The organism is Micavibrio aeruginosavorus EPB (assembly GCF_000348745.1).
Classification (GTDB): domain Bacteria; phylum Pseudomonadota; class Alphaproteobacteria; order Micavibrionales; family Micavibrionaceae; genus Micavibrio; species Micavibrio aeruginosavorus_A.
Genome location: NC_020812.1, coordinates 2,241,001 through 2,297,491 on the forward strand (window position 1 = coordinate 2,241,001; position 56,491 = coordinate 2,297,491).

59 protein-coding genes and 1 pseudogene (2 of these 60 running past the window's edge) are annotated in these 56,491 nt (G+C 56.7%); 27 read left to right on the top strand and 33 right to left on the bottom strand.

Translation table 11 applies throughout. From position 1 onward, the window contains the following. Both pheT and A11S_RS10595 read left to right on the top strand, forming a co-directional pair. Positions 1-446, top strand: the end of a protein-coding gene (gene pheT / locus A11S_RS10590) for a phenylalanine--tRNA ligase subunit beta (RefSeq protein ID WP_015468505.1). The gene continues 1,972 nt to the left of window position 1, outside the view; 446 of the gene's 2,418 nt are visible here — the last part of the coding sequence; its start codon lies off the left edge, out of view; it ends in the stop codon at positions 444-446. A 172-nt stretch (positions 447-618) separates the two neighbouring features. Then, the gene (locus A11S_RS10595) at positions 619-1,710 is read left to right on the top strand and encodes a hypothetical protein (RefSeq protein ID WP_015468506.1); all 1,092 of its coding nucleotides are present in this window, start codon (positions 619-621) and stop codon (positions 1,708-1,710) included. Between the two features lie 49 nt (positions 1,711-1,759). On the opposite strand, the gene A11S_RS10600 is transcribed toward A11S_RS10595, so the two are convergent. Beyond that, positions 1,760-3,481 carry a long-chain-fatty-acid--CoA ligase gene (locus A11S_RS10600; RefSeq protein ID WP_015468507.1) on the bottom strand — a complete coding sequence of 574 codons (1,722 nt, stop codon included), beginning with the start codon at positions 3,479-3,481 and terminating at the stop codon, positions 1,760-1,762. 452 nt (positions 3,482-3,933) lie between these two features. Here A11S_RS10600 and A11S_RS10605 point away from each other — a divergent pair, with 452 nt between their 5' ends. Further along, entirely contained in the window at positions 3,934-4,509 is a 576-nt protein-coding gene (locus A11S_RS10605; RefSeq protein ID WP_015468509.1) for a cold shock domain-containing protein, read from the top strand. 108 nt (positions 4,510-4,617) lie between these two features. Here A11S_RS10605 and A11S_RS10610 read toward each other — a convergent pair whose 3' ends face one another. The 5 genes from A11S_RS10610 to acpS form a co-directional block, all read right to left on the bottom strand. Further along, positions 4,618-5,151: a GcrA family cell cycle regulator gene (locus A11S_RS10610; RefSeq protein ID WP_015468510.1), complete on the bottom strand. Its 534-nt coding sequence runs from the start codon at positions 5,149-5,151 to the stop codon at positions 4,618-4,620. 314 nt (positions 5,152-5,465) lie between these two features. After that, positions 5,466-6,389 carry a GTPase Era gene (gene era, locus A11S_RS10615; RefSeq protein ID WP_015468511.1) on the bottom strand — a complete coding sequence of 308 codons (924 nt, stop codon included), beginning with the start codon at positions 6,387-6,389 and terminating at the stop codon, positions 5,466-5,468. After that, the gene (gene rnc, locus A11S_RS10620) at positions 6,386-7,090 is read right to left on the bottom strand and encodes a ribonuclease III (protein ID WP_015468512.1); all 705 of its coding nucleotides are present in this window, start codon (positions 7,088-7,090) and stop codon (positions 6,386-6,388) included. The genes era and rnc overlap by 4 nt, the downstream gene beginning before the upstream one ends. Continuing rightward, complete coding sequence (lepB, locus tag A11S_RS10625; protein WP_015468513.1) at positions 7,090-7,941, bottom strand: signal peptidase I; 852 nt, start codon at positions 7,939-7,941, stop codon at positions 7,090-7,092. Before lepB ends, rnc begins: the two co-directional genes overlap by 1 nt. Positions 7,942-8,015: 74 nt before the next feature. Then, entirely contained in the window at positions 8,016-8,426 is a 411-nt protein-coding gene (gene acpS / locus A11S_RS10630; protein ID WP_015468514.1) for a holo-ACP synthase, read from the bottom strand. 287 nt (positions 8,427-8,713) lie between these two features. Here acpS and A11S_RS10635 point away from each other — a divergent pair, with 287 nt between their 5' ends. The 3 genes from A11S_RS10635 to A11S_RS11955 all read left to right on the top strand — a co-directional run bounded on the left by A11S_RS10635 (position 8,714) and on the right by A11S_RS11955 (position 13,061). Beyond that, on the top strand, positions 8,714-9,838 hold the full coding sequence (locus A11S_RS10635) for a hypothetical protein (RefSeq protein WP_015468515.1): 1,125 nt from the start codon (positions 8,714-8,716) through the stop codon (positions 9,836-9,838). A 61-nt stretch (positions 9,839-9,899) separates the two neighbouring features. Next, positions 9,900-11,054, top strand: coding sequence for a hypothetical protein (locus A11S_RS12165; protein ID WP_015468516.1), 1,155 nt, complete (start codon positions 9,900-9,902; stop codon positions 11,052-11,054). An 18-nt stretch (positions 11,055-11,072) separates the two neighbouring features. After that, complete coding sequence (locus A11S_RS11955; RefSeq protein WP_015468517.1) at positions 11,073-13,061, top strand: hypothetical protein; 1,989 nt, start codon at positions 11,073-11,075, stop codon at positions 13,059-13,061. Here the strand turns inward: A11S_RS11955 and A11S_RS10650 are convergent. The 3 genes from A11S_RS10650 to rpoZ all read right to left on the bottom strand — a co-directional run bounded on the left by A11S_RS10650 (position 13,058) and on the right by rpoZ (position 16,374). Further along, positions 13,058-13,654: a DUF2062 domain-containing protein gene (locus tag A11S_RS10650; protein ID WP_015468518.1), complete on the bottom strand. Its 597-nt coding sequence runs from the start codon at positions 13,652-13,654 to the stop codon at positions 13,058-13,060. The genes A11S_RS11955 and A11S_RS10650 overlap by 4 nt on opposite strands. Positions 13,655-13,674: 20 nt before the next feature. Next, the gene (locus A11S_RS10655; RefSeq protein ID WP_015468519.1) at positions 13,675-15,846 is read right to left on the bottom strand and encodes a RelA/SpoT family protein; all 2,172 of its coding nucleotides are present in this window, start codon (positions 15,844-15,846) and stop codon (positions 13,675-13,677) included. A gap of 111 nt (positions 15,847-15,957) precedes the next feature. After that, the gene (rpoZ, locus tag A11S_RS10660; protein ID WP_014103787.1) at positions 15,958-16,374 is read right to left on the bottom strand and encodes a DNA-directed RNA polymerase subunit omega; all 417 of its coding nucleotides are present in this window, start codon (positions 16,372-16,374) and stop codon (positions 15,958-15,960) included. Positions 16,375-16,727: 353 nt separating this feature from the next. Here rpoZ and A11S_RS10665 point away from each other — a divergent pair, with 353 nt between their 5' ends. Further along, positions 16,728-17,405 carry a LabA-like NYN domain-containing protein gene (locus tag A11S_RS10665; RefSeq protein WP_015468520.1) on the top strand — a complete coding sequence of 226 codons (678 nt, stop codon included), beginning with the start codon at positions 16,728-16,730 and terminating at the stop codon, positions 17,403-17,405. 73 nt (positions 17,406-17,478) lie between these two features. Here the strand turns inward: A11S_RS10665 and accC are convergent, their stop codons facing one another. From accC to A11S_RS10700, 7 genes are all read right to left on the bottom strand, one after another. After that, positions 17,479-18,819: an acetyl-CoA carboxylase biotin carboxylase subunit gene (gene accC, locus A11S_RS10670; protein ID WP_015468521.1), complete on the bottom strand. Its 1,341-nt coding sequence runs from the start codon at positions 18,817-18,819 to the stop codon at positions 17,479-17,481. 22 nt (positions 18,820-18,841) lie between these two features. Beyond that, complete coding sequence (gene accB, locus A11S_RS10675; RefSeq protein WP_015468522.1) at positions 18,842-19,294, bottom strand: acetyl-CoA carboxylase biotin carboxyl carrier protein; 453 nt, start codon at positions 19,292-19,294, stop codon at positions 18,842-18,844. A gap of 95 nt (positions 19,295-19,389) precedes the next feature. Continuing rightward, positions 19,390-19,824, bottom strand: coding sequence for a type II 3-dehydroquinate dehydratase (aroQ, locus tag A11S_RS10680; RefSeq protein ID WP_015468523.1), 435 nt, complete (start codon positions 19,822-19,824; stop codon positions 19,390-19,392). Then, positions 19,825-20,310: a copper chaperone PCu(A)C gene (locus tag A11S_RS10685; RefSeq protein WP_015468524.1), complete on the bottom strand. Its 486-nt coding sequence runs from the start codon at positions 20,308-20,310 to the stop codon at positions 19,825-19,827. 14 nt (positions 20,311-20,324) lie between these two features. Continuing rightward, the gene (locus A11S_RS10690; RefSeq protein WP_235067760.1) at positions 20,325-20,984 is read right to left on the bottom strand and encodes a DsbA family protein; all 660 of its coding nucleotides are present in this window, start codon (positions 20,982-20,984) and stop codon (positions 20,325-20,327) included. A gap of 36 nt (positions 20,985-21,020) precedes the next feature. Continuing rightward, on the bottom strand, positions 21,021-21,803 hold the full coding sequence (locus tag A11S_RS10695; protein ID WP_015468526.1) for a DsbA family protein: 783 nt from the start codon (positions 21,801-21,803) through the stop codon (positions 21,021-21,023). A 37-nt stretch (positions 21,804-21,840) separates the two neighbouring features. Next, positions 21,841-23,214, bottom strand: a complete 1,374-nt coding sequence (locus A11S_RS10700) for a M48 family metalloprotease (protein WP_015468527.1) — start codon at positions 23,212-23,214, stop codon at positions 21,841-21,843. 73 nt (positions 23,215-23,287) lie between these two features. Between A11S_RS10700 and A11S_RS10705 the strand changes: the two genes are divergently transcribed. Together A11S_RS10705 and A11S_RS10710 are read left to right on the top strand one after the other, a co-directional pair. Next, entirely contained in the window at positions 23,288-23,635 is a 348-nt protein-coding gene (locus tag A11S_RS10705; RefSeq protein WP_015468528.1) for a hypothetical protein, read from the top strand. Position 23,636: 1 nt separating this feature from the next. Continuing rightward, positions 23,637-24,335, top strand: a complete 699-nt coding sequence (locus A11S_RS10710; protein ID WP_015468529.1) for an RlmE family RNA methyltransferase — start codon at positions 23,637-23,639, stop codon at positions 24,333-24,335. A 48-nt stretch (positions 24,336-24,383) separates the two neighbouring features. Here A11S_RS10710 and A11S_RS10715 read toward each other — a convergent pair whose 3' ends face one another. Then, entirely contained in the window at positions 24,384-24,983 is a 600-nt protein-coding gene (locus A11S_RS10715) for a hypothetical protein (protein ID WP_015468530.1), read from the bottom strand. A 268-nt stretch (positions 24,984-25,251) separates the two neighbouring features. On the opposite strand from A11S_RS10715, the gene guaB reads away from it, so the two are divergent. Next, positions 25,252-26,742 carry an IMP dehydrogenase gene (gene guaB, locus A11S_RS10720; protein WP_015468531.1) on the top strand — a complete coding sequence of 497 codons (1,491 nt, stop codon included), beginning with the start codon at positions 25,252-25,254 and terminating at the stop codon, positions 26,740-26,742. Between the two features lie 86 nt (positions 26,743-26,828). On the opposite strand, the gene A11S_RS11995 is transcribed toward guaB, so the two are convergent. Beyond that, on the bottom strand, positions 26,829-27,077 hold the full coding sequence (locus tag A11S_RS11995) for a hypothetical protein (RefSeq protein WP_015468532.1): 249 nt from the start codon (positions 27,075-27,077) through the stop codon (positions 26,829-26,831). Positions 27,078-27,145: 68 nt separating this feature from the next. Between A11S_RS11995 and A11S_RS10730 the strand changes: the two genes are divergently transcribed. The 4 genes from A11S_RS10730 (at position 27,146) to A11S_RS10745 (ending at position 30,509) form a co-directional block, all read left to right on the top strand. Beyond that, entirely contained in the window at positions 27,146-27,715 is a 570-nt protein-coding gene (locus tag A11S_RS10730) for a GNAT family N-acetyltransferase (protein ID WP_235067763.1), read from the top strand. Between the two features lie 158 nt (positions 27,716-27,873). Beyond that, complete coding sequence (locus A11S_RS10735; RefSeq protein WP_015468534.1) at positions 27,874-28,266, top strand: hypothetical protein; 393 nt, start codon at positions 27,874-27,876, stop codon at positions 28,264-28,266. A 28-nt stretch (positions 28,267-28,294) separates the two neighbouring features. Further along, on the top strand, positions 28,295-29,713 hold the full coding sequence (locus A11S_RS10740) for an RsmB/NOP family class I SAM-dependent RNA methyltransferase (protein WP_015468535.1): 1,419 nt from the start codon (positions 28,295-28,297) through the stop codon (positions 29,711-29,713). A gap of 118 nt (positions 29,714-29,831) precedes the next feature. Next, positions 29,832-30,509: a hypothetical protein gene (locus A11S_RS10745; RefSeq protein ID WP_041803231.1), complete on the top strand. Its 678-nt coding sequence runs from the start codon at positions 29,832-29,834 to the stop codon at positions 30,507-30,509. On the opposite strand, the gene A11S_RS10750 is transcribed toward A11S_RS10745, so the two are convergent. Together A11S_RS10750 and A11S_RS10755 are read right to left on the bottom strand one after the other, a co-directional pair. After that, complete coding sequence (locus A11S_RS10750; protein WP_015468537.1) at positions 30,506-30,889, bottom strand: hypothetical protein; 384 nt, start codon at positions 30,887-30,889, stop codon at positions 30,506-30,508. The two genes, A11S_RS10745 and A11S_RS10750, sit on opposite strands and share 4 nt — an antisense overlap. Before the next feature lie 163 nt (positions 30,890-31,052). Beyond that, positions 31,053-32,033 carry a hypothetical protein gene (locus A11S_RS10755; protein ID WP_015468538.1) on the bottom strand — a complete coding sequence of 327 codons (981 nt, stop codon included), beginning with the start codon at positions 32,031-32,033 and terminating at the stop codon, positions 31,053-31,055. A gap of 63 nt (positions 32,034-32,096) precedes the next feature. Here A11S_RS10755 and guaA point away from each other — a divergent pair, with 63 nt between their 5' ends. The 4 genes from guaA to A11S_RS10775 all read left to right on the top strand — a co-directional run bounded on the left by guaA (position 32,097) and on the right by A11S_RS10775 (position 35,440). Continuing rightward, positions 32,097-33,731 carry a glutamine-hydrolyzing GMP synthase gene (gene guaA, locus A11S_RS10760; protein ID WP_015468539.1) on the top strand — a complete coding sequence of 545 codons (1,635 nt, stop codon included), beginning with the start codon at positions 32,097-32,099 and terminating at the stop codon, positions 33,729-33,731. 10 nt (positions 33,732-33,741) lie between these two features. Further along, positions 33,742-34,476 carry a hypothetical protein gene (locus A11S_RS10765; protein WP_015468540.1) on the top strand — a complete coding sequence of 245 codons (735 nt, stop codon included), beginning with the start codon at positions 33,742-33,744 and terminating at the stop codon, positions 34,474-34,476. A gap of 24 nt (positions 34,477-34,500) precedes the next feature. Beyond that, complete coding sequence (locus tag A11S_RS12000) at positions 34,501-34,740, top strand: hypothetical protein (protein ID WP_015468541.1); 240 nt, start codon at positions 34,501-34,503, stop codon at positions 34,738-34,740. Positions 34,741-34,903: 163 nt separating this feature from the next. Then, on the top strand, positions 34,904-35,440 hold the full coding sequence (locus A11S_RS10775) for a hypothetical protein (protein ID WP_015468542.1): 537 nt from the start codon (positions 34,904-34,906) through the stop codon (positions 35,438-35,440). A gap of 59 nt (positions 35,441-35,499) precedes the next feature. Here A11S_RS10775 and rlmN read toward each other — a convergent pair whose 3' ends face one another. Beyond that, complete coding sequence (gene rlmN, locus A11S_RS10780; RefSeq protein ID WP_041803234.1) at positions 35,500-36,636, bottom strand: 23S rRNA (adenine(2503)-C(2))-methyltransferase RlmN; 1,137 nt, start codon at positions 36,634-36,636, stop codon at positions 35,500-35,502. 246 nt (positions 36,637-36,882) lie between these two features. Between rlmN and A11S_RS10785 the strand changes: the two genes are divergently transcribed. From A11S_RS10785 to A11S_RS10805, 5 genes are all read left to right on the top strand, one after another. Next, positions 36,883-37,086 carry a hypothetical protein gene (locus A11S_RS10785; RefSeq protein ID WP_015468544.1) on the top strand — a complete coding sequence of 68 codons (204 nt, stop codon included), beginning with the start codon at positions 36,883-36,885 and terminating at the stop codon, positions 37,084-37,086. Between the two features lie 314 nt (positions 37,087-37,400). Continuing rightward, positions 37,401-38,288: a PEP-CTERM/exosortase system-associated acyltransferase gene (locus A11S_RS10790; RefSeq protein WP_235067773.1), complete on the top strand. Its 888-nt coding sequence runs from the start codon at positions 37,401-37,403 to the stop codon at positions 38,286-38,288. A gap of 141 nt (positions 38,289-38,429) precedes the next feature. Continuing rightward, on the top strand, positions 38,430-39,842 hold the full coding sequence (gene thrC / locus A11S_RS10795) for a threonine synthase (protein WP_015468546.1): 1,413 nt from the start codon (positions 38,430-38,432) through the stop codon (positions 39,840-39,842). A gap of 54 nt (positions 39,843-39,896) precedes the next feature. Then, on the top strand, positions 39,897-41,159 hold the full coding sequence (locus A11S_RS10800; protein ID WP_015468547.1) for a M16 family metallopeptidase: 1,263 nt from the start codon (positions 39,897-39,899) through the stop codon (positions 41,157-41,159). A 20-nt stretch (positions 41,160-41,179) separates the two neighbouring features. Further along, on the top strand, positions 41,180-41,815 hold the full coding sequence (locus A11S_RS10805) for a GNAT family N-acetyltransferase (protein ID WP_015468548.1): 636 nt from the start codon (positions 41,180-41,182) through the stop codon (positions 41,813-41,815). A gap of 26 nt (positions 41,816-41,841) precedes the next feature. Here the strand turns inward: A11S_RS10805 and A11S_RS10810 are convergent, their stop codons facing one another. The 3 genes from A11S_RS10810 to A11S_RS10820 form a co-directional block, all read right to left on the bottom strand. Continuing rightward, positions 41,842-42,423, bottom strand: a complete 582-nt coding sequence (locus A11S_RS10810; protein ID WP_015468549.1) for a YqgE/AlgH family protein — start codon at positions 42,421-42,423, stop codon at positions 41,842-41,844. A gap of 18 nt (positions 42,424-42,441) precedes the next feature. Further along, complete coding sequence (locus A11S_RS10815) at positions 42,442-45,036, bottom strand: penicillin-binding protein 1A (protein ID WP_015468550.1); 2,595 nt, start codon at positions 45,034-45,036, stop codon at positions 42,442-42,444. 65 nt (positions 45,037-45,101) lie between these two features. Beyond that, complete coding sequence (locus tag A11S_RS10820; protein WP_041803236.1) at positions 45,102-46,205, bottom strand: PQQ-dependent sugar dehydrogenase; 1,104 nt, start codon at positions 46,203-46,205, stop codon at positions 45,102-45,104. Positions 46,206-46,285: 80 nt separating this feature from the next. Here A11S_RS10820 and A11S_RS10825 point away from each other — a divergent pair, with 80 nt between their 5' ends. Next, positions 46,286-46,963 carry a M15 family metallopeptidase gene (locus A11S_RS10825; RefSeq protein ID WP_015468552.1) on the top strand — a complete coding sequence of 226 codons (678 nt, stop codon included), beginning with the start codon at positions 46,286-46,288 and terminating at the stop codon, positions 46,961-46,963. Here the strand turns inward: A11S_RS10825 and A11S_RS10830 are convergent, their stop codons facing one another. From A11S_RS10830 to alr, 3 genes are all read right to left on the bottom strand, one after another. Next, positions 46,964-47,743, bottom strand: coding sequence for an ABC transporter ATP-binding protein (locus A11S_RS10830; RefSeq protein WP_015468553.1), 780 nt, complete (start codon positions 47,741-47,743; stop codon positions 46,964-46,966). Continuing rightward, positions 47,740-48,477 (bottom strand): MlaE family ABC transporter permease, encoded by a 738-nt coding sequence (locus A11S_RS10835; RefSeq protein ID WP_041803239.1) that lies wholly within the window; start codon positions 48,475-48,477, stop codon positions 47,740-47,742. Before A11S_RS10835 ends, A11S_RS10830 begins: the two co-directional genes overlap by 4 nt. Before the next feature lie 202 nt (positions 48,478-48,679). Then, a complete protein-coding gene (gene alr, locus A11S_RS10840; RefSeq protein WP_015468555.1) occupies positions 48,680-49,855 on the bottom strand; it encodes an alanine racemase in 1,176 nt (391 codons plus the stop codon). A gap of 34 nt (positions 49,856-49,889) precedes the next feature. Here alr and A11S_RS10845 point away from each other — a divergent pair, with 34 nt between their 5' ends. After that, positions 49,890-50,660, top strand: coding sequence for a hypothetical protein (locus A11S_RS10845; RefSeq protein ID WP_015468556.1), 771 nt, complete (start codon positions 49,890-49,892; stop codon positions 50,658-50,660). A 30-nt stretch (positions 50,661-50,690) separates the two neighbouring features. On the opposite strand, the gene A11S_RS10850 is transcribed toward A11S_RS10845, so the two are convergent. The 6 genes and pseudogenes from A11S_RS10850 to A11S_RS10875 form a co-directional block, all read right to left on the bottom strand. Beyond that, positions 50,691-52,196, bottom strand: coding sequence for a replicative DNA helicase (locus A11S_RS10850; RefSeq protein ID WP_081604784.1), 1,506 nt, complete (start codon positions 52,194-52,196; stop codon positions 50,691-50,693). 194 nt (positions 52,197-52,390) lie between these two features. Then, the gene (gene rplI, locus A11S_RS10855; RefSeq protein WP_015468558.1) at positions 52,391-53,092 is read right to left on the bottom strand and encodes a 50S ribosomal protein L9; all 702 of its coding nucleotides are present in this window, start codon (positions 53,090-53,092) and stop codon (positions 52,391-52,393) included. Between the two features lie 166 nt (positions 53,093-53,258). After that, positions 53,259-53,501, bottom strand: a pseudogene (rpsR, locus tag A11S_RS12115) (30S ribosomal protein S18); the annotation flags it as partial. 11 nt (positions 53,502-53,512) lie between these two features. Continuing rightward, a complete protein-coding gene (gene rpsF, locus A11S_RS10865) occupies positions 53,513-53,872 on the bottom strand; it encodes a 30S ribosomal protein S6 (protein WP_014103831.1) in 360 nt (119 codons plus the stop codon). Positions 53,873-54,158: 286 nt separating this feature from the next. Beyond that, positions 54,159-54,425 carry a hypothetical protein gene (locus A11S_RS10870; RefSeq protein WP_015468560.1) on the bottom strand — a complete coding sequence of 89 codons (267 nt, stop codon included), beginning with the start codon at positions 54,423-54,425 and terminating at the stop codon, positions 54,159-54,161. Positions 54,426-54,493: 68 nt separating this feature from the next. Beyond that, positions 54,494-55,198 carry a DUF1826 domain-containing protein gene (locus A11S_RS10875; RefSeq protein ID WP_015468561.1) on the bottom strand — a complete coding sequence of 235 codons (705 nt, stop codon included), beginning with the start codon at positions 55,196-55,198 and terminating at the stop codon, positions 54,494-54,496. A 156-nt stretch (positions 55,199-55,354) separates the two neighbouring features. Here A11S_RS10875 and fabD point away from each other — a divergent pair, with 156 nt between their 5' ends. Both fabD and A11S_RS10885 read left to right on the top strand, forming a co-directional pair. Next, positions 55,355-56,299: an ACP S-malonyltransferase gene (gene fabD / locus A11S_RS10880; protein WP_015468562.1), complete on the top strand. Its 945-nt coding sequence runs from the start codon at positions 55,355-55,357 to the stop codon at positions 56,297-56,299. Positions 56,300-56,425: 126 nt separating this feature from the next. Continuing rightward, positions 56,426-56,491: the beginning of a PAS domain-containing protein gene (locus A11S_RS10885; protein WP_015468563.1), read on the top strand. It continues 471 nt past the right edge of the window; the window shows 66 of its 537 coding nt (coding positions 1-66); its start codon is at positions 56,426-56,428; its stop codon lies off the right edge, out of view.

The following is a 56,491-nucleotide window of genomic DNA, read 5'->3' on the forward strand; positions in this document are numbered from 1 at the left end:
TGCGTTTGGGCAAGGTTGTTCTGGCCCATTTCGGTGAAATTCACCCGGCGGTTTTGGACCAGCTGGATGCGAAGGGCCCGATGGTCGGGTTTGAAGTGTTTTTGGATGCGATCCCGCAGCCGAAAAACAAAAGCGCAGCCAAGCCGTTGCTGACCCTGTCGCAATTCCAGCCGCTTAGCCGCGATTTCGCCTTCATCGTCACCGCGAATACGGATTCCGATGTGATTATCCGCGCGGCCAAATCCGCCGATAAAAACCTGATCTCCGACATTCAGGTGTTTGACGTGTATCAGGGCAAGGGCGTTGAGGACGGCCACAAATCCGTCGCCATCGCCGTGACCCTGCAACCCACGGACAAAACCCTGACCGATGCGGATATTGAGGACATCAGCGCCAAGATTATCAAAGGCGTGACCGAGAAAACCGGCGGCAAATTGCGGGCGTAACCCCGCCACCTTATTGTCATCCCGAACGAATGTGAGGGATCTCCTCTTGATGAAGGTGAAATCCCTCACATTCGTTCGGGATGACAAGGTTGCACGCAGGAAATGAATGCAGTGTACCTCAGAATGCTCTAAACTGATTCGAACACACGATAAAACCCGATCAGGCACACGCGTGGGCATTTATTTCTGTATCAACGATCTGATTGACGCTTTGACCGATGCGCCGGATGGAACCGATCCAGCGCAAATATTGGTCACGGTCGCGACCAAAACGCCCGATTGCGACGGGCACAGTGATGATGCAATGACATTGTCATCCCAGCCCAACATCCTGAACATGAATGAACCGGCGGGCGTATACAAACTGGCCACATTGCTGGATGAAGTGCCGCTGTATCACATCAACATGGAATTGTTGCTGGACAAGGCCCTGACCGTGCGGCACCACAACCATCTGGTGGACACTGCCTTGCTGACCGCCTTTGGCGGACAGGCTTTGCCCAACACGCTCCAACGCACCGACGGACCGAATGACGCCACCATCGTGATTGAGGGCAGTTTGCGTCACCCCATGATCGGCCATGTTGATCGTGTGACGCTGGCCAAAATTTACATGAATTTTTATCGTGCATTGACCCACGGGCATGAGGATTTCGATTTCGAAACCCATATTCTGGGCCGCCATCCCGAACCGTTCCGCACGCAATTCGACGGATATATCATCGGCACGCGAGGCGCCATGCGGGCCGATATCCTGCTGGGCTTTGGCATTCGCGCCGATTACGACCCCCGCCGCCCGCTGGAAAAATATGTCGAAGACGGCAAAAAACGCGCCAAGGCCATGCAGTTGAGCGACCCGCGCGAAATGTGCTGGGCGTGGATGGAGGCCGACGCGTTCCAGACCCGCCGCTGCCACGATCTGGACCGGCTCTTAAGCCGCCTGCCTGCGCTCGGGAAAGCGGGAGGAAAAATAGCCAAAGCCCCCGCCTGGGTCCGCACCGACGTGTTTCATTGTCTGGAACGCGAAGCGATGAAGCAGGTCTTTGCCGCGCAAATGGTCGCCATCGACCCCGATTTACGCATTCTGGGCCCCAACGCCCCGCATACGCACGCCGCCATGAACCACAACGCCAAAGGTGGACTGGATGATGCGCTCCAGATTCTATTGGGCGATACCCTGATCCCCGACGCCAAAAAATCCGAAACCGCCCGCCGCTTCCACGAAGGCGGCCATATCCGCCAACGGGAAACGGCGGCGCTGTAAAAACAAAAACCCCCGGATCATCTCCGGGGGTTTTTGTTTTATTTTATCCTTACGCCGCTTCGCGTTTGGCCTTTTCCTCGGCCAGAATATCTTTCCGCGACAATTTGCCGATCATGGTTTTCGGCAGCGGGGTTTCGCGGATTTCCATGTGGCGGGGCATTTCGATTTTTGAAATCTTGTCCGCCAGGAAGGCCAGCATGTCTTTTTCGGTCAGCGTGACGCCGACCTTTGGCTTGATCCAGGCCTTGACCGCTTCGCCGCGTTCATCATCCGGGACACCGGCGACGATGCATTCTTCAACGCCCGTATGCAGGTAGATCGCTTCCTCAACATTGCGGGGATAGACGTTGTAACCGTTGGTGATGATCAGATCCTTGATCCGGTCGACGATGTACACGTACCCTTCCTGATCCATCGTGGCGACGTCGCCCGTATGCAGGCGGCCCCCCTTCAGGACCAGATCGGTTTCTTCCGGTTTGTTCCAGTAGCCTTTCATCACCTGCGGGCCGCGCACGCACAATTCGCCGCGTTCGCCCTGTTTCACCAGCGACACGCCGTCTTCGGTGCTGACGATTTCAACGATGGTGCCCGGCACCGGCATGCCGATCGACCCGGCCTTGTTCGCGCCGACGATCGGGTTGACGCACACGACCGGGGCGGATTCCGTCAGGCCGTACCCTTCGACCACAACGCAGCCAGTGTTGCGCTCGAAGGATTTTTTGACCTCGACCGGCAACGGCGCACCGCCCGAGATGCAATAGCGCAACGATTTCAAATCGAATTCCGCCAGTTTCGGGTGGTTGTTGATGCCGTTATAAATCGCCGGAACGGCCGGGAAGTAATGCGGCTTTTTCTTATCAATCGCCTTCAGCGTGACATCCAGTTCAAAACGCGGGGCCGGAATAATGATTTCAAAGGCGGAGCGCACACTGAAATTCATCACGGCGGTCATGGCGAACACATGGAAGAACGGCAGAACGCCCATCATGCGTTGTTGCCCATCACCCCCATGCCCACCCAGCCACAGGCTGCACTGGTGCGCGTTGGCCGTGACGTTGGCGTGGGTCAGGGCCGCGCCCTTGGGCGTCCCCGTGGTGCCGCCGGTATATTGCAACACGGCGACGTCATTCATCGGATCAATCGCAACCGGAGTCGGCTTGCCGCCGCCGGCTGTGATGTCATGCAGCCACACAATCTTGTCGCTGGCCGCGATTTTCGCCTTGTCCTTGGCCTTGAAAATCGGGAACAGCAAACTTTTCGGGAAGGGCAAAATGTCGGTAAAGCGCGCCACGACCAGTTTTTGCAACGATGATGTTTTCAGCATCTCGTCCATTTTTTGGTGCAGCATCTGCAGATCCAGCGTCAACATGATGGTCGTGCCGCTGTCTTCGATCTGGTGCTTCAATTCGCGCGGGGTATAGAGCGGGTTGAAATTCACAACCGTCGCCCCGGCTTTCAGCGCGGCATAGTAACCGACGATAAAGGTCGGGCAGTTCGGCAGGAACATGCCAATGCGCGTGCCCTTGACCACGCCCATATCCTGAAACGCCTTGGCCAGCGCATCCACCTGCGCGCCAATCTCGGCCCAGCTCCAGACCTTGCCCATGAAATCAATGCCGGGCCATGCGCCATGCGCCGCCACGGTTTTGTCGAGCATGGCCGGCACGGGGCCCATATCAATATCACAGCCCCAATTTAACCCCTCCGGGTAATGGGACAGCCACGGATATTGCGCAGAAGAGGACGCAGACGACATGGTTTCGACAGACATAAAAACCCCCGATAGGACACTAGGTTTGAAATGATAACGGTGTGCACACGCCCAAAAACCAAACTTTGTGCGGCGCACAATTAACCCTTTGAAGAATCACGTAAAAATAGTAGTGCGCCGCCGCGCTTTTGGCCATCGCTTTGAGTCAAAAAGGAGAATTTTTTATCCTCTGCACACCCCCGTCCACCCCCGCCGCCCCGGATATCGGTTTTTATTCATGATCGCTAGTTTAGAGAATACTAAAGTGTTGTTTTGTTGGAATAAAAGCTGGATTTTTTACAAAGATTAACGCATCATGACCAGCAGATAGGGTGGAACAACGGTGGAACAAGATCGGAAAGATCGGGCATCGTTTTTAAATTTTTTAAATTTTTTTTTCGCCCGATTCCGGGTTCGTCAACTGTCCGGCGAATTCTGTTTTAAACAAAGCATTTCATACTGGATTAAATAAGATGAGTCACTTTGTTGGTAATAGTGAAGACGGTTTTCAAACAGACACCTTGCCCGCTGTGCGTGCCAAATTAAAATGGTTCAACGGCCCGAAGGGCTTTGGGTTTGTCGTTCCCGATGGCGAAGATATTGACGCCTTCCTGCACGTCACGACATTACAGCGCGCGGGCGCAACGGCCTTGGGTGATGGGGCCGATCTGATGTGCCGGATCAAACGTGGTCCGCGCGGCGCCATGGTGACCGAGGTGACAGAGATCCTGGATCTGGGAGCCCTGCCGGAAACTGCAATGCCGACCAGCGCGCCACGCATGCCTCAGCCCGATGGGCACGCCGCGGCCGATCAGAACAACACCGCGGAAAAAGGCGTGACCATGGACGGCACCGTCAAATGGTACAAACCGGAAAAGGGATTTGGATTCATCATTCCCGAAGATCAGGCAAAAGATGTTTTCATTCACAAGGCCTGCCTGGAACGCCATGGTTTAATGGGTCTGGAACCCGGCCAGCGCGTCCGTATGCAGGTCCGCGCCGTGGCCAAGGGCCGCGAAGTCATTGATTTTGAGTTGATGGATGGTTAATCACCACGCGCATAAGAAAATAAAAAGGGCCCGATGATGGGCCCTTTTTTTATTCGGATTTGATCCGTGCGGGATTATGCCCGCCCACCTCTTTGATCGCGCGCGGGGTTATGCCCGCACGACATCCTTCAATTCTTCCTCGGCGTGGACCGCGCTGCCTTCGCGCTCGAAATCTTCGGCGTTCAGCTGGCGGGAACGGCTCGGGGCCTGATAGGCAAGCTTCGCGTGCGCGCCGCAATAAGGCAGGCCCGCTTCCGATGCACAACCACAGAAGTGGAAGTTGGAATCTTTCGGGTCACCAACGGGCCAGCGGCACATGCGATCCTTCAGCTCAACCATGCTGACGCCCTTGCCGTTGTTGGCGGCTTGCGGAATGGCAATCGCCACACGCGCCGCAGTCCGCACAGGGGCGGCATCTTCAACAACGCGCACCGTTGCTTTCACAGCGACCGGAGCGGCATCAGGTGTTTTGCTATTTTGTTGGATGGGGGATACACGGTTGGAGAGTTTCAGGCGGTGGGCCTTGCCGATAACGGCGTTGCGGGTCAATCCCCCGCCCAAGGCTTTCGCAATTTCCGCCGCGGACTTCCCCTCGCCCCACAGCTGTTTTAGAAGAGATACGCGTTCCTCGGTCCAGCTCATTTTTATAGTCTCCCCGTTTGAAATCTCTTTTAAAGTCGTCACACACACGCATTGACCAGGACAACGCCCTGATTCAAAAAAGAAAATCATTTATTCTGTGCAGTGGGGGTAATGTAACAGGTGGGTGATTCGCTGGTCCAGAGTCCTGCGAATCACTGCACGTTTTATCCACACATTTGAACGCATATCCTTGCAACGAATCTTGAAACGTGATTTTTTCAAGCCGCGAATCGGTCGCAATAAAAAAGCGACGCTTTTCAGCATCGCTTTAGAATTTATACGTTCACGCGCATGATTATATGCGGTTGGCGACCTTACGCCCCGGGATCAAGACCCCAGATGCTGTAACGCTCTGGATCATCCATCCAGTTTTCTTTCACTTTGACGAACAATTTCAAATGCACCTTGCACTCCAGCAAGGTTTCCAGTTCCTTGCGTGACTGCATCCCAATCGCCTTTAACCGCGACCCACCCTTGCCCAGAACAATCGGTTTATGGGCTTCGCGGGCCAGATAAATGACTTGTGAAATTTTCACACTGCCATCATCAAAGCTTTCCCATTTTTCCGTTTCCACCGTGGCGGCGTATGGCAATTCCTGGTGCAAATTGTCGTAGATTTTTTCACGCGTGATTTCCGCAGCCAAAAGCCGTTCAGACAAATCCGACAATTGATCGCCGGGATAATGATGCGGCCCTTCGGGAATGTTTTTTGATACCCAGTCCAGCACGTCCTGCACCCCGCGCCCCTTCAGGCCGGAAATCATGAACGTGGCCGTGAACGGGATGCGGTCATTCAATTCCGCACTGATTTTCAACAGTTGATCGGCGGGCATCTGATCGATCTTGTTCAGCAACAGGATGATTTTCCGTTCCCCAACCGAGCCGTCCTTGAACCGCTTTTCAATGGTATCCAGCAACGCGCGGGTATCTTTATCAAACCCTTCTTTCGAGGCATCAATCAGCAAGGCGGTGATATCCGCATCCGCCTCACCATTCCAGGCCGCCGCCACCATTGCGCGGTCCAACCGGCGTTTCGGCGCAAAAATACCCGGCGTATCGATCAGGATGATTTGCGTGGCATCATCATTCATCATCACGATGCCACGGACATTGATCCGGGTTGTTTGCACCTTGCGATTGACGATGGAAACTTTGGCCCCGACCATCCGGTTGATCAGGGTTGATTTGCCCGCATTCGGGGCACCGATAATGGCAACGAAGCCACAACGTTCGGTCATGAACGGTTATCCTTTTCTATGATGTTCAGCAGGCGGGTCGCCGCCGCCTTTTCCGCCGCACGGCGGGATGTGCCCTGTTCCGCGACTTCGTCGAACCCTTCGACAAAGACCGACACGGTAAAAATCGGCGCGTGATCCGGGCCGGATCGTTCAATCATCGTATAACGCGGCAACGGATGGCCTTGCCCCTGTGCCCATTCCTGCAAAGCGGTTTTCGGATCGCGGGGCGGGGTTAAATCCGCCTTTAACAAATCACCCCACAACGATTGGATCGCCGCCATGCACGGGTCCAACCCGGCATCCAGATACAGGGCCCCGATCATCGCCTCGATCACATCGGACAGGATATTGTCATTATCCGCCCCACCGGCGGCGCGTTCGGAATGGGACAAATGCAAAGCCTTGCCCAGATCAATATCCTTCGCCACACGCGCCAATGTTGATCCCGACACCAAAGCCGCGTGGCGGCGGGCCAGATCGCCTTCGTTTTCATGCGGGAAAATATCAAACAAAAACCGCGCCAGCACGAGGCCCATGACCCGGTCGCCCAGAAATTCCAGACGTTCGTAATTCACCGCCGCCCCGGTCGATGAATGTGTCAGCGCCGCGCGCAATAAATCCGGATTGGAAAAACGGTGGTTCAAACGATCCTGCAGATCGTTCATGGCTTGATCCATATCGGGTGCGCCCGCCATCGGCATCAATTCACCGCAGCCGGAGCCGGGGCCGGGGCCGACGTCGGCGCTTCGACCTTCACCGGCTCGACCGACATCAGCAAACGGCTGTAACGGATCGCGCCCGGCCATTTCCACACCTCGGCCAGCGATGCGCTGCCATTGGTGGAGAAGAACAGGAACGACGCACGGCCAACAATGTTTTCATACGGGATAAAGCCAACATGGTTCATCACGCGGCTGTCCTGCGAATTGTCGCGGTTATCGCCCATGGCGAAATAATGCCCATCCGGTACGGTGTATTCGGGCGTGTTGTCCAACGGATGATCATCGCCCTCTTCATAAATGCTGTGCACGACACCGTTGGGCAGCGTTTCCAGATATTCGGTCATGACCACGATCGATCCATCTTCGTCGACGCGTTTCAAGCCAACCGATTCACGCGGCACGATCTGGCGATTGATATACAGGCGACCTTCGATCACCTGCACCGTATCGCCCGGCATACCGACAATCCGCTTGATATAATCAATGCGCGGATTGGTTGGCAGTTTAAACACGGCGACGTCACCACGCTCGGGGGCCTTGGCCCACACACGGCCCCCAATCGGGGCCAGACCGAACGGGAACGAATAGCGGGAATAACCATAGGCCGGTTTGCTGACAAACAGATAATCGCCCACTTCCAATGTCGGCTTCATCGACCCCGACGGAATGTTAAATGGTTCATACAGGAATGTGCGGATCAACAAGGCCAAGACCACAGCGATCATCGCGGTTTTGATAAACTCGCTCCACTCTTCGCTGGCACTGAGCGGCGGGGATTTCGGCGCTGATTTTTGATCGGCTTTTTGGTCAGCGGGCGTTTGATCGCTCATCGCGGGATTCTCTGTTCTGGAAGGATCAGTGTACGTCATGGCTAGGTTTTATCGAATGTTTCCGCCAAAATCCATTAAATATCAGGCACCGCTTCAATCATGACATTCGCCATGCCCAAGGGCGGCTCATCCGTCAGGGTCAGGTGAATCACGGGGCGCATGCCCGCAGGCACCATGGCGGCCAGCCGCCGCGCCGCCCCACCGGTTAAATGCAGGGTCGGCCGCCCGGCGGAATCGTTGATAACACCAATATCCCGCATAAAAACACCATCCGCAAACCCGGTGCCCAACGCCTTGGAACAGGCCTCCTTGGCCGCAAACCGCTTGGCGTAGGTGGCAATATGCGTGCCCGCGCCCCGGCGGGATTCGGCCTTGGCGCGCTCAATTTCCGTAAAGCAGCGTGCAATGAAGCGATCCCCGAACCGGGCCAGGGTTTTTTCAATTCGGCGAATATCGATCAAATCTGACCCTGTGCCAATAATCATTGTACAACCAACCCATTGATTTTACTGTATATGTATCCATTGCACACACACCGCCCTTGACGGGTAAAACTTTATTTAAAACAATAGCATAAAATAAATCTGCTGCAGGTAGATTTAGCATCATAAAGATCGTCGGGCGCGAAAACTTAGGCGAATTCAAAAGACCGTTTTGAATTTCTGGCAGGAGGGGGTTTTCCGTGTCAGCCCGCGCCCGAGTTTTAAGAGCAGACGTTGCGACGTCTGTGCCCTTCATTTTAAAAACGCCATTGCGCCACACGATCATATGCATGATCGCGATTGCGGGATCCTGCCTTCTCCTTCCCGGCGCGGCCCACGCCGCCTGTACCGCCCCCATCAAAAGCGCGGGCGCGATTGAATGGTTCAGCGCCGATCAAAAATTCAAATATTGCGACAACACCAACTGGGTCACGATCGGCACGGGCGGATCATGGGTCGTGAGTGGTTCCGATATTTATTACAACACCGACATGGTCGGGATTAACCGCACCAACCCGGTCGTCATGCTGGATGTCGGCGGCAGTGTGCGCATGGGCGACAACAACGTAACCTGCAACGCCGCACACGAGGGCGCAATGCGCTACAGCAGCGTCAACACCGTCGATTTTTGTGATGGAACATCATGGAAATCTTTTGCCGGGGTTACGCCATCCACCTGCCCGACAACGGAATATACGACACCGGGCTCATACACCTACACCGTCACAGCCGGATGCACCAATCTGATCCTTGAATCCTATGGCGCGGGTGGCGGCGGCGGGTGGTCAAACTACGCCGGCGGCGGCGGCGGTTCATCCCGCATCGAATATCCGGCCAGCACTATTGTGTCTTTGGGCGGCGGCGGCGTTTTCGGTGACGCCGGCGATCCCGGCGGCGGCGGCGGCGGCGGATATGGCAAAAAATTAATGACGCTGAGCGTGGGCAACGTTCTGAACATCTATGTCGGCCAAGGCGGCCAGAATGGATGCAGCAACAACGGTGGCGCCGGCGGCGACCCATCCGGCGGAACGCTGGGGAATTCCAGCAATGGCGGCAACTCCACCTATGGCGGTGGGGGCGGCGGCGACAGCTCGTACAGGGGCGGCGCATCGACCTATGGCGGGGGCGGCGGCGGCGGAAGCGGCACCCACAACAGCGGTTTTTTTTTTGGCGGCGCAGGTGGCGCAGACATTGAGTTCCTGTGCGGTGCATCGACCTATGGCGGAGCGTGCAGCGGTTCCAGATCCGGCGGCGGCGGCGGATTTGGCATCGGTGATGCCGTTTTACAAGGGGCCGGCGGCAATGCCAGCAGTGGCGGAGCAGCGGCCGGTGGCGGAACCGGAACCGGCGGTGCCCCAACATCCGCCTGTAATCGCGGCGGCAACGGCAAAGTCGTGATCCGGCCCCAGCAATAGATAAGAAATTTTATAGACCATGAAACAGCGCATAAAAAATATTCGGAAGAGTACCAATCTGATGGCCATCACCAGCCTGATGGCCTGCGCCGTTTTGGCCGGAACATTGTCAAAACCCGCTTATGCCGCCTGTTCTTCCCCCACCGCGTTGGCTGGATCGCTCGAATGGTTTTCCGGCACGACAGAATTCAAATATTGCGATGGAACAAACTGGTTATCCATGGCCGGTGGAACCGTCACATGGGTTCAAAGCGGCAGCAACATTTATTACAACACCGGCAATGTCGCGATTGGATCAACCAATCCGCAAGGCCTGAAGCTGGCCGTCAATGGGGGCCTGCGCCTGGCCGACAGCGGCACAGCTTGCAACGCGACATATAAAGGCGTTCTGCGCTACAGCGCAGCGAAGAATATCGAATTTTGTAACGGCACGACCTGGAAAGCACTCGCCGGACCAACAATTGAAACATGCACTGTTCAGGAATACACGACGCCCGGGTCCTACTCCTACACCGTCCTTCCCGGCTGCGAAGATTTGGCGATTGAAGCTTACGGCGCGGGCGGCGGTGGTGGATATTCCACCTATGGCGGTGGCGGCGGCGGATCATCGCGCATTGAAAATTCATCCGGTACGATTTTGGTCCTGGGTGGCGGCGGCGGCGGCGGCGCGGGCGATGGCACAACCGACGGCGGCGGCGGCGGCGGCGGATTTGGCAAAAAAAATGTCACATTAACAGCCGGGAACAATTTGCTGGTCGTTGTCGGCGAAGGCGGCCAAAGCGGATGCGGAACCAATGGCGGCCTTGGCGGGAACCCAGATGGCGGAACACTGGGCAATTCCAGTAACGGTGGCGGGTCTACATATGGCGGCGGCGGCGGCGGCGACGCAAGCTGGACGGGCGGGTCGTCCATCTATGGCGGCGGTGGTGGCGGCGGCGATGGCGTCGACAACAATCCATCCGGAACCGATTATGGTGGCGCAGGCGGTGCGGATAAATACTTCCTCTGCGGAACCTCTACCTATGGCGGCCCATGCGGTGGCGAAAAAAGTGGCGGTGGCGGTGGATTCGGGATTGGCGATGTGGCCTTGCGCGGATTGAACGGCGATTCATTCCAGGGGGGACCTGCCGCCAACGGCGGGCCCGGAACTGGGTCTGTGCATTCATCATCATGCAACCGCGGCGGCAATGGCAAAGTTGTCATTCGCCCATATTAAGGACAACAGGATAGATTGATGTACAAGAAGACAGAAAAAATTCATCAAAAACGCTTCTACGGCCTTCTGGCCGCGGCCTGTGTTCTGGGCACGAGCCTGTTTTCTGGCACAGCCCATGCCGCATGCACCAGCCCGGCCGCATCCGCCGGGTCCATTCAATATTCCACCGCACTGCAGGCACACCTTTATTGTGACGGCACCACATGGCGGGAATTTTCCGGGTCGTTATGGAGCCGCAACACATCGGATCTGACCGAACTGTATTACAGTACAGGCAATGTTGGCATTGGCCTGACCAGCCCGATCGTGCCGCTGGATGTTTCCGGCAGCATTGGAATTGCGTATGATTCGCAAACCTGCAACAGCACGATCGAAGGTACGCTGCGTTACAATCCCACAGACAAAAACTATTCCTATTGCGACGGCACCAGTTGGAAAGTGTTCGTATCGGGTTATCAGCCCCCCGCGTACGGGTGCGAACCCGTTTCATTTACAACACCGGGTGAACATTCCTATACCGTCTTATCCGGCTGCACCAACCTGACGTTTGATGCCTGGGGGGCTGGGGGCGGAGCCGCATACAGCGTCTATGGCGGCGGCGGCGGCGGATCGTCACGAATCGAAAAAATGTCTGATTCATCCATTATCGCCCGTGGCGGTGGTGGCGGCGGCGGTGCAGGAAACAGCGGCGGCGGCATCGGTGGTGGCGGCGGCGGCGGATATGCCCGCAAGCAAACAACGCTGAGCGCGGGTGATGAACTTTTAATCGTCGTTGGCGGCGGCGGTTATAATGGATGCAGTGGAACCGGCGGAATCGGTGGCTATGTCATGGGCGGCACAGCCCCGGACGGCGCGAACGGTGGAAATTCCACCCATGGCGGCGGCGGCGGCGGTGACAGTTCATGGCAAGGCGGGTCATCCACGAATGGCGGGGCCGGCGGCGGCGGTGATGGCACAAACAACAACGCGACATCCAGCTATGGCGGCGCAGGCGGTGCGGATCCTACATTTACGTGCGGCAGTTCGACCAATGGCGGGAAGTGCGGCGCGTATGGCACGGGTGGCGGCGGCGGATTTGGCACGGGTGACATCGCCCTGTATGGCGCCCCTGGAAAAGAAGACACGGGCGGCACAACCCCGCAAAGCGGCACAGGCACGGGGTCCACAGTCGGATCGCCCTGCACATCCGGCAGTAACCAAAAGGGCGGCGATGGAAAAATCACCATTACACCCACCGCGCAATTGACCGCCACACCCTGTTCCAGCGTTCAATTCACCACACCGGGCGAATATCTTTACACCGTGCCATCCGGCTGCACGACATTGGACATGGCGGCCTATGGCGCGGGCGGCGGCGGGGCCGTTACGACGGCCGCGGGCGGCGGCGGCGGGGCCAGTGCGGTTCAACTGGCCAACGGCACCATTCAGGTGCTCGCCGGCGGCGGCGGCGGTGGGGCGGGCAACAGTTCAACCACACGCGGGGGCGGCGGGGGCGGTGGATACGCCCTGAAAACAACAAGCTACAGCGCTGGCACCATGTTGCGCGTGATCGTTGGCGAAGGCGGGTATAACGCCTGTACGGCCCGGGGCGGCCCCGGTGGGGGCGCTGGACGCGATCAAGGTTTGGGCGGCGACAGTGCCGCAGGAAAAGCGGGCGTTTATGGCGGTGGCGGCGGTGGCGATGCATCATGGGGCGGCGGATCCTCCACCTATGGCGGCGCGGGCGGCAGTGGTGATGGTACCAACAACGGATCCACGACCAGCTATGGCGGCGCGGGCGGTGCGGACGCGACATGGGCCTGTGGCACGTCAACCAATGGGGGCGCTTGCGGCAGCACGCTGAATGGCGGTGGCGGGGGTGGCATTGGTGACACCGTCACACTGGGCAGCGCCGGATCCGGCGGTACAGGTGGAGCGGCCGCCAACAGCGGCCCCGGAACAGGCGGAAATGTGGGGAACAGTTGTGGTCAGGCCGGTCACGGACGCGTGGTGATTACGCCGCATTAATCGGCATTTTTATCTTTTTCCTGCTCCGCATGTTCGCGGTGCATGATTTTGTCACGCAATTTTTGCAAACGGTCCGCATGATACGCCTTTTGCATCTGTTTCACAGGCCAGTAACAGATCATGTACGTCAACGGCCATGACACCAGCGCCAGCGTATAACCGCCCACCATCATCGGCATAAATATTTTATAAGGATGCGCCATTAAAAAATCGAAGGTGATATGGTCGGGCAGTTCCACCATGCGCACATCCCAGAACAGGCCGATGATAAACGCGCCCAACTGGTACGACGCCCACCAGATCATCGGGAATGTGGTCGGATTGCCAAACAATGTCCCGATGGCCCCGGCAAAAATATTCGCGCGCGTTATCAGCGACAGCCCGGCGGCCTGCACAATATGGGTGCCCATGATCGGGCTGAACGACACGGCCACGCCCGCGGCCAGCCCGGCCGTAATCGCATACGACGAATCAGACCGCCGAAACATGCGATGACGGATATAATCCCATGTCCGTTCCCACCCCATGGATGGCCAGAGCATTTCACGCAGACGTTTAATGGGATGCAGCTTGGTGCGGCGGCGGAACAGCATGATAACGTATCACAAACCCATCATCGCCCGCGCGACCGTTGTACCGACGCGATTTGTGGCGTCGCACGCAGGGCGGCAATGATGTTGTTCAGGTGTTTAATGTCGTTCACATAGACATCCAAAATCATGTCCCAGAAATCAAGCGACCGGTTTGTGATTTTCAGGTTGGTGATGTTCCCGCCATTTTTGCCGATCACCGTGGAAATGGTGCCCAGCGCCCCGGCCACGTTGGCAATGGTCACATCAATCCGGCCAATATGCGATTCCGGCGAGTCCGGGCCATCACCCCATGACACATCCAGCCAGCGTTCCGGCGTATCGGCGAAATTTTCCAACGTTTCGCAATCAATCGTGTGAATGGTTACACCCTTGCCCGTCGTCACGATCCCGACAATACGATCGCCCGGCAGCGGGTGACAGCATCGCGCGAAATGCACCGCCATACCCGGAATCAAACCCTTGATCGGCATCGGGCGGGACGACGATTCCGTCTTGCGGCTGGTCACGCCCGCCTCGGCCACATCCATTTCATTGGGCTTGCGCGCCGGCGTGGCCTTGTGGCTGGGGAAAATGGCGCGGAACACATCGCGCGCAACGAAATTGCCCTGACCAATACCGGCCAGAATATCGTCCACCACCTCCGCCCCGCGGAACTGGTTCAAAATACCGGCCAGACCTTTTTCGCTATATTCATAGCCTTCGGCCTGGAACACTTTCTGCAACATTGCACGGCCCAGCGTCGCGTATTCATCACGCTGCTGCTGGCGCACGAAACGGCGGATATGCGACCGGGCCTTGCCCGTGGCGACAAACCGTTCCCATGTCGGCGACGGCGTCTGGTTTTTCGCCGTGATAATATCGACCTGGTCCCCGTTTTGCAGTTTGGTGTTCAGCGGCGCGATGCGCCCGTTGATTTTCGCCCCTGTGCAACGGTCCCCCACGTTAGAGTGAATGGCATAGGCGAAATCGACCGGGGTGGACCCGTTCGGCAACTCCATCAAATCGCCCTTGGGCGTAAAGACGAACACCTGATCCTGGAACAATTCCAGCTTGGTGTTCTCCAGAAACTCTTCCGGGCGCTGTTCGTTTTCGATCAGGTCCAACAATTCGCGCAGCCAACGGAACTGACGCGCATCTTTCATATCCGCCTTGGACGCGCCACCCTTGTACGCCCAGTGCGCGGCCACACCCAGATCGGCTTCCTCGTTCATGTCCTTGGTGCGGATCTGCACCTCGATCCGCTGGTTTTCCGGACCGATCACCGTGGTGTGGATGGAGCGATAGCCGTTGGGCTTCGGCGTTGAAATATAGTCTTTGAACCGGCCCGGCACGGTCGGGTACTGGCTGTGGATGATGCCCAGCACGTGGTAGCATTGCTCCACATTCTCCACCAGCACACGGAACGCCATGATGTCGGACAGCTGTTCGAACGATACGTTCTTGCGCTGCATCTTGCGCCAGATGGAATAACGCGTTTTTTCGCGCCCCAGAACGACACCGTTAATCCCGGCATCTTTCAACGTCTTGCTCAAAGCCTGGATAATGGTGTCGGCCATATCCGTGCCCTCCTGCCGCAGATACGACAGGCGGTTGGTGATGCTTTCGCGCGCTTCCGGGTTCATCACGCCAAAGGCGCGGTCTTCCAGCTCTTCCTTGATCTGGTGGATACCGATCCGTTCCGCCAGCGGTGCATAAATTTCCAGCGTTTCACGCGCGATGCGGCGTTGTTTTTCCGGCTTCGCGATGTGATGGATGGTGCGCATATTGTGCAAACGGTCGGCCAGCTTGACCAACAGCACACGAATATCGTCCGACATGGCCAGAACCAGCTTGCGGAAGTTTTCCGCCTGCTTGCCCTCGACCGTTTGACCTTCGATCCGGGACAATTTGCTGACGCCGTTGACCATGTTGGCCACATCGTCGCCGAAGAGTTTTTTCAACTCCTCCATCGTCGCATCGGTGTCTTCCAGCGTGTCATGCAAAATGGCCGTCACAATCGTGGCCGGGTCCATTTTCATATCGGCCAGAATCGCCGCAACCTCAACCGGGTGCGTGTAATACGGCTCGCCCGAGGCGCGGACCTGCCCGTCATGCTTCACACGCGCATATTCGATGGCCCGCTCGATCAAAGCGGGGTCGATATCGGGGTTATAGGTCTTGATCTGGTCGACCAGATCGCTGGACAGGCTCATGGAAAGGGCACCACGCGGGATAAGAAACGACTTCAGTAATATAAAGGGGATACGGGAATAAAAAAAGCCGGGTTTCCCCGGCTTTTTACGAATTCTTACGTACGGACCCGCTTACAGGTCGTCATCGCCATCCGGAACGCCGCCGGCCAGATCTTCCAACGACGGTTCGCCATCGTCGTCACCGAAATCATCGTCATCATCGGAATCGCGGTCCAGATCCATCGCAGCGGATTGGGCGGCCAGAGCATTCCACTCTTCTTCGCCATCCATCTGGTCAATGATGTCTTCGCTGTCATCCATTTCGATGACGCGCTGGTTGTTGCGGATCAGTTCTTCTTTCAGATCTTCAACGCCAACGGTTTCTTCGGCGATTTCGCGCAGGGCGACAACCGGGTTTTTGTCGTTGTCACGGTCCAGCGTCAAAGCCGCGCCGGAGCCGATTTTGCGCGCCCGTTGGGCGGCCAGCATGACCAGTTCGAACCGGTTTGCTACTTTTTCAACGCAATCTTCTACGGTAACGCGTGCCATTCGTGGGTCCTTCTTAAAGGGAAAATCCTTGAAAACTTCCCGGTTTATACGGGGTTGTGGACAAAAGTGCAAGCCCGAAGCGCCCCAAAATCCATAACGCGGCCCCCATACATGCCGCACAACCCAGATCTGCCATCACCGCCCCTTGTCACGTTGCATCCCTCGGTCTATCTCCACCCGCCTATGCCGAGGTCTAGCATCTTGGGAAAATTTGCTTTTTTGGTTCATATTATGTTGAAATGATGTAGAATATCCTTATATGAAGAACTGCTAATATTTTTTTGCCAAGGCCCATAATATCCTTGCTAAAAATGCTAACCGATTGATTTTGTAAAGAAAGAACACACAGCATCATGCGTCGCCAAAAAAATCAGATTGCAAACATCCCCTTCTATCCTGAAGAGAAGCTTGCTTTGTTCATCGACGGGTCGAACCTGTACGCCGCCGCGCGCGCGCTGGAATTCGACATTGATTATCGCCTGCTCCTGAAATGGGCGGCGGATCAGGGCCGCTTGGTTCGTGCACTCTACTACACCGCCCTGATCGAAGATCAGGAATATTCGCCGATCCGCCCGCTGGTCGATTGGCTGGATTATAACGGCTACACCATGGTCACCAAGCCGACGAAGGAATTCGTCGATGCGCAAGGCCGCCGCAAGATCAAAGGCAATATGGATATTGAACTGGCCATCGACATGATGGAAATGGCCGACAATGTCGATCACATCATGCTGTTTTCCGGCGATGGCGATTTCCGCCGCCTGATCGAAGCGGTCCAACGCAAGGGCGTGCGCGTCACCGTTGTGTCCTCGATCAAAACCAGCCCGCCGATGGTGGCCGATGAACTGCGCCGTCAGGCCGACCATTTCCTGGAACTGGAAATGTTGGCCAACGCCATCCAACGCGCTGGCGGCCCGCGCACCGCAGCCAATGCACAGCCGAACGATGGCTCAATCGGCGGCATGGACGATGAGGACGAGGACGACAATTTCGGCAACGCCCTGCCCCCGAGCATTCTGGGCGCCGAATAAGCGACACACGAAACAATAAAAAAACGGTCCCGAAATTCGGGACCGTTTTTTTATATCCTGTATCCTGAACCGCTTAACGTTCGGCCAGTTTTTTCTCCAGCCAGTGAATGTTGTATTCACCCGACGTGAATTCCGGCTGTTCCGTGATCCACAATTGCAGGGGCAATGTGGTCTTTACACCCTCAACCACCGTTTCGGTGATGGCACGGCGCAGACGGCGGATGCACTCATCGCGGTTGCGACCATGCACGATCAACTTGCCCACCATCGAGTCATAGTATGGCGGGATGCGATAGCCACCATAAATCGCGGAATCAAAACGCACACCTAACCCGCCCGGGGCGTGGAATTGCGTGATCGTGCCCGGGGACGGCATAAACGTGTCCGGATCCTCGGCATTGATACGGATTTCGATGGCGTGACCGCGCAGATGGATGCGGTCCTTGTTCACGCTGAGCGGTTCGCCCGCGGCCACACGAATCTGTTCGGCGATCAGGTCAATACCCGTGATCATTTCCGTGACCGGGTGTTCCACCTGGATCCGGGTGTTCATTTCCATGAAGAAGAATTGCCCGTTTTCATACAGGAATTCGATTGTGCCCGCGCCGCGATAACCCATTTTGCGGATCACTTCGGCGGCCAGGGACCCGATCTGATCACGCTCTTCCGCGCTCAGCACCGGGGACGGGGCTTCTTCGACCAGTTTCTGGTGACGGCGTTGTGTGGAACAATCGCGTTCACCCAAATGGATGGCGTTGCCGTGCGTATCACCAAAGACCTGAATTTCAATGTGGCGCGGCTTCTCCAGATACTTCTCGACGTAAACGGTGTCGTCGCCAAAGTTTGCTTTGGCTTCGGAGCGGGCCGTAGAATAGGCTTCCTGGAACTCTTCCGGGCTGCGGACCACTTTCATGCCCTTACCGCCACCGCCGGACGCGGCCTTGATCAGAACCGGGTAACCCGCTTCCTTGGCAAAGGCCAGACCTTCCTCAACCGATTCCAGCGCCCCTTCGGACCCCGGCACGACCGGCAAGCCCAGCGCCTTCACCGTTTTCTTGGCCATCACCTTGTCACCCATGGTGGCAATGTGTTCCGGCTTCGGTCCGATAAAGACAAATCCGTGCTCTTCGACCATGCGGGCGAATTGTTCGTTTTCTGACAGGAACCCGTAACCCGGGTGAATGGCCTCAGCCCCCGTCACGGTGGCCGCGGTCAAGATCGCCGGAATATTCAGATAGCTTTCGCGGGACGATGCCGGACCAATACAGACGCTTTCATCCGCCAGACGCACAGCCATAGCGTTAGCATCAGCGGTCGAGTGAACGGCCACGGTCTGAATACCCATCTCACGACAGGCGCGGATGATACGCAGGGCAATCTCACCCCGGTTCGCAATCAGGATTTTCTTGAACATGATGTCCGCTTCTTATCGCTTCTTATTCAATGACCATCAAAACGTCGCCGAATTCAACCGGCTGGCCGTTTTCGATAGCGATTTGCGTCACAACGCCGCCCTTTTGGGCCTTGATCGGGTTCATCACCTTCATGGCTTCGATGATCAGCAGCGTATCACCGGCTTTCACCGTTGCACCCTTCTGTACGAAGGACGGTGCGCCCGGTTCGGCCTGCAGATAGGCGGTGCCCACCATCGGCGAAACAACGGCACCCGGATGGTTGCCAGCAACCGTGGACGGGGCCGACAGGTTTGCAGCCTGCGGAATGGTCGGGTCGGAGGCCATGCTGACCGGCATTGCAGCGCCGGCGCTGATCACAGCGCCACCACGGGCAACGCGGATAACCTGTTCGCCTTCGGCGACTTCGATCTCCGTCAGGTGGGTTTCGTCCAGAAGTTCCGCCAGCTTGCGGATGGCTTTTTCGTCAATTTTCATGGGATATCAATACCCTGCCTTCAAGATGTTTAATCGTGCACTTGCTTACAGAAGGATGCGGTAAATGTCAAAGGGGAACCGCACCCTCCCCCCTGTCAATTTGACAATAAGTGTTCAATTCCAATGACATAGCCCTGCGGACCCATCCCTTTGAACACGGCGGACGCCACCGGTTCGACATAGGAAATATGCCGAAACGGCTCCCGCGTCGACGGATCGGACAGATGCACCTCCACCACCGGAACGTGCAAAATCTTCAACGCGTCATGAATGGCGACCGATGTATGCGTATAGGCCGCCGCATTGATCACCACGCCGACCAAATCCGGGTCATGGGCCGCGTCCTGAATCCAGTCGACCAGAACACCTTCGTGATTGGATTGGCGGAAATCAATCTCATGCCCTGCCTTGGCCCCCGCCGCACGGCACAGTGCTTCGATATCGGCCAATGTCGTCGTGCCGTAAATATCCGGTTCGCGCCGTCCCAGCATGTTCAGGTTCGGCCCGTTGAGGACCAGAATCTTTTTCATCTAGTGTGCGTGTCCCGCATGATCATCACCGTGATCATGCCCATGGTCATGATCCGCCGGAACATCGCCCGCGGCCCGGACCAGAACGGTGGTTTCCACCTTGCCCGCTTTTTCAAACACCAGCGTCAGGGGGAAGGTCTGATCCTTCACCAGCGGTTCCGGCAAATCCATCAGCATAATGTGATGACCACCCGGCTTCAGCGTCAGGCCGGTATCGGCACCAACATCAAAACCATCGGTTTTGCGCATTTTCATGATGCCCTTATCATCTTCATGCGTATGCAGTTCGGCCCGTTTGGTCACCGGTGTTTCCGCACCGATCAAACGATCCGCGGCATCCGCGCCGACCGTCAAAAACACCGCGCCGGTTTTTGTGCCGGATACGGTCGCAAAACTATAGGCATCATGCACAATCACATCGGCATAGGCCGCAGAAGACACAACACTCAACAGCAAAGCCGTCAGGGCGGCGGAGCGCATTTTCATGATAGATCCTTTGATTATGGTTGGGACGTTTTTCGGACATGGTCAAAGAAGGCGATGAAATCATCCGATTGGAACACGCCATCTTTCGGTGGCGCAAAAACCAGACGGTCATTAAACACAAAAGACGGCAATGCTGGCGGCTTGACCGCATCCATCAAGGCACGCCCCGCGGACAGCGCATCATTCACCCGCGGATCATTCATGTCGGCATTCAACCGATCGAAATCAACCCCGGCATTCACCGCCAAGGTCCGCACGACATCGTCGGTCAGTGCGCCGTCATAATTCATCAGCGCATCATGAAACGGGGCGAATTTATCCTGTAACCCGGCGGCCAGCGCCAGTCGGGCCAGGCGTTGGTTATGCGGATCGGACAGGGGAATGGGCTGGACCACGACCTGAATATCAGCGGCCCCCGCCGCCGCATCGTCCAAGGCCAGCGCCAAGGCCTGATGCGCCTGGGCACAGGCATCGCAACTGCCATACCGGGTCAGGGCGACAACACGAATGGCGGGATTTTTTTGATCCGCGGCGTGCATCACCTGACCGGCGACGGCCTGGGTAATGTGGGATTGTGTTTTCTTCCATGCCAATGTTCGCATCGTCATGGACGCCGCCAAAAAGACCAGCAGGATCGCAAAACCGCCCAAACCCCACACAAGGATACGTCGCATTATGGCCCCCACCGGTCTCTCAGCGTTTTTGGAGAATTAGTCTTTCTTCGTCAGCTTGGCACGCTCTTCGGCGATGATCGACTGCATGCCTTCCAGCCCCAGATAACCACGCACCGGCGTTTCATTGATGATAAAGCCCGGCGTGCCGCTGATCCCCAGTTCACGGGCCAGGGCAATGTTGGATTCGATCTGCTTGGCCACATCGGCGCTGTCCGCATCTTTTTTCATCTGCTCCACATCCAGGCCCAGATCCTTGCCAATGTCCTGCAGTTGCTCTTCGCGCATCTGACCGCTCAGCTTCATCAGACGGGAATGCATTTCAAAATACTTGCCCTGCTTCCCGGCGGCCAAGGCATATTTGGCGGCCATGTGGGATGTTTCGGACAGGATCGGGAAATCGATCATGACGAATTTCACATCCTTGTCCGATTCCAGAATCTGCGCCATGTCGCTAAAGGCGTGTTTGCAGTACCCGCAATTGTAATCATAAAATTCGGCGATCACGACACTGCCCTTTGGGTTGCCCGCAACCGGTTTGCCCGCATCGTTAAACAACGCGTCTTTCTTCGTCACGATCAGGTCTTTCATCGCATCGACCTGCGCCTGTTCCTGATCGACTTGATGCTTGGCTACAGCTTCCATAATCACCTGCGGGTTTTCCATCAGGTAGTCATGAATAATGTCATTCAACGCCGCCTTTTGATCGGCGGTGAAGGCGTCCTTTGTCGCGGCGTGCGGCACGAGGGCAAAGCCCGCGACCGATACGGCCAGAACGGAAACAGCAACGGCAGAGAGGCGCAGTTTGGAGGAAAATGTCACGGGCATGTCCTTTCGCGTGAAACAGTCGGTTTAAGTTTTAATCTTTATCGGCGCTTTGTTCAACATGGCTCAGAATATCCTGCGCCCGAATCCATGGGGCGGAGCCCTTTTTCAAACCTTGTGATGCCACTTCGGCCTGGCGTTTTGCATAGTCGTTGTTTCGTTGCAGCAGCGCCTCCTCGGCCAGATGCAGGCGCGCCATCGGGTCATTGCCCTGTTTGCCGTATGCGGTGGCCAGCAGGCGATGCACGCGCGGGGATCGTGTTTCCGTGCGCAAGGCCTTTTGCAACTGGGTGATCGCCTCACCCAGCGACGCCCCGCCCACATCCGATTCAATCAATGCATGGGCATAAGACACGCGCAGTAACGGCGCATTTGAATCCAAATTCACCGCCTTGCGATAGAACGGCACGGCCTCTTTCACTTTGCCGAAATCGACCAGCATCTGGCCCTTCAGCTCGTTGAAATAGGGGTTCTCGGGCTCATCCTTTAACAGGGCATCCATCTGGCCCAGCGCGTCATTCACGCGGTTTTGACGGTACGCCGCAATGGCGCGGGCATAGCGCGCCGCCACCGATGTATCCCGGTCGGCATACACCCACGGCACCTGTTCCGGCGTGATAAAACCGACCAGCTTGGCAATCATGCGCGCATGCTCTTCGTTCCACGAAGCGGGCACGGGTTTGGCATTGTCAAAGCTGTTCCCCTGCAGCACCGTTTCGACGGCCTGAATCCGGTCCCGGGTCAGCGGGTGGGTGCGGACATATTCGGATTGCTGGCTGGCGGGGAGCAATTCCTCGTTTTCCATCTGCTTCATAAAGCTGAGGAAGCCGGCCCCGTTCAAACCCGCCTTGGACATATAGGACAGGCCCGCCTGATCGGCACTGGATTCCTGGACCCGGCTGAACGCCATAAAGCGCCGTTCGGCCATCGACCGCGACCCCATCGACACGGCGCTGGCCGCCCCGCCATCGCCCGTGGCAATGGCCGCGCCAATACCAATCAACGCCCCAAGGATGGTTTCATAGGAGGCTTCTTCCAACGCCTGGCGCGTGCGGATCAAATGCCCGCCACTGATGTGACCCAATTCGTGGGCGATCACGCCGATCAATTCCTCCGGCGTTTTTGTGCGTTGAATCAAGCCGGTATAGATAAAGACATTCTGCCCGCCCGCAACAAAGGCGTTCAGGCTGGAATCCTGGACCAGGATGAAATTGACCGATTTCGGGTCCAACCCGGCGGCCCGCACCACAGGTTCCGCCCACATCTCGATGGTTTTTTCGATTTCCGTATCACGGATCAGCGTGGGGCTGTTTTGCGCAAAAGCATCCCCGACCGAGCCCAGCAACAGCCCGGTTAGCATCACAAAACCCAAAACAGGGCGCACCCCGCGATGACGGAACAATTTCATGAATCCCAGCATTTCTGATAAATATGGTGCAAAGATGACGCAATGACAGCCCGAACGGACCCCCAACTTTAATATGACCGCCCTTCTCTATCAATGGATTGATCTGATCTGGATCCCGATTGCCATGGTGGTCGTTCACCGCGGGCAGGTTTTAAAGAGCCTGGCCTTCATTCTGGCCTGTATCCTGACCTTACGGACACAAATTGAGATCATGACGTCGATTGGCAAGCCCAACGGCATCCTCGGCTGGCTCGATATGGGCCTGTATGAGCGTGGATTGATCATTTATGGCCTGTTAATTGGGGTTTTTCTTGTATTGGCGCACTTTTCCCCGCATACAAGGGGCGTAATCTTTCTGGCGGCCACCTTGTCCCTCTATGTGATGGGCCTATGTGTCTCCATGCTTGCGATGGTGTTTTGAAATGAGTGAGAAAAAAGGGTCGGGTTCGGGGTCTAGAACGGGCAATTTGCGCGGCAACCAGCGCAACGTAAAGGTCAAGAACAAGAGCTTGAAACTCTCCTCCCGCCGCTGGCTGCAACGCCAGTTGAACGATCCCTATGTGCTGGAGGCGCAGAAGGCCGGATTCCGCTCCCGCGCGGCCTTCAAGCTGATTGAGATGGATGAACAGCTCCACCTGATCCGTCCGGGCATGAACGTCATCGACCTGGGCGCCGCGCCGGGTGGCTGGTCCCAAGTGGCCGCGGCCAAGGGCGCGCATGTCGTGGGCCTCGACCTGTTGCCCATCGACCCGCTGCCGGGCATTGCCTTCCTGCAGATGGATTTTATGAATGATGACGCGCCCGAGGCGCTGGTCACCACGCTGGACGGTCCCGCCGATCTGGTCATGTCTGATATGGCCCCGAACACAACGGGCCACCAATCCACCGACCATATCCGCATCATGGGTCTGGTCGAAGCCGCGTATGAATTTGCGTTGGAAGTTCTGAAACCCGGCGGATCGTTCGTCGCCAAAGTGTTTCAGGGCGGCACACAGGCCGAATTGCTGGCCCGCATGAAACGCGATTTCAAAAGCGTGAAACACATCAAGCCCAAAGCCAGCCGCAAGGAATCCGCCGAACAATACGTTGTGGCCACCGGGTTCAAAGGCATCAGCGAATAAACAAAAACCCCGCCATTGGCGGGGTTTTTTAAAAGCGTATGAAACCGATTAGCGTCGCAGGAAATCGAACAGGCCCGGCTTCTTGTTCTGCACGGAACCCTTCGGCATTTCGTCGACAATCTTGCGCATTGTATTCAATTCCGCCGATTGTTTGAACGCGCCGTGATATTTCGATCCTTGTTCGCTGGAATCCATCGCTTCGGCCACAACGTGCAGCGGAACGCTTTCCACCGCGTCGCCAGAACCGAAATGCTTTTCCATCTTTTCCAACTTTTTGCCCAGGAAACGATCCAGATCGTTCAGCGTTTTGCGTTCGCCGTTTTGCGCGCGCAGGCACGCATCAATCACTTTTTCCGTCAACTCCATCACCTGATCCAGACCGCCAGCATGGCCGTCGATCAGCAGGTCGGAATAGGTGGACAGGATATTCGTTTCACCCAAATTCGGGCACAGGGTCCGGATGTTGGATTGCAGGGATTTATCCAGCGTCTTGCGCGCTTCGCGGTCCAGGCGCTGGCCGTCATAGGATTTGTGAAAGTCCCAGTCAAAAATGTTGATCATCACCGCTTCTGCGGCGGACATATCCGGCGTCTGAGCCCCGGTTTCTATGTCGGTTTGTTTGTTTGCATCGTCGAATGACTTACGCATCGTTTTACCCTCTATTTGTGATCCAAAGTGGACACCCATAGAATACGCCTGTTGCAGTGCAGTGCGTACAAAAATCGCTGTTTTAAAGGGGGTTTTGGCAAATTTGATGCAGAATTTCGCATCTGCACAATTTTGAGTAATTTTATTTCGCGTTTTCCAGAATATTGGAAATAAAGGAGTCATTCAAGCCCCATCCGGCTGGCCTATTCCACCCCCCTGCTCTATAAATGAGCGTCAAGATTCACCCGCCCGGAAAAGGATTTTGACCATGGCCACCCAGACCGCCCCAAAAGCCGAGAAAGTTCTGCGCGAAGGTTTGACCTTTGACGATGTCCTGCTGGTCCCCGGCGCATCCGACATTCATCCCGCCGATGCGGATACGCGCACACGCCTGACCCAATCGATTGCTCTGAACATTCCCGTCCTGTCCGCCGCGATGGATACCGTGACCGAGGCCGAGATGGCGATTGCGCTGGCCCAGGCCGGCGGGCTGGGCGTCATCCACCGCAATATGAGCCCGGAGCAACAGGCCGACATGGTTCGCCGTGTAAAGCGATTTGAATCCGGCATGGTGGATAACCCGATTACGATTGAGCCGGACGCAACATTGGAGCAGGCGTTGCGCCTGATGCGCCAGCATCGCATTTCCGGTATTCCGGTAACGGAAGCGAATGGCAAGCTGGTCGGCATCCTGACCAACCGTGATGTGCGTTTTGCCGAAAACGCGGCCCAGCCCGTGCGTGAATTGATGACCGCCGATCACCTGATCACCGTGCCCGCCGATGTCAGCCGCGACGAAGCGCGTCGTTTGTTGCACAAACATCGCATCGAAAAATTGCTGGTCGTGGATGAGGCCGGGCGATGCACCGGATTGATCACGGTCAAGGACATTGAAAAATCTGACCTGAACCCGCAGGCCAGCAAGGATCGTGTCGGACGCCTGTTGGTTGGGGCCGCCGTGGGCACGGGGGACACCGGACTGCACCGCGCGATCATGATGGAAGATGCGGGATTGGATGTGCTGGTGATCGACACCGCCCACGGCCATTCGAAAAACGTTCTGGAGACCGTGCGTCGCGTGCGCAACGCCGTGAAGGGTGATATGCAGATCATCGCCGGAAACATCGCCACGGGTGATGCGGCCCGTTCCTTGATCGACGCGGGCGTGGACGCGGTCAAGGTGGGCATTGGCCCCGGATCCATCTGCACCACGCGCATTGTCGCCGGTGTCGGCGTGCCGCAACTGACCGCTTTTTATGTGGCGGCCGCGTGCGCCCCGCATGGCATTCCCGTGATTGCCGATGGCGGCATCAAATTTTCCGGGGACATGGCCAAGGCCATCGCCGCCGGGGCCGATTGCGTCATGATGGGCGGCCTGTTCGCCGGAACCGACGAAGCCCCGGGTGAAGTGGTCTTGTATCAGGGACGGTCCTATAAATCCTATCGCGGGATGGGATCGGTTGGCGCCATGGTGCGCGGATCAGCCGACCGGTATTTTCAGGGCGCCGTGACACAGGAACAAAAATTGGTCCCCGAGGGGATCGAGGGCCGCGTGCCGTATAAAGGCCCCGTTGGCAACGTCCTGCACCAGATGGTCGGCGGATTGCGCGCCGCCATGGGTTACACCGGATGCGCCACCATCCCCGCCATGCATGACCGCGCCGAATTTATGCGCATGACCGGGGCCGGATATCGTGAAAGCCACGTGCATGATGTCACCATCACACAGGAAGCCCCGAATTACCGGCAAAATGACTAGCCGTTCAAACCCACGCCGGTAGAAATAGAAAAACAGCGCCCACAAACACATGGGCGCTGTTTTTATTGCTTGGTCCGGATGCGCAGTTATTGTGCCGCGTCCTGAATTTTTTCGCCGGCATCTTCAACCGCTTCACCAACGGCTTCGCCTGCATTTTTCGGTTCGGAATGCGTCAGATCATCCACGGCATCACCGATCGCATCGCCCGCTTGTTCCATTGCGGCTTCCATTTTTTCGCCCGGCGTTTGTGGTTTCTGGGTTTCCTGATACCCGACATAGCCGAGAACACCGATCAGGATGATCGTCACAATGATCAAAAGGGTTTTTGTATTCATGGTTTGGGTTTCCTTTGTTTTTGTGATTAAACTGACCGTCACTATACACGCCTAAGGATATAGTTCGAATGGATAGAATGGCAATTCGCGCTGCGACACACGATGATATTGATGTTTTGGCCCGCATTCTGGTCAGCGGCTTGCATGCTACCTATGACGGCCTTGTCGACCCGGACTGGCTGGCGGCAAAAACCGAAGACGAATACCGCGGCAAATGGCGCGAATGGCTGGACAGTGACGGGTTTTCCGCGCTGGTATCCTGCCTGCCCGATGGATCGCCCGTCGGCGTGGTCAGTTTTGGCAAATTGAAAACCCCGCCCCCCGGGGTCTCGCTGATCCGCCCGCTTTATACGGCAGAGATTTATGCGATCTACATTTTGCCCGACCATTGGCGGCAGGGACACGGGCTGGCCCTGATGCAGGCGGCGACGCAGGCCTTGTTGGATATGAAACACAAATCCATGTGCCTGTGGGCGTTGGAGGCCAATAAGCGCGCCGGTGCATTTTACACAACACTGGGCGGTCAGCGAATCGGTAAGCGCGAGATCGAAGCCGGATCGCGCAAAGCGCGTGAAGTGTGCTTTGGCTGGCGCGACACAAAGCCAATTTTAGCAATGAAAAAACAAGATTCTGCATAATCAGGCGGCACATTATGGCGGCATTGTGTCATGGGGGCCTGAATTGTGATTTTATCATGACATTCAATGGGTAAGCCCATTTTTTCACTTTCTGTTCATCATCAAATCCTATATTGGAATCGCATACCGCACATTTGTTCCTGAGGAGGACACATATTATGAAGGCTCTGTTGAGTGTATTGACTGCTGCTGTTGTTCTGGCTGCCCCGGTTGCTGCGAAAGCGGACGACCATGCTGCTCCGGCGACGGAAATGAAGGCTGAAGTTGCTGCTGAAACGGCCGCTCCGGCTGCTGCTGAAGAAGTAAGCATCCTGACCTACACGCTGGCTGATGGCACGAGCGTTGTTGTTGAAGCTGACTCCGTATTCGTTCTGGACAAAGACGGCAACCGCACCGCCGCTCCGGATGGCGAACACAAAACGGTTGATGGCCAGACCCTGAACGTGAAAGAAGGCAAACTGGTGAAAGAAGAAGCTGCTGCTCCGGCAACGGACGCTCCGGCCGCTGAAGCCCCGGCTGCCGAGACCCATGACGGTCACGCTGCTGAGTAATTTCGGACCCGGGTTTTAAGCCCGACCGATGCAAAAACCCCGCCCAACGGCGGGGTTTTTCATTTTGCGCCGATTTTCCTGTACTTTCCGCGCCCATCTGTGGCAAAACCCGCCCATCATGACACCGGGCGCACGGCTCAAGGCCGTTTTAGACATTCTGGACAAAATCGATCACAGCCGCATCCCCATGGATGGCACGGTGGGCGATTATATGCGTTTTCGCCGTTATATCGGGTCCAAGGACCGGGCGGAGATTGTTGAGCGCCTGTACAACATGGTGCGCGCCAAGGCCCGCCTGAATTGGTGGATGGATCATCTGTCCGCGCCGGACACCAACCGCGCGCGCGTCATTTTGTGGATGATGCTGGGCGAAAATGTTGATGGTGCCCGCCTGGAAAAAATGTTCAACGGCGGCAAATACGACCCCGAAGAACTGAATGATGACGAATTGAAATTGATCCGTGCGGCAACCGGCCACACGATGAACCACCCGGACATGCCCGAAGCCATCCGCGTCGAATGCCCGCCTCAACACGAAGACGCCTTGCGCGCATTGTGGGGTACAGACTTCGCCGCCGAGATGGAAGCGATGCTGACATCCGCCCCGCTGGATTTGCGCGTCAACCTGCTGGCCACCGACCGTGATGCAGTCCGCGCATCGCTGGCGAAAGACGGCGTTGAAGTGGATGACGCCCCGCTATGCCCATGGACATTGCGCGCCCGCAGCAAGGCCTTCCTGTCGAAAACAAAGGCCTTCACCAAAGGGCACGTTGAAATTCAGGACGAAGGATCGCAGTTGATTGCGTATCTGTGCGACGCCAAGCCGGGCGCACAGGTTCTGGATTATTGCGCCGGTGCCGGCGGCAAGACGCTGGCCCTGATCAACGCCATGCAGGTCGAACGCCGCCCGAAGGGTCGCATCGTCGCCATGGATTTGGAAGAAGCCCGTTTGGAACGCGCCCGTCCGCGATTCCGCCGCGCCCACGCCAGCGACATCATCGAAATTCGCCCGCTGTCGGATGAACGCCACCGCAAATGGTTGCGCCGTCAGAAGGAAACATTCGACGTCGTGTTGACCGACGTGCCGTGCAGTGGCACGGGCACATGGCGTCGCAACCCGGATACACGCTGGCGCGCCTTTGGCCCGTCGCTGGATGCGCTGGTGCAGACGCAGGCCGAAATTCTGGACAAGGTCGCAGGCGCGGTGAAACCGGGCGGACGGTTGGTGTATGCCACCTGTTCCATCCTGCCGCGTGAGAACGAGGACCAGATCAACGCCTTCCTGGCCCGCCACCCGGATTTTGAAATCTGGCCGATTGCCGAAGCCGTGCCGGATATGGGGGACAAGTTGGCCGCCACACCGGGCGGGCCCTTTATGCGCCTGTCCCCGCGTCGGCATAATACAGACGGGTTTTTTGCCGCTATCCTGCGCCGAAAAACCACCTAAGATACTGATCCAAAACAACAAATAGCTTGATGATTGCGTAACTTTCCATAAGAGCGTAAAAATGTGTGATATTTCGAACAACGTCGCAACAAAGAATGGCGTAGGAATTTCATCGATCATGGCAGCACAGCTGAAAAACCTGACGGGCAAGACCGTCGCCCAGGCCACCCAAAGCCTGCGGGAAGAATCGGGATATATGTGGATCGCGGAAGACCAGGGTCTTCTCCTCTCACCGGATGAATCGCACATCTTCCGTCTGTGCCATGTGCCGGATGTGGCGATGGCTTTCGCGGAAACATGCCGCAGCCACGAACATCACAACCCGCATTTGCCGCGCGTATTCTGTCACGTCAAGCTGAGCGAGCGGTCTTATCTGACCATGATCGAACCGCTGATCCCGTTCCACAAATTCGGCAAGGGTGAATTGTGCACCACCATGTTCGGTCAGGCCCGCGCCTTTGCCGCATTTTTGTCTGGTGATGAAATGCACAAGGCACCTCATGAATGCATGCGCCACGACGCCCATTTAACCGAAGCCGCAAAAATTATCGTACAGACCGCGCGCTACGCCAAGGACCACGCCAAACGCGCCGGCATCGACACAACACCGCCCAGCGTGATGTTCCGCAAGACGGCCGAAGGCGGTTGCCAGCCGGTTTACGTGGCCCCGCTGGTTCTGGACGGGCACCATAGCATTGATAAGAAAACGCTGGAAAAAATCGAGGCACGATTCTCGGACAGTGAACTGAAGAACCCGTCATCGCGCTTCTGGCCAAAGGCAGCGCCCGTACTCTAACGCGCCAGTTTCTGGAACAATTCTTTCTGCGGACCTAAAACAGCCAGCGTGTGACCGCCTGTCATCGTCACGCGCATGGACTCCTCCGCACACCGCGCATTCGATGCAATGGATTCAATTGCATCCGCGACGATGTAAACCGCATCCCCGAACGGTGCGCGCATGGAAAGGATTTTTCCATCCATCTGCGCCAGCGTATCCGCCGCCGGGCCCGCAACGGCAAAATGCGTATCACCATTTTTCATGTGCAGGGAATGAAGGGCGGTGTTCTTCACCACGCTGATGGCGGCGATATCGGCCACAGCAATGCGCACAGGCGTTTGATCGGCGCGCGCAAAGGCCAGAACCAACGTTTTAACCGGGGTCGTCTTCGGGGTCATGTCCACAATCCTTATCACCACCGCCGCGCTGAACCTCTTGTTCGGGTTTTTGGCGTGGGGTCTCTATTAACGGTTGCGGTTATAGAAAATAAGGGTCCGAATTGTCAAACAAATTTCGCGGGTGCAGCAAAACGGATCAGGCCCGTCTTTTATGCCCCATCTTTTATGCTTCGATCCCGTTATAATGCGCGACCTGCCCGGCCTCGCTCAGGCGCGCCCATTCATGCTGGGCCAGATTGGCAAACGGCGTGACCCGCACGACATGCACGGCGGTTCCCGGCCCGTTATAGGGCCGCGCGGCCACCACGGCGAACAGGGCATCATTGGTCGCATCCGGCGCCTCCGTCAGCGCCACGGGTCCATCACATTGCACGATGCGCCCGATATTGGCCCATTGTGATTCCGCATACATCAGCGGCCCCACCGCGGGCGCGGTGGTGTACAAAACGGCCCGCCGTAAATTCCACGGTTCATCCACGCCAGCTTTTTTCTGCGCGCGGCAGGCGGTGTAGATCGCCTGAATTTCCGGCGTGAACAACGGCGTGCCCTGCGCCATGCGGCCATCGGCCCCGTCATAGGCCGCGCCATCCGGCATCACCACGCGGGCGGGAACGGGCAAAGCCCCATCCCCCCGCACACACGGAATCATACGATTTTGCAGGGGTCCGGCCATATCGGCGTGATAGGGTTCATCGTTAAACCCGGCGACCACGCGCGTATCTTCATACGATGCGCCATAGGCCAGCACAAACGCCCCGGCCTCAATCAATCCATCGGTCACCAAAGTGCGCGCCACGATTTCAATTTTGGAATAACAGGCCGGACAGCTTTCGCCACTGGACGCCAGAACGACAATCGCGCAACCGCGCCCAACGGTTTGAAGCGCATCACGCAACGCGTGCAGGGCGGCGGGTTGCAACACCTGATCCTCGGCATGCGCCCCGGCCAATCCCGTTTCCAAAACAGCATTGCACACCGGCCCGGCCACAGGCACCAGCGCCCCGCTGTCACGGTTATAAACCGACAGCGACGCGCCGAACGGTCCGCCATGACCCGAACGCACATTTTGCACCGCCGCCGCATCACAGGCAGCGACCAGATCGGGGAGAAGATGGCTCACAAAGTCGGCATTGTAGACTGTCATAAACCCCTTATAGCACAGGCAATATGCTTGGTTTCCAGTAAAATTTCGTCTATATGTTTTGCCATGCAAAATGACACCGCCGCGGCCCAGGCCGCCCATGAACCGACCCCATCCGCAGCCGGCCATCATGACCGGATTCTGATTCTGGATTTCGGGTCGCAGGTCACACAATTGATCGCCCGCCGTTTGCGCGAAAATGGCGTGTATTGCGAAATCTGGCCCTTTAACGCGGCATCCGATGAACGGATTTACGACTTTGGCCCCAAGGGCATTATCCTGTCCGGCGGCCCGGCCAGCGTGACCGATGCCGGATCGCCCCGCGCCCCGGATTGCGTGTTCGCCATGGGCGTGCCCGTCTTTGGCATCTGCTATGGCCAGCAAACGATGGTGGAACAACTGGGCGGCAAGGTAGAAAGCCACCATGCCGAAACCGATGGATCGGACGGGGGCCGCGAATTTGGCCGCGCCCATATCGACATCGTCACCGCCTCCCCCATTACCGAGGGGCTGTGGACCGTCAGCGCCAAAGAACAAGTGTGGATGAGCCACGGCGACCGCGTCACCAAACTGCCCGCCGGGTTTAGCGTGATCGGGCAATCATCGGGCGCGCCTTACGCCTTCATTGCGAATGATGAACGCCGTTTCTACGGCGTGCAGTTCCACCCGGAGGTGGTGCATACACCGCATGGCGGGCAATTGCTGAAAAACTTCACCCATAAAATCTGTGGCTGCTCCGGCGACTGGACCATGGAATCCTTCCGCGATGAAATGATCGCGAAAATCCGCAAACAGGTCGGCACGGAACGCGTGATCTGCGGCCTGTCCGGCGGGGTGGATTCATCCGTCACCGCCGTGTTGTTGCACGAAGCGATTGGCGATCAACTCACCTGTATCTATGTCGATACCGGATTGATGCGCGCGAATGAAAGCGAACAGGTCGTCAACCTGTTCCGCGAACATTACAACATCCCGCTGATCCACGAAGATGCGTCGGATCTGTTCCTGACGCGTCTGGCGGGCGTATCCGACCCGGAAACCAAACGCAAGATTATCGGTGCCAGCTTCGTTGAAGTGTTCGATGCATGCAAAGCCCGCGTCGGCGACGCCACCTTTTTGGCACAGGGCACCTTGTACCCCGACGTCATTGAATCGGTCAGCTTCACCGGCGGCCCCAGCGTGACGATCAAATCGCACCACAATGTCGGCGGCCTGCCCGATGGCATGACGCTGAAACTGGTCGAGCCGCTGCGCGAATTGTTCAAGGACGAAGTGCGCGCGCTTGGCATTGCCCTTGGCATGCACCCGGATTTCGTGGGCCGCCACCCCTTCCCCGGCCCCGGCCTGGCCATCCGCATCCCCGGCGAAATCACGCGCGAGAAACTGGATATCCTGCGCAAAGCCGACACGATCTACCTCGAAGAAATCCGCAAGGCGGGCCTGTACAACACCATCTGGCAAGCCTTCGTCGTCCTCCTGCCCGTCCGCACCGTCGGCGTGATGGGCGATGGCCGCACCTATGACTACGCCTGCGCCCTGCGCGCCGTAACATCAACCGACGGCATGACCGCCGACTACTTCCCCTTCGATCATGGATTTTTGGGCACAGTCGCAACGCGCATTATCAACGAAGTCCCGGGGATTAACCGGGTGACGTATGATATTACGAGCAAGCCACCCGGGACCATTGAGTGGGAATAAAATCCAGAGAATGAAAACGTATCAAACAGAAAGAAACGTTCCATCAATCTTGGTCACTGTCGGCCTTATAAAGGCGATAGAGAAAGAGACTTTATTATGCACAACTCAACTCACAAAAGAATGGAGCCCTGAGGAAAAAGCGGAACTAAGAGATGGGTTATCCATTTCAATAACCGACTTTTTTGGCACAGAGACCTTAAAATCCGTCGCGGATTTTAAGTGGGATAAATTCTCCGACACGACAGCAAAAATTGAAATAAATCTGAAGTACACCAATGTACGAACAAACCAAGAGTGTCTTTTTCTTACAGAATTGAATCGTGAAAAATTAAAATCAAGAATATTTGTTGAGATAAAAGATAGTGAGCCGAGAATTATAGCCGAACACTTTATTGCAGAAATCGGCAGAACCTTAGAAAGCAAAAAAACGTGGAATGGATTGCTCCATCCTAACGAAAAAGCAGAATCGTTCGTGAGCCTATTTGTACTTGGAACCCTTCTTTTCGGCGTCCTTTACGAAAACGGAGACGAAAGCAAAAACTCTATCTACAAAGCAGCAATGCTAACTGCATCCGCAGTATCTTTTTCATATCTTCAATTCGGGTCAAAATTAAAACCCTATATTTACTTTGCTTCAAACAAGGCAGAAAGATACGAAAAAATAAGTAATTGGGTGATTGGTGTAGCAATCACAGCCATAATTATACCTGTAGCCATGAACCTTATAACGTCACATTGGAAATGAACGATCAAAGAAAAGGACAAAACCATGACCAGCAAATTCAACTTCATTAAAAACAGCCTGATGGGGTCCAGCACGATGCCGGGGTCGGCGTTTTCGGGGATGGCCGGGTTGAGTGTGGGGAACCACCATCATCACGGGCACCACCACCATCACGCTGATGGATCGTGCTGTGACCACGATCATAGCCATGACCATGATCACGGCGATTGCGGGCATGACCATGTGCATGATGAATCATGCGGGCATGGCAAGGCCGGGAAATAAGCCCAAAAACCACCCATTATGGGATGAGACGTCAGGGGGATGGCATCACCATCCCCCTGTTTTTATTTGAAAAAGCGTCCCTTATTTTCGCCATAAACGGGGGTCACCCTGAAAAGAGGGGGTTGAAAACAGACCCCAAATCCGGTTTTGAGGAGAAGCGTCAATGACAGCACAGACAAAAACCATCGATCTGCGTTCCGTATTGAAACATGGCATGATCGCCTTCATGGCCACCGGGTTGGTCATGGGTGCGTTTGCGTCCATCGCCCTGGCCGACAAGGGTGGAAAGGGCAACGGCAAGCCCGAACATGCACAGGAACAACATGAAGACAGAGGAGATGGTCGGGGCCATGATGGCCGCCATGGCGACGATGACCTGGTCAGCATCTTGATCGGGGAGAAGGATCGCCACGTTCTGAACGATTATTTGAACCGCAATTACCGCAAAGATTGCCCGCCGGGGTTGGCGAAGAAGAATAACGGGTGCCTGCCGCCCGGTATTGCAAAGAAATACCGCATTGGATACCCATTGCCGGATGATGTCCGGTTTATGCCCCTGCCGCGTGATTTGCGCGACCTGCTCTCCCCGGCCCCGCGCGGGTACCAGTATGTGCAGGTCGACAAAGATATCTTGCTGATCAGCGAGGCCAGCAAGAAGGTGATTGACGCAGTGACGTTGCTGTCCGCCGTTGGAAATTGATCCAACACACACCACATAAACAAACCGCTTTTTTTTTTTTTTTGCGGTTTTTTGTTGGCTTACGCGGAAGGCTTCGCCCGCTGGCTTTCGGATTTAAGCTGGCCGCAGGCGGCGAGGATGTCCTGGCCGCGGGTTTTGCGGATCGGGGCGTCGTAGCCCTCACCGTTCAGAATGCGCGCAAAGGCATGGATGCGGTTGCCGCTGGAGCACTCATACGGGCTGTTCGGCCACGGATTGAACGGGATCAAATTCACTTTGCACGGAATACCGCGCAGGAGTTGTGCCAATTCACGCGCATGATCATCGGAATCATTGACGTCTTTCAACATCACATATTCAAACGTGATGCGGCGGTTATCGCTGAGCCCTGGATAGTTGCGGCAGGCGTCCAGCAGTTCGGCCAGCGGGTATTTGTTGTTGATCGGCATGATTTCACTGCGCACCGCATCGTTCGGCGCGTGCAGGGAAATGGCCAGATTGACGTTCAGTTCTTCGCCACATTGTACGATCTGCGGCACAACGCCGGAGGTCGACAGGGTGATGCGGCGTTTGGAAATGCCCAGACCTTCTTCGTCCATGCAAATCCGCATCGCTTTGGCCACGTTGGCGTAATTGTACAGCGGCTCGCCCATGCCCATCAGCACGATGTTGGTCAGGTCGCGCCCCTGGTTCGCGTCTTTCTTCTCCCCCGCAACCGGCCATTCGCCCAGCACGTCGCGGGCATACATGATCTGTTGCAGGATTTCATGCGGGCCCAGATTGCGGACCAGCGGTTGCGTGCCCGTATGGCAGAAGCGGCAGGTCAGCGTGCAGCCCACTTGCGATGACACGCACAGCGTTCCGCGGTCGGATTCAGGGATGAAGACCATTTCGATCTGTTGCCCATCGGCCATGACCAGCAGCCATTTCATCGTGCCGTCGGTTGATTTTTGTTCCGTCATCACGCCCGGGCGTTCGATGGAAAATTTTTCAATCAGCGTGTCGCGCAAATCGCGCGGCAGGTTGGTCATCGCCTCGAAATCGGTCACGCCACGGTGGTACACCCAGTGCCAAACCTGTTTCGCGCGGAATTTGGGTAGACCGTGGGCCTCCAGCGCCGCGATCATTTCGGGCAGGGTGAGACCGATCAGGGCAATGCGGCCGGCCGCGTCGGTGCGCGGGGCGGCAAATTTCGTGGCATGGGATGTAACGCTCATGCGCGCATACATACAGGAGGGGGGCCGGGAAAGTCAAAGAAAAGCGGAAAAACGGGCCTTTTCAGCGCTCTACCACCCCCCTATTCCCCCGTATGGGGGGCTGGCGAATCCCCTTGCCGTTCCCCATGGAAACCCCATATCATTAGTGGGATGGCCGCGATTGATCCGCCAAGTTTGAGTAAGTCGGATCTGGCAAATCAAAAATCGGACCATCCCATCTTATTTATTCAAAGGGGAACGGACACCATGTTTGCGAAAATCAAAGAATTGCTGGGCGGCGGCAAAAGCGAATCCGCACAAAAATCCGGGTGCTGTGGTGCCCACGCCAAGCGCGTTGAAGAAGGCCAATCCTGTTGTGGGGCCAGCAAGGCCGAAGCAGCCGAGAAACCGCAAGGCGGCGGGTGCTGTGGCGGTCATGGCCATCACCACGGGCATCATCACCAGCACTAAGTGAGGCTGGTGTATATCAAGACATGAACCCGCAAGAGCCAATACGGCCCGGGTTCTATGCCAGGAAGGCGGTCCAGATGAGTGGCCGCCTTTCTTGTTTTCCGGTTTATTTTCAAATGGTTTCCACCGCCATGCGCCACGCCGGTGGCGTGCGCAATTTGCGACGGATCGATTTTTATTCAAATCCCCATCAAATTTACAACAACGCTTTGATTTAATTAAAAAAATCGTAAGGCGATGCGCGTAATATAAAGCTGGGACTATTTGTGAAATTAAATTTTAAACCGAAACAGTTTTATTTGGAGGTTTCCACCATGTCGACCCAGGACTTTCTGGCCACATGTCTGGACAGTGTGCGATCCAAATCTTTCTATCCTGCGTACCAGAAAGCGTTTCGCATTATTCAGGCTGACACCAATGCCTTGAAGGAGATTGTGTTCCGACTTCGATACGAAATTTACTGTGTCGATAACGATATGGAACAGACCAGCGGCGCATCGACCAGCGCGATGGAAAAAGACGCGTTCGACGATAATTCGTTGCACTATCTGCTCTATCACAAAATGACGGACGAACCGGTGGGCACGGTGCGTGTGGTCATGCCGCGGACCGACCGTCCCTTGAGCAGCTTTCCACTTCAATTCGTCTGCGATCATCCCTTGTTGCATATGCCGGACCGGGTCCATCGCTTCTGCGAAGTCTCCCGCCTGTGCATGACACGGGATTTCCGCCGCCGTCCGGGCGATGGCCGCGTGTTGCCCAGTTATAATGAACAAGATCAAGCCGTGCGCATGAACGCCGATGGCACAACGGTGTTTATCCGCCGGGTTATTCCGTTTGCTCCGCTGGGCCTTCTGCGCGCCGCGTTTGAGGGGGCGTTGGATAATGGCCTGACCGATTGCGTTTGCGTCATGGACCCGGACCAGCTTTATGCCCTGCAACGCATCGGCCTGTCTTACCGCGTGCTGGGCCCGCGTCTGGATATTGGCGGGCAACAGCAACCCATCATCTTCAACATCAAACATGCGCTGGACAATATGATCCTGCAAAATCCGCCCTGCTGGGAAATTGTGTCCGACCGGGGCCGCCTGCATATCAAGGCCAACGAGCTGGATCAAAACCAGTGGCAGGACCAGATTTTCGACCAGCAATGCATGGACATGATTTTCGAACGGCTGACCACCCCGCCGCCGCGCGTGTGACCGGTTTTCCATTCCTACGGTTTTAGTCCTGAACTTTGACCCTAACTTCGCCGCCTTCGGTCCTTGTGACCGGGCGGTTTTTCTTTTCTTATGGCTATACGGGTTCTTTTAACCAAGTCCGGTCTATGCTCAAATATCCCTATGATTCGTTACGTCTCCACCCGGGGTCCGGGCACACCGCAATCTTTTACCGATGTCATGCTGGCCGGGTTGGCGCCCGATTCGGGGCTGTATATCCCTGACATGTGGCCAGAGATTGACCGCGACCTGCTGTCCCATCTGGCGGGCACGCCCTATACCAACGTCGCTATGGAGATTATGACGCCGTTTGTCGGCAAAGCCGTGCCGCCGGACGTGTTGTTTAAAATTTTGCAGGACACGTATGAAGGCGGATCGTTCGACCATGCCTGTGTGGCCCCGTTGGTTCAGGTTGGCCCCAGCGCGTGGATCATGGAATTGTTCCATGGGCCCACATTGTCGTTCAAGGATTACGCCCTGCAATTTATTGGCCGGCTGTTCGATTACCTGCTGGAACAAAAGGGGCAGCGCCTGACCATCATCGGTGCGACATCGGGCGACACCGGGTCGGCGGCGATTGAAGCGTGCCGCAATTGCAAGAACATCGATATCTTCATCCTGCACCCCAAGGGGCGCACATCCGAAATCCAACGCCGCCAGATGACAACGGTGGATGCGCCGAACGTTTTTAACATCGCGGTGGAAGGCACATTTGATGATTGCCAGACATTGGTGAAAACCATGCTGGGTGATGCGAAAATGCGCGGGGATTTGAATTTATCCGCCATCAATTCCATCAACTGGGCGCGCATCATGGCGCAAATCGTGTATTACGCGACCGCCGCTTTGGCCTTGGGTGCACCGCACCGCCCGGTGTCCTTCGCCGTGCCGACGGGGAATTTTGGCAATGTTTACGCCGGATGGTGCGCGCGCCGCATCGGCCTGCCCATCGACCAATTGATCGTGGCGACGAACAAAAACGATATCCTGACCCGTTTTTTTGAAACGGGCGACATGCGGATGGAACGGGTTACACCAACCCTGTCCCCCAGCATGGACATTCAGATTTCCAGCAATTTCGAGCGTTATCTCTGCGACCTGATGGGCCGGGATTATGAAGGCCTCAAAAAACTGATGCACGCTTTCAAGGTGCAAAAGGCCTTTATCATGAACCCGGATTCGATGCAGAAGGCCAAACGCGAATTTACCGCGCAACGCTGTGACGATGACACCACGTTGCAGACGATGCGCGAATGTTACCTGCAATCCGGTGTGATGATTGATCCGCATACGGCCGTTGGCCTGTATGGCGCGATGACGAAACGGGATGACCCGTCCGTGCCGGTCGTGGCGCTGGCCTGCGCCCACCCGGCCAAATTCCCCGATGCGGTGGAAAAAGCCATCGGCATCCGCCCGCCCATGCCCGCCGCCCTCGACGGGTTGTTGGGCAAGGCTGAGCATTACATCGTCCTGCCCAACGATCTGGGCAAGGTGCAAGCCTATATCCGTAACGAAGCCAAAGCGATTCGCCGCTAACCCTGCCCTGCATACCCTTGCCGCAACCCCTGGATTGATCTATCTCTAAACGCTATGAGCATTGAAATCACAACCCTGCCCGGGGGTCTCCGGGTTGTTACCGATTCAATTCCGTCCATGGATTCCGTGGCGATTGGCGTTTGGGCCGCCGTGGGTACACGGCACGAGGATATGATCCATAACGGCGTCGCCCACATGGTCGAACATATGATGTTCAAGGGCACCAAAACCCGCACCGCCGCCCAGATCGCCGAAGCGATCGAAGATGTCGGCGGCAACGTCAATGCCTACACCAGCCGCGACATCACCGCGTATCACGTTCATTTGCTGAAGGACCACACGCCGCTGGCGATGGATATTTTGTCCGACATCCTGCAAAACACCACCATGCCGGAGGATGAGGTCGAACGCGAACGCGATGTCATCCTGCAGGAAATCGGGATGAGTAACGACACGCCGGATGATCTGGTGTTCGATTTGTATCAGGAAACCGCCTACCCGGACCAAGCGCTTGGCGCACCCATTCTGGGCCGCAACGACATTATTGCGAACATGCAGCGCGACACGCTGCAGGGCTACGTCAATCGCTGCTACACCCCGAAAAATCTGGTGCTCTCCGCCGCGGGTAATATTACGCATGACGCGCTGGTGAAAATGGCGAGCGAGCGTTTTAACGCCCTGCCAAAAGACCAGGAGGTCACAACCGCCGCCGCCCATTACACCGGCGGCCAAAGCCGTGCGGAAAAAGATCTGGAACAAAGCCACATCGTTTTGGGGTTCCAGGGCATTTCCCGCCATGATGAGGATTATTACGCGGCCGTGGCCCTGTCCACCATTCTGGGCGGCGGCATGTCATCACGATTGTTCCAGGAAGTGCGCGAAAAACGCGGACTGGTTTATTCCGTGTTCAGCTTCCACAGCTCTTACGCCGATGATGGTCAGTTTGCCGTGTATGCGGGCACCGGGCCGGAACGGCTGGGCGAATTGATCCCGGTCGTGTGCGATGAATTGAAAAAAATCGCCAATGATGTGGTCAGCGACGCCGAATTGAAACGCGCCAAGACGCAAATGAAATCGGGCCTGTTGATGGCCCGCGAATCCATGATGACCCGCGCCGGACAACAGGCCAAACACCTGATTTATTTCGATAAAAAACTGGATGTCGCGGAATTGCTGCATAAAATCGACGCGGTAACGGACGACGATATCCTGCGCCTGTCGCAACGGATTTTCGCAACGGTACCGACGGTGGCCGCCCTGGGCCCGCTGCAACAACTGGAATCCTACGAATCGTTGCGCGCCCGCCTGCGCGCCTAAATCTGGGGAGGGGGAACCGCATGAATATTGCAAACCTGCTGCGCCCCGCCGCACCACCAACACGATCCATGAATTTGGCCATCAGCGGTGAACGCGTTGTCATCCGCACCCCGGAACGCCGTGACATGGATCAATGGATTGCCGCGCGCACGCGCAATCGATCCTATCTTCAGCCCTTTGAACCGAAATGGCCGGATGACGCCCTGACCCCCACCGCGTTTAACCGCCGCCTGAGCCGACAGCAGCGCGACATGCGCACGGGCCATTCCTGTCCGTTTGTGATTATCCGGCTGGATAATCTGCAACTGATCGGGGCCATCAACCTGAACAACATTGTCCGCGGGGCTGCGCAATACGCATCCATGGGCTATTGGCTGGATGAACAATCCCAAGGACAGGGCTATATGACAGAGGCCGCCATGCTGGCCCTGGGCCATGCCTTTGGCCCCCTGAAACTGCACCGGGTTAATGCCGGGTGCGTGCCGCATAATGGCCGCAGCAAATCCCTGCTGACCCGTTTGGGGTTTGAGGAAGAGGGCTATGCAAAGCGGTATTTGCAGATCAATGGTGAGTGGCAGGACCACCTGCTGTTCGGATTGAGCATCGAGACATGGAAAACCACCCTGCCCGGATCAAGCCTGAACATCCCCGCGTGACCTAAACAACATTGTCCGCTCAGGGATCAGGCCCGGCCCGCCGCGCCGGACAACATCGCCGGGTTTACACCCATGCGCTGGATTGCGTTTTCCCATTTGCGGGCGGCATCAACGCCGAACACCAGATCGGCGGGCGCATCGGTGATCAGCCAGGCATTATCCTGAATTTCCTGTTCCAGTTGGCCCGGCGACCACCCGGCATACCCCAGAACGAACAGCATCTGCTCCGGCCCGCGCCCCTGCACGATTTCGCGCAAGGCATCCAGCGTGCCCGTCACATGAATATCGCTTTTGACGCGGACGGTGTCCTTTTGCGCGAAATCGGCGGAATGCAAAACGAATCCGCGCCCGGATTCAACCGGCCCACCGCTTAAAACCTGCAGGCTGTAGAGAATATCTTCGTCCACATCGTCATTGGCGACATTGAGCTGCGCGACCAATTCGGAAAATTCAACCCCCGGCAACGGGTTGTTGATGACCAATCCCATGGACCCCTTGTCATCATGCGCGCACATAAAAATCACCGCTTTTTGAAAGCGGGAATCGCCCATATTTGGCATGGCCAGTAACAATTTTCCGACCAGAAACGTGTCTGCGTGATCTGTCATTCGTTTATTCCATTCGCCTTAATACAACCCGCCCGTTCCCGTCGTGACCGATTGCGGACGCGATCCGCCGCTCGTTTCCGGCTGCGGGCCATAGGGCTGGGATGAGTAGAGTTGTTGTTCATCCACCACCACGCCCGGTACGCTGCCATCGGGCATCGGCTGGGTATAGGGGGACAGAAGATCGCTGTCGCTTTGCCACGGCTGGTCCGCCGCCGTGCCGGCATAAGGCAAATCGCGCTGGAAGCTGGACATCACGGAAATGCCGTTCCCATCCAGAATATAGATTTTATCGGTCGGTTCGGTTCCGGCCAAAAACGCTTCCCAGATGGTTTTCTTGTCCCCCGGACGGGCACGCGCGCCACTTTCGGCGTTAATCTGCACCTGACGGATACCCGGCGGAATCCGGAACGGGGTGGCGGGCTGATCCTTCAACGCGCCTTCCATGAAATCCTTGAACACCGGCACCGCCGCCGACGCCCCGGTTTCCTTTGCACCCAAGGATTTGGGTTCGTCATAGCCCATAAACACACCAACGGCCAAATCAGGCGAGAACCCAACAAACCATGCATCTTTGGAATCGTTCGTCGTTCCGGTTTTCCCGGCCAGCGGCACGCCCAGCGACCGAATTTTCGCCGCCGTACCACGTTGAACAACACCCTCCAGAATGGAGACCATCTGATACGCGGTCCGTGGGTCATTGATCTGTTCGCGTGTGTCGGGAACCACCGGCGCGTCCTGTGACGCCCATTCAATCAGCGGGCCGCACCCGTCACATTGGCGCGCGTCATCGCTGTAAATCGTTTTGCCGCGGCGATCCTGAATCCGGTCAATAAAGGTCGGCGTGATTTTCTTGCCGCCATTGACCAGCATGGCATACGCCGCCGTCATATCCAGAACCGTCGTTTCCTGCGCCCCGAGCGAGTTGGCAAGGTTGGTTTTCATTTTATCAAAGATGCCAAATTTTTCGGCGTAGGTCGCAACCTTGTCCATGCCGATATAATCAGCCAGACGCACCGTCATCAGGTTCCGGGATTTTTCAACCCCGACCCGGATCGGCGTCGGCCCATAATATTCGTTCGAATAGTTGGTCGGACGCCATTTCGGCAGACCCGGCCCCTGGTCAATCACCAACGGCGCATCCAGCACCAGCGTGGACGGCGTAAAACCACTATCCAAAGCGGCCAGATAAATAAACGGCTTGAACGCCGATCCCGGTTGGCGTTGCGCCTGGGTCGCGCGATTGAAGGAGCTGTTGTCGAAATGCCAGCCCCCCTGCATCGCCAGAACACGGCCCGTGTGCGGGTCCATGGCGATCAACGCGCCGTTGACCTTTGGCACCTGACGCACATGGATGGTTTTTTTCTCTTTCCCGTCCCCAGCTTTATCCCCGGCCTTATCCTCGGCCTTCGTCGTCACGGTTTCAACCATGATCACATCACCAACGATCAATGGTTTTGATGATGTCCATTTCACATCGTCCGCGCTCAACGCGCCGCGCGTGCCAGAGGCCAGACCAATTTTCACGGCATCCGTTGACGCTTCGGTGACAATCGCCATATCCCAGTGGCGCAACATCCCCTCCGGGCGCGGGACGACCGCCAGACGGTCAACCCAGTTATCAATCGAATCCAGATGCGACACCGGGCCACGCCAGCCACGGCGACGATCAAACGCCATCAACCCATCACGCAGCGATTTTTCCGCAATCGCCTGCAGGGTGGGGTTCACCGATGTCCGCACGGCCAACCCGCCTTCGTACAGGGCGTCCTTGCCATAGCGGGCTTCCAGTTCACGGCGGACTTCCTCGGCAAAATACGGCGCACGTACGATATCACCGGCCCCGCGATCAACAACGGTCAACGGTTTGGCCTTGGCGATATCAGCCTGCGCCTCATCGACATAGCCATTCACAACCATGCGATCAATCACCCAGTTCCGGCGCGCAATCGCGGCATCATAATGCCGGGCCGGGCTGTAATTATTCGGCCCCTTGGGCAGGGCGGCCAGATACGCGGCCTCCTCAATGCTCAGCTCGGACAGGGATTTGTTGAAATAGTTCAACGCCGCGGCAGCGACGCCATAAGAGCGTTGCCCCAGAAAAATTTCATTGAGATAGAGTTCGAGCAAACGATCCTTGCTCATCGCCTTTTCCATGCGGAAGGCCAGAATGGCTTCGCGGATTTTGCGTTCGTAACTGACCTCGTTGGTCAGCAGGAAGTTTTTCGCAACCTGTTGCGTAATGGTCGATGCACCCTGCGGGCGGCCACCGCTTTTGAAGTTCGTGACAACGGCGCGCGCAATCGCAATCGGGTCAACACCCTGGTGCGTGTAAAAATTCTGATCCTCAGCGGCGATGAAAGCGTTCTTGACCAGATCAGGCATGGAATCGATGGGCACGAAGATCCGCTTCTCTGCGGCATATTCCTCCATCAGGCGTCCGTCACCGGCATAAATCCGCGTGGTGACGGGCGGATTATAATCTTTCAACGCACTGTAGTCGGGCAGATCCCGGCTGTAGGTGCTGATCACCACAACGACAATCGCCACCCCGGCGATCAAGCCGAGCATGCCGAGGGAAAACAACGCCAGAATCGAATAATAGAGCCATTTCATGCCTCTTTTATCGCACAGGAATCAGGCAGGATAAAGGCCGGAGACACCGGGTTTATCGCAAAAGATTATGACTTTGGCACCAGTCGCAGAAGACGCCCCTCCGCCGAATCGGTTAACAGGTAAACAGCCCCATCCGGCCCGACCCGAACATCGCGAATACGCTCACCCAAATCTTTCAGATAGGTCTGTTGCTGCCCGATTCGGTCGCCATCAACCTCCAGCACGCGCAAGGATTCCCCGGCCAGCGCCCCGACCAGCAAATGCCCACGCCATTCCGGGAACAGATCACCATCATAAAACGCCATGCCACTGGGGGCGATGGACGGGCTCCAGTGGATCAGGGGTTGCTCCATGCCCGGGGCCGCCGTGCGGTCGGTGATTTTAAATCCGGTGTAATCAAGTCCGTATGTGATTTCCGGCCAACCGTAGTTGCGGCCCGGCTTGATAATATTCACTTCGTCCCCGCCACGCGGACCGTGTTCATGTTCGAACACCACACCCGTACCGGGTTGCAACGCCAACCCCTGTATATTGCGATGACCATAGGAATAGATTTCAGGCTTGGCGTAGCTTTGCTTCACAAATGGATTGTCCGTCGGCACGTTGCCGTCGCGATCAATCCGAATGATCGCACCAAGGTGATTGCCCTTATTCTGCGCTTCGCGCATGTCGTTGCGTTCGCCCAGCGATAACAAAAGCGTATCATCGGGCAGAAACAGTAATTTGCCACCGAAATGCTGGTTTGAACCGGATTTTGGCAGAGCCCGAAACAGAACCGTCGTTTCCACCAGTATATTATCGCTCAGGGACAGGCGCGCCCGCGCAATCTCTGTCCCATATCCGCCATTGCCCTGCCCCGCATAGGCGATATAGACGCGGTTATTCTGGGAAAAATCGGGGTCCAGTGCGATATCAAACAACCCCGCCTGCCCGCGGGCCACAATGCGGGGAAGCCCTTTGATCGCCGTGCGCGTTTGGCCGTCGCTGGCCACACGCCACAAGACCCCGTCCCGTTCGGTCACCAGAAAATCGCCATCCGGCAAAAACGCCAGCGCCCACGGACGATCAAAATCACCCGCCACCGTTTCCACAACAAACGGATCGCCCGCCGCATGGATAGAGATTGGAAAAGCGACAAGAACAGAAAAAACAATCAATAAAATGCGCATAAGAATAATCGCCCCTTGTAAAAACCACCCTTCCATTGTGACCATCTTTGCGGCAGGATCAACCCGCAAGGACAACAGCCATGGATCAACAACATATTCCCGCAACCGATTTAATCGACATGGGCGCATGGGCCGCCCGGGATGGGCTGCCTTTGCGTGTTGACCTGGTCTATGCGCAGGTTGATCACCCGGAAAATATTTTTGGGCGCGCCCTGTACCGCGAAACGGCCCGGTTCTGGCTGCACCGTGATTTTGCGGCCATTGTCGCCGATGCCGCAAAAATTGCCTATGCGCAACGCGAATGGATTTTTATTCTGAAAGACGGACTGCGCCCGGTTGAGGCGCAAGCCCTGATGCAGGATACCGACATTGTGAAGGCCAATCCACAATGGCTGGTCGAACCGCGATTGCTGTCCCCGCCCGGCATGGGTGGCCACCCGCGCGCAATGGCGGTGGACATTACGCCCTGCGATGAGAACGGGGTGCTGATTGATATGGGTACGGTTTTCGATCATTTAACGACCAACCCCGCCGACAATCCGGCGGCGCGGTCCTACACCGCCCTGCCCGCGCCTGTGCTGGACAATCGCGCATTTCTGGAAGATTGCATGATGATGGCGGCGGCCCGGCATAACAAACCGATGCTGCCCTTGCCCGCCGAATGGTGGGATTTCAGATTCCCGAAAACCTACACGGATGCCTACGCCCCCATTCACGACCGCGATTTGCCGGACGATATGAAGATGGTGGCGATTTAATTAAGCCGCTTTGCCAACGCTGTTCTTGATCGGCCCTTCGGCGCGGCCATGGATGAATTGATCCACGTATGGATTGCCGGAATTGTCCAGCTGTTCCACCGGACCGGTCCAGATGATGCGGCCTTCGTGAATCATTGCGACATCGTCGGCGATTTTGCGGACGCTGGCCATATCATGCGTGATGGACATGGCCGTTGCGCCCAGCTCCTTCACGCATTTCACGATCAGGTTATTGATGACATCCGCCATAATCGGATCCAGGCCCGTTGTCGGTTCATCGAAGAAAATGATTTCCGGGCTGGTCGCGATGGCGCGGGCCAGGCCAACACGTTTTTGCATGCCGCCCGATAATTCCGCCGGGACCAGATGGCCCGTCGCCTCGTCCAGCCCGACAGCAATCAGCTTTTCAACGGCAATGTCATAGGCCTTGCGACGGTCCATGCCACGCCCGTGGATCAGGCCAAAGGCCACGTTTTCCCACACCTTCAGCGAATCGAACAACGCCGCACCCTGAAATAGCATGCCGAATTTACGCATGGCTTCATCGCGGCCCTTGGAATCCAGCCCGACAGATTCACGCCCATCGATCAGGATCGATCCCGAATCCGGGCGGATAATACCCAGGACGCATTTCAACATAACGGATTTGCCCGTCCCCGACCCGCCGATAATCACCATCGATCGGCCCGTCTGAACGTTCAGATCAACGCCCTGTAAAACGCGTTTCGACCCGAAGGATTTGTGCACATTCGACAGATGGAGTTTGGTCGTGCCACTCATGAGAAAAACACCTGCGTCAGGAGATAGTTGAAAATCAGGATCAGGATCGAGGCCGACACAACCGCATTGGTTGTGGCCGCGCCGACACCCTGGGCCCCGCGCCCGGAATTATACCCGTGATAACATCCCATCACCGCAACGATCAGGCCAAACACCGCCGCCTTGATCAAACCGGAAATCACGTCGATATTTTCGACAACGTCCCATGTTTGTGACAGATATCGGCCCGGGTTAAAGCCCAGATTATAAATGCTGACGATATAGCCGCCAAACACACCGACAATATCACCCAGCAAAACCAGGCACGGCAGCATCAGCGTCCCCGCCAGAACACGCGGCGCGATCAGATATTTAAACGGATTAACGGACAAGGTGGTCAGCGCATCAATCTGTTCGGTGACGCGCATCGTGCCGATTTCGGCGGCAATCGCCGCACCAACGCGGCCCGCAACCATCAAGCCCGCCAACACCGGAGCCAATTCGCGGGTCATCGACAAAACAACCACACCGGCAATCGCCCCTTCGGCATTAAAACGGGTAAAGCCCGTGTAGGATTGCAACGCCAGCACCATGCCCGTAAACAACGCCGTCATCCCGACGACAGGCAGGGAGTAATAGCCGATATCAATCAGCTGACGCAAAACCAGACGCGGGAAATACGGCGGCAGGAAAATATGCGCGATGGATTGACCCACGAACAACGATAACCGCCCCGTGCCCCGGATCAGCCGCATGATCGTGCCGCCGATGGTTTCGCACGCATCCAGCAATTTTTCCGTGATGGGGTGCGCGTGGATCTGCTGGTGCAGCGGGGTTTTGCCCGAACCCCCTCCGGAAACACCCGGCGTCTCGATCTTGGCTTCGCTGGTCATAATGCTATTGTCCATCTGCTTTGAATACGGAAGTCTTCTTACCCGCAAATGCCCGAAAAATCCATTATTTTTCGGCGGATAAGCCCGCAGGAGAGTCCGCCCGCATCCCCGGCTGATCCCCAGAATGGAGGTAGGTCCGGCGATAGCGCGCGCCCAGGCTGGTCAGGATTTCATAGCCGATTGTCCCCGCCTGGGCCGCCAGATCATCAGCCCCCTGTCCCGGGCCGATCACGTCCAACACGTCGCCGGGCTTCAATCCGGGCACGCCGCCCGCATCCACCGTGACCAGATCCATGGACACGCGCCCCAGTACAGGGCAGGCCACGCCATTTGCATAAAGCACCCCACGGCCGCTGAGCGACCGCAGGAACCCGTCGGCATAGCCCAGCGCCACCGTGGCCACACAGGTGGGCTGATCCGCCCGCCATGTCGCGGCATACCCAACGGAGTCCCCGGCCGGAACGGTACGAACCTGTAGCACCGGCACCTGTAATCGGACCACCGGGGCCATCGGGTTGGCCGTTTCGGGCGTCGGGTTCAGGCCATACACCGCCATGCCAGGCCGAATCATGTCCAGATGATAGGATTGCAGGCGCATCGCCCCCGACGAATTGGCCATGGATCGCGGCACACCCGGACAGGTCCGGCGCGCGAGATCATCAAACACCGAGAATTGCCGGGCCGTCATGGGATGGTCGGCATCATCGGCGCAGGCAAAATGGCTCATGACCAGATGCAGGTTCAACCCGGCCAGACGGGACGGGTCCGCCAGAATCGCCGCGCGGTCGGCCGCATCCAGCCCCAGACGGTTCATTCCCGAATCGATATGCAAAATGCAAGGCGCGCCGGCGGCAAAACTGCGCCACGCATTCACCTGCCCCAGATCGTTAAGCACAGGGGTCAGACGATGCGCCCGATAATCCTGCGCCGCGCCGGGATACAACCCGCCCAGAATCGCGATATTTTCCGCCCCCGGGAACAGGCCGCGCAACGCAACCCCTTCATCCGGCGTGGCCACAAAAAACGTCTTCACGCCGCAAGCGCGCAAGGTCTGTGCCACGGGCACCAGCCCCAGCCCATAGGCATCGGCCTTCACCACACCGGCGACTGCACAATGCGGGCCGACCACATCCTGAAAATGGCGGATATTGGCGGATATGGCGTTTAAATCAATGGTCAGGCGGCCGCCTGTTAACGGATCGGACATCATCATGCGCGATAATTTATCATAGTTTCCCATTCGGGTCAGAGCAGTTTTGCGGTAGCATTTGATTATGATGAATCAGCGTAATTATAAAATTTCGAAAATCTCCCGCCCTCACGAACATGGAAACGTTCTGTTTCTGATCCTCATTGCTGTCGCACTGTTTGCCGCGCTCAGCTTTGCCGTCGTCCAGACACGGGGCGGGGGCACGGATGCGAACAAGGAAAAAATTCAACTGGCCGCATCGCAACTGGCCCAATATGGCGGCGATATCGAAGCGGCCATCCTGCGCATGCGCGTCGGCAAGGGCATGGGACCGGATGTGATGAGTTTTGAAACACCGTTCCTGTCATCGGCGAATTACACCAACCCGGATTGCGCGGTTGATGATTGCAAGGTTTACCTGCCCAAGGGTGGCGCGATTTCATACAACGCCCCCAACGATGAATGGCTGGATTGGAGCCAACAATCTCAACCCCATTGGGGCGGATGGTTATTTACCGGCGGGTCATGCGTGCCCGGCGTTGGATTGGGCAACGATGCCACATGCAACAGCGACGCCAACCATTTGGAACTGATCGCGATCGTGCCGTATATCCAGCGCGACGTCTGCATGGAAATCAACCGGAAAAAAGAAATCACATCGGGCGTCACGCCGCCACCACAGGACCAGGGCAGCGCGTGGATCAACACCCCCGAATTTGCCGGCACCTTCACCACCGGCGAAGCGATTTCATCAGCCGGCGATGAATTTTTCGGTCGCACCGAAGGATGCTTCGAAGGGGGCGGCACCCCGGCATCGGGCACATACCATTATTATAAGGTCCTGATCGAACGATAGAAAAAACCCCCGCCAATGCGGGGGTTTTTCTTATTCGTAATCCTGTGTCGGACCGTGGAAATGATCCAGGTTGGCAAAGCGGGTGAGGTTACCGTCGAAGAACAACCGCACCGTCCCGATCGGACCGTGACGCTGTTTCGCGATAATGGTTTCGGCCACGTTGTGGAGTTGTTCCATCTTCTGTTGCCATTCAATGTGCTTGTCCGTGCCCGGTTCAGGTTCGGCACGGGACAGATAATATTCTTCGCGGTACACGAACATGACAACGTCCGAGTCCTGTTCAATCGAGCCCGATTCACGCAGGTCGGACAGTTGCGGACGTTTATCATCACGCTGCTCCACCGCACGCGAAAGCTGGGACAGGGCGATCACCGGAATATCCAGTTCCTTGGCAATCGCTTTCAGGCCACGGGTGATTTCCGATACTTCGTTCACGCGGTTTTCAACCGACTGGCGCGATCCCGACCCCTGCAGCAATTGCAAATAGTCGATGACGATCAGGCCCAGGCCGCTTTGGCGTTTCAAACGCCGCGCGCGTGTGCGCACCGCGCCGATGGACAAGGCAGGCGTATCATCAATATATAACGGCACTTGCGACAGGCGGTGTGACGCCTCAACAAAGCGGCGGAAATCATTTTCCGTCAACTTGCCCTTACGAATGGAGTCACCGGAAATTTCCGCCTGATCGGCCAGGATACGCGTGGCCAACTGGTCGGATGACATTTCCAGCGAGAAGAAGCCAACCACAGCCCCTTCCTTGCCACCCGTTTGCGCATAGCGATTCGCCGCATTAAAGGCGATATTGGTGGCCAGCGTGGTTTTACCCATCGACGGACGACCGGCAAGGATCAGCAAGTCGGAATTGTGCAGACCGCCCAGTTTTTCATCCAGATCGCGCAGACCCGTGGTCACGCCGGTCACGTGACCATCGGTTTTATAGGCCTTGTCCGCGATTTCAATCGCGCGCGCGACCGAATCCTTCAACGTTACAAAACCCTTACGGCCATCGCCGGATTCGGCCAGGATGAACAGGCGGTTTTCCGCCATCTCAATCGCCTTGGCCGCGTCGCGTTCAATGGTTTGTTCAAACGCATCATTGACCACATCTTCGCCCAGCGCGATCAATTCGCGGCGCAAATGCAGGTCATACAAATTCAGCGCATAATCCGTCGCGCTGATCACCGTGATCACCGCACTGGCCAGATCGGCCAGATATTGCGTACCGCCCACCGATGCCAGATCGGAATCGGTTTCGAAATACCCCTTCAACGTCACCGGCGACGCGGTTTGGCCGCGTTCGATCAACCGTTGAATGGCTTCGAAAATGCGTTGGTGCGCCGGGTGGAAAAAATGCGCAGGTTTCAGAAAATCAATCCGTTCCAGCACGCGGTTATCAACCAGCAATGCACCCAACAGGCCCTGTTCGGCCTCCAAATTATGGGGCAAGGTGCGGTAATTCCGCTCGGCCGAAACCATCGGATCGTTCAGGGGAATATCATCCTTGCGCGCAAGGTTCGTGTTTGCTGTCGTGCTCATGAATTGCACTCTATTCAAATCATGTCCGCCGCGCCACAAGCGTCTGCCCCCCCCCATGTGAATTGCGGGGATATCCGGGGATGATCATCCGTCACCCGCCAAATAAAAAGAACCCGCGAGATGGTAGCTCTCGCGGGTTCCCCTTAATCAGCTATATCCCTTGGGGAGAAACAGCCGAACCTGTTGTTTTAGGCTCAGGCGGTTTCGCCTTCTTCGGCGGCTTCAACGGCATCGTCTGCGTGTTTCACAGACTTAGCGGCTTTCTTCGCAGCCTTTTTGTCAGCTTTTGCTGCGGCTTCTGCGGAACGTTCCTGCTCAACGGCCAGGGCTTCGTCATCCAGCAGAGCGGATTTCGCAGCGGCGTCTTCGGCCAGTTCAGCGGCACGGGCTTCAGCAGCCAGTTTCGCCTTGCCGGTTTTGGCCTGGATTGCGGCTTCCTCTTCCGAACGTGCAACGTTGACCATAACGTCAACTTTCACTTCCGGGTGCAGGGACACGCTCACCGGGGCCAGACCCAGGGATTTAAACGCAGTGTTCATGACAACCTGGCCACGGCTTACGGTGGCTTTCAATTGGTCGGCAATGGCTTCCGCGATGTCACGCGTGGTGACGGAACCGTACAGGTGGCCACCTTCGGATGCCAGACGGATCAGAACGATCGTCTTGCCTTCCAGAGACTTTGCCACTTTCTGGGCGTCAGCGCGTTTTTCCGCGTTGCGTTTTTCCAGTTCAGCTTTTTGGGCTTCGAAATGGGCCACGTTATCCGGGGTCGCGCGCAGGGCCTTTTTCTGCGGGATCAGGTAGTTGCGGGCATAACCCGGCTTTACCTTCACCAGAGAGCCCATTGCACCCAGGTTTTCAACGCGTTCCAGAAGGATCACTTCCATGTTCGCCATGATCTATACTCCTTCCACTCGATTATTGTTGGAACGAACGCGGTGCGCGTTCGCCACGGTCTGCACGATCGCCGCCGCGGAATTCACCGCCACCACGATATTCGCCACGGCCTTCACCACGACCTTCCGGACGCGGACCGCGCGGGGCGCTGTCCATTTCCTGACGGACATACGGCATCAGAGCCATGAAACGGGCGCGTTTGATAGCGCGAGCCAGTTCACGTTGCTTCTTCTGCGATACGGCCGTGATGCGGCTCGGCATGATTTTGCCGCGCTCGGAAATGTAACGGCCCAGTGTGCGCACGTCTTTCCAGTCGATTGCCGGAGCATTCGGACCAGAGAACGGGCACGTCTTGCGACGACGGAAGAACGGGCGGCGGCCAGCCGGGCCACCAGCGGATTTTTGCATTTCTTCAGACATTATGCGGCTTCCTTGTCAAAATCGTTATCGTTGGAACGATCGCCGCCCAGAATGGCCGACGGGCCCTTGGACAGTTCGTCCAGGCGAACGCTGATGTGGCGCAGAACGTCTTCGTTCAGGCGCATGTTACGCTCCATCTCCAGCAGTGCCGGAGCCGGGGTATCCAGTTCCATCAGAACATAATGGCCTTTACGGTTTTTCTTGATGCGGTAAGCCAGCGTGCGCAGGCCCCAGCTTTCGGTTTTCACAACCTTGCCACCGTTTTTGGTGATCAGGTCGGAAAATTGTTTGGTCAGATCTTCGACTTGCGTCGCGCTCAGATCCTGCCGTGCGATAAACACGGTTTCATAGAAAGGCATACTCGTTTCTCCTCTCGGGTTTCAGAAATCCGGGCCATACAAACGGCCCGGGTTCCATCAGCCAACACCACCATGGTGCTGGCGAGGTTCTTTTAAAGAACGGGGGCACTATACGGATCCCGGCCCCCGAATCAAGGAAATTCCAGCGTTTTATTGGAAAAAAGCGATTCCCACCCCCATTCCGCCTACACCCCGGCCATTCCCATGAAAAATTCCCGCGCGCCACCCCCAAACGCAACATCCCCGCACAGGGCGGGGATGCGAAAAACTTTATGTTATGGAAATATTATTCCGATCGTGGGGCGCGGTACGGATTTTGGCGCAGTTTTTCGCCCAGCAACGCCGTACGGGCCTTAAAGCGCGCCGCGTCCTCTGCCCAGACCTGATCCAGATAAGCGCCCGATTTCTCCTTGAACACGCAGGTCAGCGGCGCAAAAAACAGCTTCGCCGTGCTGGCCATATGCCCCGGCGTCCCTTGCACGACATGCGTAAAAACCGTTTTCAAATCCCAGCCTGCGGCCTTCGTCCCTTGAATAATTTTTTGCGTATCCATGATGATCTCTTCCCTTAAAAAATTATAGCGATGGTTATAGACGTCACTCGTAGATCAATGCAATCACGTTAAAATGGCCACATCACCATGACCAACCGTTGCCCCGGAACCGGCGGGCTGCCGTGGATCAGGGCCTGGTCTGTATCGCGGCATTTGAAAAGGAGCAGGTCGCCGGGTGCGGTGGATTGGGCCAGCGTATCATCGGCCCGCACCGGGGTGGCTTCGATCGTGCGGCCATTTTCACGCATTGTGCTGTCCGGCCGCCACCACGTGCCCGCCGCGCCGCGCAAGGTGACCAGGCCGAGCAGATCCCCCTTATCCGTATGCCAGAAATTGTTTTTGGACGGTTGAAACGCCATCAAGGATGTTCCCACACTGCCGCCATTCGGTTTGCACACGGCGGCAAAATGACCGACCAGATCAATGATCGCGCGGGCCACATCCAAACGGCCACCCTGCCCTTCAGGAAAGCCGGCATCATCCAGCGCATAATCAAGCGCCAGCAAACGGGATTCATCATGCAATCGGCGAACAGGCCATGCGTAGTTCAAAATTTCGCGGCGATAATCAGACGTCCACCGCACATCCGGCGATAACGTCGAAAGATCAAGACCCGCGAGATACGCATTATTCGCAATCGGGGCCGCCCCCCGCCACACCGCCAGATTCAAACGCGGATCATGGATCATGGCCAGCACGGACGGGTCCGGGCCCAAAGCAGCCTGGCCAAATTCTTCGCGGTGGGACCGCGCACTCGTCACGGACATGTCCATGGGCGACATCCTCTTTTAAAGGGGCAAGATGGGAAAGACATTATGGTTATTTTCATATTCCGTCAAACTTTTCCCGCCCCCTTGCCCCACCAGGTCGTTCCCGGTAAAAAGGGCCGGAAACAATAGGAAAACCAACCTTTTCAAGGATATTCACCGATGACACGTGCTTTCGTTTTCCCCGGTCAGGGCTCGCAATTCCCCGGTATGGGCAAGGATCTGGCCGAGGCCTTCCCCGATGCCCGCCTGGTGTTTGAAGAGGTGGACAACGCCCTGTCCCAGAAATTGTCGAAGATCATTTTCGAAGGGCCAGATTCCGACCTGAACCTGACCGAAAACACGCAACCGGCGTTGATGGCGGTGTCCATGGCGGTGATGGCGGTGCTGACCAAACAGGGCGGCATTGATTTGAAATCCGTTTGTTCCCATGTCGCGGGCCATTCCTTGGGTGAATATTCCGCGCTGACCGCGGCGGGGGCCTTGAAACTGTCCGACACGGCGCGCCTGTTAAAACTGCGTGGCCAGTCGATGCAGAAGGCCGTTCCGGTGGGACAAGGCGCGATGGCCGCCATTCTGGGTCTGGAGTTTGATGACGTGATGGCCATTGCATCGGAAGTATCCGGCAACGAAGTGTGCGAAGCCGCCAACGACAACGCCCCGGGTCAGGTTGTCATTTCCGGCCACAAGGGCGCGGTGGAAGCCGCCATCGCCCTGGCCACCAGCCGCGGCGCGAAACGCGCACTGGCCTTGCCCGTATCCGCCCCGTTCCATTGCCGCTTGATGCAACCCGCCGCCGAGGCGATGCAGGCCGCGTTGGCCGAAACGACGGTGAATGCGCCGGTTGTTCCGGTCATCGCCAACGTCACGGCCAGCCCCGTCACCGACCCGGCGGAGATTACCCGCCTGTTGGTCGAACAGATCACGGGCCGTGTGCGCTGGCGTGAATCCGTGCAATGGATGAAGGTCAACGGCGTCACCGAAGCCACCGAAATTGGCGCGGGCAAAGTTCTGGCCGGATTGATCAAGCGGATCGAAGGCGACATCGCCAGCACATCCGTCGGAACCCCGGAACAGGTCGAAGCCCTGATCGCCACTTTGAAATAAGTCTCATTTGCAATTGTAAATCAGCATGTTATGCGGGCTTGACTTATCGTCGGGCCCGCATAGTTTAATTAGTAAAGACTAATTTACAGAGCCCCGCCCGCGGGCCATTGCCTAGGATGCGTAACAATGGGGGTTGCGTTGACACACCACCGGATCACACCGACGGGCATTGCCCGCCCTTGGGACGATGAG

Bases quoted from the DNA above. Each gene is read 5' to 3' on its own strand.
- A11S_RS10600 (WP_015468507.1), bottom strand. From the start codon at position 3,481: ATGTCTGTCGAAACCATGTCGTCTGCGTCCTCTTCTGCGCAATATCCG.
- A11S_RS10605 (WP_015468509.1), top strand. From the start codon at position 3,934: ATGAGTCACTTTGTTGGTAATAGTGAAGACGGTTTTCAAACAGACACC.
- A11S_RS10610 (WP_015468510.1), bottom strand. From the start codon at position 5,151: ATGAGCTGGACCGAGGAACGCGTATCTCTTCTAAAACAGCTGTGGGGC.
- era (WP_015468511.1), bottom strand. From the start codon at position 6,389: ATGACCGAACGTTGTGGCTTCGTTGCCATTATCGGTGCCCCGAATGCG.
- rnc (WP_015468512.1), bottom strand. From the start codon at position 7,090: ATGCCGATGGCGGGCGCACCCGATATGGATCAAGCCATGAACGATCTG.
- lepB (WP_015468513.1), bottom strand. From the start codon at position 7,941: ATGAGCGATCAAACGCCCGCTGACCAAAAAGCCGATCAAAAATCAGCG.
- acpS (WP_015468514.1), bottom strand. From the start codon at position 8,426: ATGATTATTGGCACAGGGTCAGATTTGATCGATATTCGCCGAATTGAA.
- A11S_RS10635 (WP_015468515.1), top strand. From the start codon at position 8,714: ATGATCGCGATTGCGGGATCCTGCCTTCTCCTTCCCGGCGCGGCCCAC.
- A11S_RS12165 (WP_015468516.1), top strand. From the start codon at position 9,900: ATGGCCATCACCAGCCTGATGGCCTGCGCCGTTTTGGCCGGAACATTG.
- A11S_RS11955 (WP_015468517.1), top strand. From the start codon at position 11,073: ATGTACAAGAAGACAGAAAAAATTCATCAAAAACGCTTCTACGGCCTT.
- A11S_RS10650 (WP_015468518.1), bottom strand. From the start codon at position 13,654: ATGCTGTTCCGCCGCCGCACCAAGCTGCATCCCATTAAACGTCTGCGT.
- A11S_RS10655 (WP_015468519.1), bottom strand. From the start codon at position 15,846: ATGAGCCTGTCCAGCGATCTGGTCGACCAGATCAAGACCTATAACCCC.
- rpoZ (WP_014103787.1), bottom strand. From the start codon at position 16,374: ATGGCACGCGTTACCGTAGAAGATTGCGTTGAAAAAGTAGCAAACCGG.
- A11S_RS10665 (WP_015468520.1), top strand. From the start codon at position 16,728: ATGCGTCGCCAAAAAAATCAGATTGCAAACATCCCCTTCTATCCTGAA.
- accC (WP_015468521.1), bottom strand. From the start codon at position 18,819: ATGTTCAAGAAAATCCTGATTGCGAACCGGGGTGAGATTGCCCTGCGT.
- accB (WP_015468522.1), bottom strand. From the start codon at position 19,294: ATGAAAATTGACGAAAAAGCCATCCGCAAGCTGGCGGAACTTCTGGAC.
- aroQ (WP_015468523.1), bottom strand. From the start codon at position 19,824: ATGAAAAAGATTCTGGTCCTCAACGGGCCGAACCTGAACATGCTGGGA.
- A11S_RS10685 (WP_015468524.1), bottom strand. From the start codon at position 20,310: ATGAAAATGCGCTCCGCCGCCCTGACGGCTTTGCTGTTGAGTGTTGTG.
- A11S_RS10690 (WP_235067760.1), bottom strand. From the start codon at position 20,984: ATGCGACGTATCCTTGTGTGGGGTTTGGGCGGTTTTGCGATCCTGCTG.
- A11S_RS10700 (WP_015468527.1), bottom strand. From the start codon at position 23,214: ATGAAATTGTTCCGTCATCGCGGGGTGCGCCCTGTTTTGGGTTTTGTG.
- A11S_RS10705 (WP_015468528.1), top strand. From the start codon at position 23,288: ATGACCGCCCTTCTCTATCAATGGATTGATCTGATCTGGATCCCGATT.
- A11S_RS10710 (WP_015468529.1), top strand. From the start codon at position 23,637: ATGAGTGAGAAAAAAGGGTCGGGTTCGGGGTCTAGAACGGGCAATTTG.
- A11S_RS10715 (WP_015468530.1), bottom strand. From the start codon at position 24,983: ATGCGTAAGTCATTCGACGATGCAAACAAACAAACCGACATAGAAACC.
- guaB (WP_015468531.1), top strand. From the start codon at position 25,252: ATGGCCACCCAGACCGCCCCAAAAGCCGAGAAAGTTCTGCGCGAAGGT.
- A11S_RS11995 (WP_015468532.1), bottom strand. From the start codon at position 27,077: ATGAATACAAAAACCCTTTTGATCATTGTGACGATCATCCTGATCGGT.
- A11S_RS10730 (WP_235067763.1), top strand. From the start codon at position 27,146: ATGGATAGAATGGCAATTCGCGCTGCGACACACGATGATATTGATGTT.
- A11S_RS10735 (WP_015468534.1), top strand. From the start codon at position 27,874: ATGAAGGCTCTGTTGAGTGTATTGACTGCTGCTGTTGTTCTGGCTGCC.
- A11S_RS10740 (WP_015468535.1), top strand. From the start codon at position 28,295: ATGCAAAAACCCCGCCCAACGGCGGGGTTTTTCATTTTGCGCCGATTT.
- A11S_RS10745 (WP_041803231.1), top strand. From the start codon at position 29,832: ATGGCAGCACAGCTGAAAAACCTGACGGGCAAGACCGTCGCCCAGGCC.
- A11S_RS10750 (WP_015468537.1), bottom strand. From the start codon at position 30,889: ATGACCCCGAAGACGACCCCGGTTAAAACGTTGGTTCTGGCCTTTGCG.
- A11S_RS10755 (WP_015468538.1), bottom strand. From the start codon at position 32,033: ATGACAGTCTACAATGCCGACTTTGTGAGCCATCTTCTCCCCGATCTG.
- guaA (WP_015468539.1), top strand. From the start codon at position 32,097: ATGCAAAATGACACCGCCGCGGCCCAGGCCGCCCATGAACCGACCCCA.
- A11S_RS10765 (WP_015468540.1), top strand. From the start codon at position 33,742: ATGAAAACGTATCAAACAGAAAGAAACGTTCCATCAATCTTGGTCACT.
- A11S_RS12000 (WP_015468541.1), top strand. From the start codon at position 34,501: ATGACCAGCAAATTCAACTTCATTAAAAACAGCCTGATGGGGTCCAGC.
- A11S_RS10775 (WP_015468542.1), top strand. From the start codon at position 34,904: ATGACAGCACAGACAAAAACCATCGATCTGCGTTCCGTATTGAAACAT.
- rlmN (WP_041803234.1), bottom strand. From the start codon at position 36,636: ATGAGCGTTACATCCCATGCCACGAAATTTGCCGCCCCGCGCACCGAC.
- A11S_RS10785 (WP_015468544.1), top strand. From the start codon at position 36,883: ATGTTTGCGAAAATCAAAGAATTGCTGGGCGGCGGCAAAAGCGAATCC.
- A11S_RS10790 (WP_235067773.1), top strand. From the start codon at position 37,401: ATGTCGACCCAGGACTTTCTGGCCACATGTCTGGACAGTGTGCGATCC.
- thrC (WP_015468546.1), top strand. From the start codon at position 38,430: ATGATTCGTTACGTCTCCACCCGGGGTCCGGGCACACCGCAATCTTTT.
- A11S_RS10800 (WP_015468547.1), top strand. From the start codon at position 39,897: ATGAGCATTGAAATCACAACCCTGCCCGGGGGTCTCCGGGTTGTTACC.
- A11S_RS10805 (WP_015468548.1), top strand. From the start codon at position 41,180: ATGAATATTGCAAACCTGCTGCGCCCCGCCGCACCACCAACACGATCC.
- A11S_RS10810 (WP_015468549.1), bottom strand. From the start codon at position 42,423: ATGACAGATCACGCAGACACGTTTCTGGTCGGAAAATTGTTACTGGCC.
- A11S_RS10815 (WP_015468550.1), bottom strand. From the start codon at position 45,036: ATGAAATGGCTCTATTATTCGATTCTGGCGTTGTTTTCCCTCGGCATG.
- A11S_RS10820 (WP_041803236.1), bottom strand. From the start codon at position 46,205: ATGCGCATTTTATTGATTGTTTTTTCTGTTCTTGTCGCTTTTCCAATC.
- A11S_RS10825 (WP_015468552.1), top strand. From the start codon at position 46,286: ATGGATCAACAACATATTCCCGCAACCGATTTAATCGACATGGGCGCA.
- A11S_RS10830 (WP_015468553.1), bottom strand. From the start codon at position 47,743: ATGAGTGGCACGACCAAACTCCATCTGTCGAATGTGCACAAATCCTTC.
- A11S_RS10835 (WP_041803239.1), bottom strand. From the start codon at position 48,477: ATGCGGCTGATCCGGGGCACGGGGCGGTTATCGTTGTTCGTGGGTCAA.
- alr (WP_015468555.1), bottom strand. From the start codon at position 49,855: ATGGGAAACTATGATAAATTATCGCGCATGATGATGTCCGATCCGTTA.
- A11S_RS10845 (WP_015468556.1), top strand. From the start codon at position 49,890: ATGATGAATCAGCGTAATTATAAAATTTCGAAAATCTCCCGCCCTCAC.
- A11S_RS10850 (WP_081604784.1), bottom strand. From the start codon at position 52,196: ATGAGCACGACAGCAAACACGAACCTTGCGCGCAAGGATGATATTCCC.
- rplI (WP_015468558.1), bottom strand. From the start codon at position 53,092: ATGGCGAACATGGAAGTGATCCTTCTGGAACGCGTTGAAAACCTGGGT.
- rpsF (WP_014103831.1), bottom strand. From the start codon at position 53,872: ATGCCTTTCTATGAAACCGTGTTTATCGCACGGCAGGATCTGAGCGCG.
- A11S_RS10870 (WP_015468560.1), bottom strand. From the start codon at position 54,425: ATGGATACGCAAAAAATTATTCAAGGGACGAAGGCCGCAGGCTGGGAT.
- A11S_RS10875 (WP_015468561.1), bottom strand. From the start codon at position 55,198: ATGGACATGTCCGTGACGAGTGCGCGGTCCCACCGCGAAGAATTTGGC.
- fabD (WP_015468562.1), top strand. From the start codon at position 55,355: ATGACACGTGCTTTCGTTTTCCCCGGTCAGGGCTCGCAATTCCCCGGT.